Annotated in this window: 51 protein-coding genes; 29 read left to right on the top strand and 22 right to left on the bottom strand. The window is 64.7% G+C overall.

Annotated elements, in window-relative coordinates; genetic code table 11:
* Together FJ311_03145 and FJ311_03140 are read left to right on the top strand one after the other, a co-directional pair.
* Positions 1 to 811 (top strand): leucyl aminopeptidase (locus tag FJ311_03145; GenBank protein ID MBM3950429.1); only part of this gene is annotated, 811 nt, incomplete at its 5' end.
* Complete coding sequence (locus tag FJ311_03140; protein MBM3950428.1) at positions 808 to 1257, top strand: DNA polymerase III subunit chi; 450 nt, start codon at positions 808 to 810, stop codon at positions 1255 to 1257. The genes FJ311_03145 and FJ311_03140, both read left to right, overlap by 4 nt.
* Positions 1258 to 1260: 3 nt before the next feature.
* Here the strand turns inward: FJ311_03140 and FJ311_03135 are convergent, their stop codons facing one another.
* The 4 genes from FJ311_03135 to FJ311_03120 all read right to left on the bottom strand — a co-directional run bounded on the left by FJ311_03135 (position 1261) and on the right by FJ311_03120 (position 3872).
* Positions 1261 to 1752 (bottom strand): hypothetical protein, encoded by a 492-nt coding sequence (locus tag FJ311_03135; GenBank protein ID MBM3950427.1) that lies wholly within the window; start codon positions 1750 to 1752, stop codon positions 1261 to 1263.
* An 18-nt stretch (positions 1753 to 1770) separates the two neighbouring features.
* Positions 1771 to 2340 carry a GGDEF domain-containing protein gene (locus FJ311_03130; GenBank protein ID MBM3950426.1) on the bottom strand — a complete coding sequence of 190 codons (570 nt, stop codon included), beginning with the start codon at positions 2338 to 2340 and terminating at the stop codon, positions 1771 to 1773.
* A 196-nt stretch (positions 2341 to 2536) separates the two neighbouring features.
* Positions 2537 to 2749 carry a hypothetical protein gene (locus tag FJ311_03125; protein ID MBM3950425.1) on the bottom strand — a complete coding sequence of 71 codons (213 nt, stop codon included), beginning with the start codon at positions 2747 to 2749 and terminating at the stop codon, positions 2537 to 2539.
* Positions 2750 to 2966: 217 nt separating this feature from the next.
* Positions 2967 to 3872, bottom strand: a complete 906-nt coding sequence (locus tag FJ311_03120; GenBank protein ID MBM3950424.1) for an ROK family protein — start codon at positions 3870 to 3872, stop codon at positions 2967 to 2969.
* 223 nt (positions 3873 to 4095) lie between these two features.
* Between FJ311_03120 and FJ311_03115 the strand changes: the two genes are divergently transcribed.
* Entirely contained in the window at positions 4096 to 4854 is a 759-nt protein-coding gene (locus FJ311_03115; GenBank protein MBM3950423.1) for a hypothetical protein, read from the top strand.
* A gap of 73 nt (positions 4855 to 4927) precedes the next feature.
* Entirely contained in the window at positions 4928 to 5971 is a 1044-nt protein-coding gene (locus FJ311_03110) for an MBL fold metallo-hydrolase (protein MBM3950422.1), read from the top strand.
* Here the strand turns inward: FJ311_03110 and FJ311_03105 are convergent, their stop codons facing one another.
* Positions 5972 to 6349, bottom strand: a complete 378-nt coding sequence (locus tag FJ311_03105; GenBank protein ID MBM3950421.1) for a helix-turn-helix transcriptional regulator — start codon at positions 6347 to 6349, stop codon at positions 5972 to 5974. It abuts the gene before it with no gap.
* A 469-nt stretch (positions 6350 to 6818) separates the two neighbouring features.
* On the opposite strand from FJ311_03105, the gene FJ311_03100 reads away from it, so the two are divergent.
* On the top strand, positions 6819 to 8171 hold the full coding sequence (locus tag FJ311_03100) for a c-type cytochrome (GenBank protein ID MBM3950420.1): 1353 nt from the start codon (positions 6819 to 6821) through the stop codon (positions 8169 to 8171).
* A 56-nt stretch (positions 8172 to 8227) separates the two neighbouring features.
* Here FJ311_03100 and FJ311_03095 read toward each other — a convergent pair whose 3' ends face one another.
* Positions 8228 to 8452, bottom strand: coding sequence for a hypothetical protein (locus FJ311_03095; protein MBM3950419.1), 225 nt, complete (start codon positions 8450 to 8452; stop codon positions 8228 to 8230).
* 1000 nt (positions 8453 to 9452) lie between these two features.
* Here FJ311_03095 and FJ311_03090 point away from each other — a divergent pair.
* The 6 genes from FJ311_03090 to FJ311_03065 all read left to right on the top strand — a co-directional run bounded on the left by FJ311_03090 (position 9453) and on the right by FJ311_03065 (position 15975).
* A complete protein-coding gene (locus FJ311_03090) occupies positions 9453 to 10382 on the top strand; it encodes a histone deacetylase family protein (GenBank protein MBM3950418.1) in 930 nt (309 codons plus the stop codon).
* Positions 10383 to 10435: 53 nt separating this feature from the next.
* Positions 10436 to 10684, top strand: a complete 249-nt coding sequence (locus tag FJ311_03085) for an exodeoxyribonuclease VII small subunit (protein MBM3950417.1) — start codon at positions 10436 to 10438, stop codon at positions 10682 to 10684.
* A 6-nt stretch (positions 10685 to 10690) separates the two neighbouring features.
* On the top strand, positions 10691 to 11578 hold the full coding sequence (locus FJ311_03080; protein ID MBM3950416.1) for a polyprenyl synthetase family protein: 888 nt from the start codon (positions 10691 to 10693) through the stop codon (positions 11576 to 11578).
* 57 nt (positions 11579 to 11635) lie between these two features.
* A complete protein-coding gene (locus FJ311_03075; GenBank protein MBM3950415.1) occupies positions 11636 to 13570 on the top strand; it encodes a 1-deoxy-D-xylulose-5-phosphate synthase in 1935 nt (644 codons plus the stop codon).
* Between the two features lie 189 nt (positions 13571 to 13759).
* Positions 13760 to 15187 carry an MATE family efflux transporter gene (locus FJ311_03070; protein ID MBM3950414.1) on the top strand — a complete coding sequence of 476 codons (1428 nt, stop codon included), beginning with the start codon at positions 13760 to 13762 and terminating at the stop codon, positions 15185 to 15187.
* Between the two features lie 77 nt (positions 15188 to 15264).
* Positions 15265 to 15975 carry a TlyA family RNA methyltransferase gene (locus FJ311_03065; protein ID MBM3950413.1) on the top strand — a complete coding sequence of 237 codons (711 nt, stop codon included), beginning with the start codon at positions 15265 to 15267 and terminating at the stop codon, positions 15973 to 15975.
* Positions 15976 to 15977: 2 nt separating this feature from the next.
* Here the strand turns inward: FJ311_03065 and FJ311_03060 are convergent, their stop codons facing one another.
* The 7 genes from FJ311_03060 to FJ311_03030 all read right to left on the bottom strand — a co-directional run bounded on the left by FJ311_03060 (position 15978) and on the right by FJ311_03030 (position 20992).
* Positions 15978 to 16307, bottom strand: coding sequence for a rhodanese-like domain-containing protein (locus tag FJ311_03060; protein ID MBM3950412.1), 330 nt, complete (start codon positions 16305 to 16307; stop codon positions 15978 to 15980).
* Positions 16308 to 16358: 51 nt separating this feature from the next.
* A complete protein-coding gene (locus FJ311_03055) occupies positions 16359 to 16751 on the bottom strand; it encodes a rhodanese-like domain-containing protein (protein ID MBM3950411.1) in 393 nt (130 codons plus the stop codon).
* 108 nt (positions 16752 to 16859) lie between these two features.
* Positions 16860 to 17441 carry a peroxidase-related enzyme gene (locus FJ311_03050; GenBank protein ID MBM3950410.1) on the bottom strand — a complete coding sequence of 194 codons (582 nt, stop codon included), beginning with the start codon at positions 17439 to 17441 and terminating at the stop codon, positions 16860 to 16862.
* Positions 17442 to 17486: 45 nt separating this feature from the next.
* A complete protein-coding gene (aroC, locus tag FJ311_03045) occupies positions 17487 to 18563 on the bottom strand; it encodes a chorismate synthase (GenBank protein MBM3950409.1) in 1077 nt (358 codons plus the stop codon).
* Positions 18564 to 18568: 5 nt separating this feature from the next.
* Positions 18569 to 19384, bottom strand: a complete 816-nt coding sequence (gene fabI, locus FJ311_03040; GenBank protein ID MBM3950408.1) for an enoyl-ACP reductase FabI — start codon at positions 19382 to 19384, stop codon at positions 18569 to 18571.
* A gap of 110 nt (positions 19385 to 19494) precedes the next feature.
* Complete coding sequence (locus FJ311_03035) at positions 19495 to 20373, bottom strand: J domain-containing protein (protein ID MBM3950407.1); 879 nt, start codon at positions 20371 to 20373, stop codon at positions 19495 to 19497.
* 142 nt (positions 20374 to 20515) lie between these two features.
* Positions 20516 to 20992 carry a glycine zipper 2TM domain-containing protein gene (locus FJ311_03030; protein ID MBM3950406.1) on the bottom strand — a complete coding sequence of 159 codons (477 nt, stop codon included), beginning with the start codon at positions 20990 to 20992 and terminating at the stop codon, positions 20516 to 20518.
* 180 nt (positions 20993 to 21172) lie between these two features.
* On the opposite strand from FJ311_03030, the gene pdxH reads away from it, so the two are divergent.
* Genes pdxH through FJ311_03005 form a run of 5 tightly spaced genes read left to right on the top strand, consistent with a single transcriptional unit; the run spans position 21173 to position 28582 of the window.
* Positions 21173 to 21763 carry a pyridoxamine 5'-phosphate oxidase gene (gene pdxH, locus FJ311_03025; GenBank protein MBM3950405.1) on the top strand — a complete coding sequence of 197 codons (591 nt, stop codon included), beginning with the start codon at positions 21173 to 21175 and terminating at the stop codon, positions 21761 to 21763.
* Between the two features lie 6 nt (positions 21764 to 21769).
* On the top strand, positions 21770 to 22696 hold the full coding sequence (locus FJ311_03020; GenBank protein ID MBM3950404.1) for a cation diffusion facilitator family transporter: 927 nt from the start codon (positions 21770 to 21772) through the stop codon (positions 22694 to 22696).
* A 14-nt stretch (positions 22697 to 22710) separates the two neighbouring features.
* Positions 22711 to 23730: an efflux RND transporter periplasmic adaptor subunit gene (locus FJ311_03015; GenBank protein ID MBM3950403.1), complete on the top strand. Its 1020-nt coding sequence runs from the start codon at positions 22711 to 22713 to the stop codon at positions 23728 to 23730.
* Positions 23727 to 26951: an efflux RND transporter permease subunit gene (locus FJ311_03010; protein ID MBM3950402.1), complete on the top strand. Its 3225-nt coding sequence runs from the start codon at positions 23727 to 23729 to the stop codon at positions 26949 to 26951. Before FJ311_03015 ends, FJ311_03010 begins: the two co-directional genes overlap by 4 nt.
* A complete protein-coding gene (locus tag FJ311_03005; GenBank protein MBM3950401.1) occupies positions 26948 to 28582 on the top strand; it encodes a hypothetical protein in 1635 nt (544 codons plus the stop codon). The genes FJ311_03010 and FJ311_03005 overlap by 4 nt, the downstream gene beginning before the upstream one ends.
* Here the strand turns inward: FJ311_03005 and FJ311_03000 are convergent.
* Genes FJ311_03000 through FJ311_02980 form a run of 5 tightly spaced genes read right to left on the bottom strand, consistent with a single transcriptional unit; the run spans position 28536 to position 33141 of the window.
* Complete coding sequence (locus tag FJ311_03000) at positions 28536 to 29480, bottom strand: branched-chain amino acid ABC transporter permease (GenBank protein MBM3950400.1); 945 nt, start codon at positions 29478 to 29480, stop codon at positions 28536 to 28538. The two genes, FJ311_03005 and FJ311_03000, sit on opposite strands and share 47 nt — an antisense overlap.
* Positions 29480 to 30367 carry a branched-chain amino acid ABC transporter permease gene (locus FJ311_02995; GenBank protein ID MBM3950399.1) on the bottom strand — a complete coding sequence of 296 codons (888 nt, stop codon included), beginning with the start codon at positions 30365 to 30367 and terminating at the stop codon, positions 29480 to 29482. The genes FJ311_03000 and FJ311_02995 overlap by 1 nt, the downstream gene beginning before the upstream one ends.
* A gap of 44 nt (positions 30368 to 30411) precedes the next feature.
* Positions 30412 to 31626: an ABC transporter substrate-binding protein gene (locus FJ311_02990; GenBank protein MBM3950398.1), complete on the bottom strand. Its 1215-nt coding sequence runs from the start codon at positions 31624 to 31626 to the stop codon at positions 30412 to 30414.
* A gap of 50 nt (positions 31627 to 31676) precedes the next feature.
* Complete coding sequence (locus FJ311_02985; protein MBM3950397.1) at positions 31677 to 32381, bottom strand: ABC transporter ATP-binding protein; 705 nt, start codon at positions 32379 to 32381, stop codon at positions 31677 to 31679.
* Positions 32374 to 33141, bottom strand: coding sequence for an ABC transporter ATP-binding protein (locus tag FJ311_02980; protein ID MBM3950396.1), 768 nt, complete (start codon positions 33139 to 33141; stop codon positions 32374 to 32376). The genes FJ311_02985 and FJ311_02980 overlap by 8 nt, the downstream gene beginning before the upstream one ends.
* Positions 33142 to 33383: 242 nt before the next feature.
* Here FJ311_02980 and FJ311_02975 point away from each other — a divergent pair, with 242 nt between their 5' ends.
* From FJ311_02975 to FJ311_02940, 8 genes are all read left to right on the top strand, one after another.
* The gene (locus FJ311_02975) at positions 33384 to 34250 is read left to right on the top strand and encodes a universal stress protein (protein MBM3950395.1); all 867 of its coding nucleotides are present in this window, start codon (positions 33384 to 33386) and stop codon (positions 34248 to 34250) included.
* 101 nt (positions 34251 to 34351) lie between these two features.
* Positions 34352 to 34978, top strand: coding sequence for an ABC transporter substrate-binding protein (locus tag FJ311_02970; GenBank protein ID MBM3950394.1), 627 nt, complete (start codon positions 34352 to 34354; stop codon positions 34976 to 34978).
* A gap of 38 nt (positions 34979 to 35016) precedes the next feature.
* Entirely contained in the window at positions 35017 to 35871 is an 855-nt protein-coding gene (gene hpnC / locus FJ311_02965) for a squalene synthase HpnC (protein ID MBM3950393.1), read from the top strand.
* Positions 35868 to 37025, top strand: a complete 1158-nt coding sequence (locus tag FJ311_02960; GenBank protein ID MBM3950392.1) for a glycosyltransferase — start codon at positions 35868 to 35870, stop codon at positions 37023 to 37025. The genes hpnC and FJ311_02960 overlap by 4 nt, the downstream gene beginning before the upstream one ends.
* Positions 37022 to 37876 (top strand): presqualene diphosphate synthase HpnD, encoded by an 855-nt coding sequence (gene hpnD / locus FJ311_02955; GenBank protein MBM3950391.1) that lies wholly within the window; start codon positions 37022 to 37024, stop codon positions 37874 to 37876. The genes FJ311_02960 and hpnD overlap by 4 nt, the downstream gene beginning before the upstream one ends.
* A 3-nt stretch (positions 37877 to 37879) precedes the next feature.
* A complete protein-coding gene (locus FJ311_02950) occupies positions 37880 to 39139 on the top strand; it encodes a hypothetical protein (GenBank protein MBM3950390.1) in 1260 nt (419 codons plus the stop codon).
* 90 nt (positions 39140 to 39229) lie between these two features.
* Complete coding sequence (gene shc / locus FJ311_02945; protein ID MBM3950389.1) at positions 39230 to 41194, top strand: squalene--hopene cyclase; 1965 nt, start codon at positions 39230 to 39232, stop codon at positions 41192 to 41194.
* Positions 41195 to 41881, top strand: a complete 687-nt coding sequence (locus FJ311_02940; GenBank protein ID MBM3950388.1) for a phosphorylase — start codon at positions 41195 to 41197, stop codon at positions 41879 to 41881. It abuts the gene before it with no gap.
* Here FJ311_02940 and hpnH read toward each other — a convergent pair.
* A complete protein-coding gene (gene hpnH / locus FJ311_02935; protein MBM3950387.1) occupies positions 41831 to 42976 on the bottom strand; it encodes an adenosyl-hopene transferase HpnH in 1146 nt (381 codons plus the stop codon). The two genes, FJ311_02940 and hpnH, sit on opposite strands and share 51 nt — an antisense overlap.
* Before the next feature lie 14 nt (positions 42977 to 42990).
* Complete coding sequence (gene ispH / locus FJ311_02930; GenBank protein MBM3950386.1) at positions 42991 to 43968, bottom strand: 4-hydroxy-3-methylbut-2-enyl diphosphate reductase; 978 nt, start codon at positions 43966 to 43968, stop codon at positions 42991 to 42993.
* Positions 43969 to 44067: 99 nt separating this feature from the next.
* Here ispH and FJ311_02925 point away from each other — a divergent pair, with 99 nt between their 5' ends.
* Entirely contained in the window at positions 44068 to 45069 is a 1002-nt protein-coding gene (locus tag FJ311_02925; GenBank protein ID MBM3950385.1) for an SDR family NAD(P)-dependent oxidoreductase, read from the top strand.
* A 70-nt stretch (positions 45070 to 45139) separates the two neighbouring features.
* Positions 45140 to 45934, top strand: coding sequence for a phosphocholine cytidylyltransferase family protein (locus FJ311_02920; GenBank protein ID MBM3950384.1), 795 nt, complete (start codon positions 45140 to 45142; stop codon positions 45932 to 45934).
* Here FJ311_02920 and FJ311_02915 read toward each other — a convergent pair whose 3' ends face one another.
* Complete coding sequence (locus FJ311_02915; GenBank protein MBM3950383.1) at positions 45935 to 46693, bottom strand: phytanoyl-CoA dioxygenase family protein; 759 nt, start codon at positions 46691 to 46693, stop codon at positions 45935 to 45937. It abuts the gene before it with no gap.
* Between the two features lie 151 nt (positions 46694 to 46844).
* Between FJ311_02915 and aepX the strand changes: the two genes are divergently transcribed.
* Genes aepX through FJ311_02900 form a run of 3 tightly spaced genes read left to right on the top strand, consistent with a single transcriptional unit; the run spans position 46845 to position 50241 of the window.
* Positions 46845 to 48497 (top strand): phosphoenolpyruvate mutase, encoded by a 1653-nt coding sequence (gene aepX, locus FJ311_02910; protein ID MBM3950382.1) that lies wholly within the window; start codon positions 46845 to 46847, stop codon positions 48495 to 48497.
* Entirely contained in the window at positions 48494 to 49645 is a 1152-nt protein-coding gene (gene aepY / locus FJ311_02905; protein ID MBM3950381.1) for a phosphonopyruvate decarboxylase, read from the top strand. The genes aepX and aepY overlap by 4 nt, the downstream gene beginning before the upstream one ends.
* A complete protein-coding gene (locus FJ311_02900) occupies positions 49642 to 50241 on the top strand; it encodes a CDP-alcohol phosphatidyltransferase family protein (GenBank protein MBM3950380.1) in 600 nt (199 codons plus the stop codon). The genes aepY and FJ311_02900 overlap by 4 nt, the downstream gene beginning before the upstream one ends.
* On the opposite strand, the gene FJ311_02895 is transcribed toward FJ311_02900, so the two are convergent.
* Positions 50242 to 50810 (bottom strand): CDP-alcohol phosphatidyltransferase family protein (locus FJ311_02895; GenBank protein ID MBM3950379.1); only part of this gene is annotated, 569 nt, incomplete at its 5' end.

The raw sequence follows: 50810 nt of genomic DNA, 5'->3' as shown, positions 1-50810 counted from the left end.
GGGCAGCGCCAAGGAATCGAAGCTGGTGGTGATGGAATGGAAAGGCGCCGGCGCGGCTAAGGCCAAGAAGGGTAAGGAATCCGGCCCGGTCGCCTTGATCGGCAAGGGCGTGACCTTCGACACCGGTGGTATTTCCCTGAAACCCGGCGCCGGAATGGAAGAGATGAAATGGGACATGGGCGGCGCGGGCGCGGTGATCGGCGCCATGAAGGCGATCGCCGGGCGCAAATCTAGGGCGCACGTGGTCGGCCTGGTCGGGTTGGTCGAGAACATGCCCGACGGCAACGCCCAGCGTCCGGGCGACATCGTCAAGTCCATGTCCGGGCAGACGATCGAGATTCAGAACACCGACGCCGAAGGGCGCCTCGTGCTCTCCGACGTGCTGTGGTACGGCAAGACCCGGTTCAAGCCGCGGCTGATGATCGATCTCGCGACGCTGACCGGCGCGATCGTGGTCGCCCTCGGCCATGAATACGCGGGGCTCTACGCCAACGACGAGGAGCTGGCGGCGCGCCTGATCGAGGCCGGCGGCAAGGTCGGCGAGCGGGTATGGCGGATGCCGCTCGATCCCGCTTACGACAAGATGATGGATTCGGACGTCGCCGACATGAAGAACATCTCGGGCTCGCGCGACGCCGGCAGCATCACGGCGGCGCAGTTCCTGCAACGCTTTGTCGACAAGACGCCGTGGGCGCACCTCGACATCGCCGGCATGGCCTGGACCAACAAGGAGAAACCGACGATACCGAAGGGCGGCACCGGCTTCGGGGTGCGGCTGCTCGATCGCATGGTGGCGGATTTCTACGAATGACCGAGGTCGCCTTCTATCACCTGCAACGGTCGACGCTGGAAGCGGCCTTGCCCGCGCTGCTCGTCAAGACCCTGGCGGCGGGCAAGCGGGCGGTGGTGATGGTCGGCGCGCCGGAGCGGATCGAGGCGCTCAACTCGGTGCTGTGGACGTACGATCCGGAATCGTGGCTGCCGCACGGCAGCGCCGCCGACGGCAACGCCGCCGATCAGCCGGTGTGGCTGACCGGCGCGGATGAAAATCCGAACGGGGCGCAATTTCTGTTCCTTGCCGATGGCGCGACCTCGGCGCGGGTGGCGGAGTACGAGCGCTGCTTTGAACTATTCGACGGCAATGATCCGGACGCGGTTGAGAAGGCGCGAGTGCGCTGGACGGCGTACAAGGAGGCGGGGCATGTGCTCGCCTACTGGCGCCAGACCGACCAGGGCAGCTGGATGCGCGAGGGTTAGGCGCTAGACCGACACGTCGTCCGCTTCCCCGGCGGCGCGGCGCAGCGCGCGCAGGATGCGCCGGGTGCGGGCGACCGATTGATCGTTCTCGGGGTTGTAGCGCAGCTCGAAGACGAGGCGGCGCTCCCATTCGGCAACGAAGTCGCGCGGTTCGTCGGGCGCGGCCCTGGTTTGCAGCAACGCGCCGACCGTGCGGTTGTAATCGGGGTGCAGTTCCGACTGGAAGGCGAGGGCGGCTTGGTCCTCCCATTCGAGCAGGCCCTCGGCGTAGAGATCGAGGCTGCGTTTCGCCATTTCCCGTGGGCTGGCCGCGCGGGGATCGAACGCGCGCGCAGGCCTCGACGGCTCGGGTTGGGTGGGCTCCAGGTCCGGCGCCGCCGGAACCGGCAGTGGCGCCCCGGCAAGCGGGATCAAGTCGCGGCGGGCTTGGGCCGGTGCGAGGATGGAGTCGGATTCGGGTGGAATCGCGGCGGATGCGATGGCTCGGAGCATCATGCGCTCCTGGCCCGGGAACTACAGGCGGCGGCGGTTGCGCCCGTGCGCCTCGCCGCGCACCTTCTTGACGGTGTACATCGCCTCGTCGGCGCGGGCGAGCAGGATGTCGGCGCTGTCTTCGCCGCCGTAGGCCTGGAAGCCGAAGCTGGCGCGGATCGGGATCAGGCGCCCCTGCCAGGAGACGAGCGCGCAGTTGACGAGGCCGTTCAATGTCTCGGCGCGGGCGAGCCCGCCCTCGCGATTGGTACGGGTGAGCAGCACTACGAACTCGTCACCGCCGACGCGGGCGACGCGATCGGATTCGCGGACGTTCTCGACCAGGATCTGCGCCACGCGCTTCAGGACTTCGTCGCCGGCAGCGTGACCGAGGGTGTCGTTGATCGGCTTGAATCCGTCGAGATCGATGTAGACGAGCACGCCGACGTCGAGGTGACGGCGGGCGGTGGCGAGCGCCCGTTCCATCTCGCGCTCGAATCCGCGCCGGTTGAGAAGGCCGGTCAGGGGGTCGGTGACGGCGAGCGATTCGAGTTGATCGAGACGACGAACGAGATCGTCGAAACGCTGATCCGCGGACGTAGCGGCGACCAGCGCGCCTTCGAGCGCGGCGCGCACCGCCGGTGACTGTGCCGCCTCGGCGCCCCGTGGTGGGTTCGCCCGCAGGGCTTCGGCGATCCGCTCGATGCTGGCGGCGAGGGACGGCGGCTCGTTCGCGGGCTTGGTGTCGTTGGCGGCAACGGCGGCGGAAGCGCGAAGGGTCAGGACGGTCACGGTAGTAGATCCTTGATTAGCGCAAAGGCTCGTCGTCGCCCGGGAAGGGGTTGGCGGCGGCGAGATAGAAATCCGGGGCAAGGGCAAAGGACGTCAACTGCGGATCGGCGCGCAAGGCGGTGACGGCCCGATAGACGGCGTCCCCGTCGCCCGGCTCGGGCGAAACGGAGAACGTCGGCCGTGAAGGCCGGTCGGATGCCGGGGCGAAATGGCGCTCGTTTTGGGACATGGATTGCGGTACCTCCATCCGTGGCGGGGATCGCTCCGCCTTCGAGGAACAGCAACGAGCGTGCCAACGGGAGGTTAACGAAATACTAACATTTTCGGGCCCCGGCCCCCGTTGTTCCCGGCAATAATTGCCTAGTCGGGAAATTGTTGCCGTGCGACCAAGGAGATAACGGCATCGGAAATTTCTAATAATTGATGAAAAAAATTTCTAATTTTTTCTAAATCGGCCATAGCCACGCGGCGCCGCGCACGCCGCTGGCGGGGCCGTGGCGGCTTTGGCGGAGGGGAGTGTCGGCCTGGTCGGAGAACACCCATCGTTGCCATAGGCGCGGCACGTTCTCGTAAAAGCGGGTGATGGACGAGAGGCCGCCGCCGAGGACGATCACCTCCGGATCGAGCATGTTGATGACGGTCGCGAGCGCCCGGGCGAGTCGTTGTTCGTGGCGGACGAGCGTTGCCTCGGCCTGCGGATCGCCGTCGGCGGCGCGGGCGACGATCGCCTCGGCCGTCAATGTTTCGCCGGTATGGAAGGTGTGATCGCGGGCCAATCCCGGTCCCGAAAGGAATGTTTCGATACACCCGTGCTTGCCGCAGTAGCAACGTGATCCGGGCAATTCCTCCGGTTCGGGCCACGGCAGGGGATTGTGCCCCCATTCGCCGGCGATGGCGTTGGGGCCGCCCCAGGCGCGGCCGTCGATGGCGATGCCGCCGCCGACCCCGGTGCCGAGAATCACGCCGAACGCAACCCGCGCACCCGCCGCCGCGCCGTCGGCGGCTTCCGAAACGATGAAGCAATTGGCATCGTTGGTCAGCCGAACCCGCCGGCCCGTGGCGCGGGCGATGTCGGCGTCAAGGGCGTGGCCGATCAAACACGTGGAGTTGGCGTTCTTGATCAAGCCGGTGGCGGGCGAAACGGCGCCCGGAATTCCGACGCCGACGAACGATGAGTCACCGCCGGCATCGCGCTCGAGACCCCGGATCATCTCGGCGATAGCGCGGACGATCCCGGCGTAATCGGCAGCCGGAGTCGGGACCCGGCACCGGGCCAGTTCCCGGCCTTCGGCGCTCAGGGCGATTCCCTCGATTTTGGTTCCGCCAAGGTCTATGCCGATGCGGAGGGTCATGGTTTCTGCAGGATATAGTGGCCCAGTTCGATCTGTCCGCAAAATCTAGTTTACCTTCGGTCGGCCCGTCATTAAACCATTGTTAACGACGTTTCGGCCCTAATGAGCCCGAAAGCGTCGGGTCGTTTACGGGCAATCTCTGGCGACGGTACCGAAGACCATGACGCGCGCAACACGCCCCGCCGACCGAACAACGGTGGCACAAGCGCAAGGGAATGAAACCATGGCGTCTTCGCTCGGCATCACCCAGGACGGCCTCAAGGCCGCGCTGCGCATCAAGGAAGATTATCGCAAAGGCGAGCCGCTCTGTGTTCCGGGCGAACGCGCGCGCATCCTGTTGCCCGAATATCTGATGAACCACAATCTCGATCTGCGCGATTTTGACGATCCATTGCCGCTCGCGATGGTCGCTACCCGCGATCCGGAAGCGCCTATGGCGCTAGCCGCGGCGACACGCATGAGCCCGCTCGGGCCCAAGAGCCGCCTGATCGGCGGATTGTTCCAGGTGATGGGCGAATCGACGCGCCACGACATCGTGCGCCGATGCGTGGAAATGATCACCGCCAATGCCTTCAGCCCGGAAATGATCGCCGAGGTGCGCCGCCAGGCGTCCCGTGTCATCATCAACACCCGGGAGGAATTTACCCTGGCGTTGCGCCAGAATCTTCAATCGCTGCTCGAGGGATCGATCGCGCCGCGCCAGTTCGTGCGCGAGTTCTTCGACCTGACCGAAGCGGGCAATCTGCGCAACGAAATACGCAAGAAACTGGTGCTGAGCCTGCTGCTGTCGCCCAACATTCGTCCGAGCATCAAGTTCCTGCTGCTCGAAAATTTCCAACGCATGCCGAATACGGTCCGGCTCGGGATTATCGGCGCGGTGCTCAAGGCGGAACCGTCGCGGCACCTCGACATGATCAAGGAGGAATTGCGATGGATCGTGACCCAGGAGCGTCCGATCCCGACCGGCGGCAAGGCGAACTGACGTTCTTTAGGGTTGTCCCCTAGGTTGGGCTTTTCTATGGTGACCCGCCGCTTTATTACGGCGCGCCGGATCCATGCCCGATACTCATTTGAGCCGTTATGCGTTCGAAGGCGTTCCCGCGACCGCGGAAACGCGTGAAGTCGCGCCCGGCGTTCATTGGCATCGGATGCCGCTGCCCTTCAAGCTCGACCACATCAATCTTTGGCTGTTGGAAGACGGCGACGGCTGGACGGCGGTGGACACCGGCATTGCCCGGCCCGAAGTCCGGGACGCTTGGGAACGCATTTTCGCCACGCGCCTCGCCGGCAAGCCCCTGAAACGGGTCATCGTTACCCATTTTCATCCCGATCACGTCGGCTTGGCGGGGTGGCTCCGCGAACGCACCGGAGCCGAAGTGTGGATGCCGCTCGCGGAGTGGGCCTTTGCGCGCATGCTGACTCTCGATCAGACTGATGCGACGCACGCCGCCGCAGTCGAATTTTACCGCGTCGCGGGATTCGATGCCGCGCAACTCGCGGCGGCGAACAGCCGGCGCGGCCGCTATGCCCAATCGGTATCACCGATTCCGCTCGCGATCCGCCACTACCGTGAAGGCGAGACGATCGTGGTCGGCGGGCGAGGTTGGCGCGTAATCGTCGGCCTCGGCCATTCGCCCGAGCATGCATGCCTATGGTGCGGCGAACTCAAGGTGCTGATTTCCGGCGATCAGATTTTGCCGCGGATCAGCCCCAACATCGCGGTATGGCCGCACGAGCCGGACGCCAATCCGCTTGCCCTCTATCTCGAATCGCTCGGGAAGTTTCGCGGGCTCCCCGACGACATTCTCGTTTTGCCGAGTCACGACCGGCCGTTTCGGGGCTTGGCTTGGCGATTAGACGAACTGGCGGACCACCATCGCTCGCGCCTCCAGCGCACCTGGGACGCGTGCGCGGCCCCCGCGAGCGGGACGGACGTTCTGCGAAATCTGTTTGCGCGGGAACTCGACTCGCACCAACTGATGTTCGCCATCGGCGAGGCGCTGGCCCACGTTCATTGGCTGGCAAGCGAGGGGGCGTTGACGCGCGAATCGCGCGCGGACGGGGTCCGCGTGTTCCGCCAAGCGGCGAATCCGTTCTGATCAGCGCATCGTGACCGTGCGCGGCGCTTCGTTCGGGTTTTCGATCGTCAGGGTGGCGGCCGAGCCGCAATAAAGTCCGTAGAGGGTTTCGATCACCGCGCTCGCCTCTTCGCCGTTGAGCGAATAATAGATCGTTTGCGCGACGCGCCGAGTCTTGACCATGTTGTCGCGGCGAAGCCGGGCTAGATGCTGCGACAAGGCCGATTGGCTGAGGCCGATGATGCGTTCGAGTTCGCCGACGCTTTTTTCACCCGGAACCAGTTGGCACAAGATCATCAGGCGGTGTTGGTTGCTCATGGCCTTGAGCAGCTCGCTGGCGCGGCGGGCATTGGATTGGATTGCATGCAGCTTGGCAGGGGCGGTCGGCGTGGTGTCCATGGAGGGCCCTTTGGATTCGCTCTATGTGATTTGTGTACGTCGATGTGTTCGCGCCTGAGGGCGAGCACACCGCATTTCCATCAACTCAAACTAATAAACATGAAAGTCATATACCATAGAAAAATCATCAAGTTATGGTGCACCGCCATAACCAATGATTTCCGGATTTGCCGCTTTATTAGCAGATATGATTTTTGCTCGAGTGGGTCTAATCGAAAACATATTGAAAGCACGTGAAAAATAATCCGTTTTTGCGGGCGTGTGCCATTTTCATCTAGACGACCAAGGTGGATGGAAAAACACAATATCCCGGTGGACAATAATGCACCGCAATATTCATGCTGCATCGCAATATTACGTTTTCCAGAATCGCCGGGGTTCTTTCGCGGCAGCATGCGATATCCGCGGCGCGATTGCAGCTCGGAAAAGGGGTCTGTGCAGATGAAGGGTGAGCGGCGATATTCCGGTCATGGGTAGTGAATTCCGAACGGCGGCGAAACCGACACGCGTCGCGACACGCGTTGCCACGAGTGCGCTTTGGGGGGCCGTTTTCCTGATCGCGTCGCTCGTGCCGACCTCGGCTGTCCGTGCCGATTTGGTTGGACACGGCGGAATCGTGCGCGCGGTCGCGGTTTCACCGGATGGACGGCGGATTGCCACCGGCAGCTTCGATTACTCGGCGAGGCTTTGGGATTTCGGCGAACAGTCGGAATTGCTGGTGCTCGATGGGCACGCCGGTCCCGTCAATGCAATCGCCTTTGTCGATGCCGGGCGCGCGGTCAGCGCGAGCGACGACGGCGCGATCGTTTGGAATCTCGCCACCGGCAAGCCGGCGTTTCGGTTCGAGGGCCATCGGCACAAGACCATGGGTGTTGCCGTGTCGCGCGACGGGCGCTGGATCGCCACCGCCGGTTGGGATCGCACCGTGCGGCTTTGGGACGCCCGCGACGGCCGTGCGGGAGCCGTTCTGACGACCACGGAACCGATGAACGCGGTCGTCTTTGCCGCCGGCGGCTCGCGCATCGCTGCCGCCGGCCACGACGGATTTTTGTGGCTTTGGGATCGGGCTAGCGGCGAGCTCAAGGGCAAGTTCTCCGGCCACGAACGTGGGGTCACCCACCTTGCGGTTTCGCCGGACGGAAAACGGCTGTTGTCGGCCGGAATCGATCGGACCGTGCGCCTGTGGGATGCGGAGCAAGGGTCTGAAATCGCCGCTTTTCGCCATCACGAGGTTCAGGTGTACGCGGTTGCGTTTCTTCCCGACGGGCGGCGGGCGGCATCGGCGGGACGCGACGGGATCGTAACCATCTTCGCGCTCGCCGACGGAAAAGTAGAACGCGAAATCAAGGCGCACGACAGTCAGATTTGGGGAGTGGCCCCGTCGCCCGACGGCCGCTTTGTCGTCACCGCCGCTTCCGACGGCAGCGCCCGCGTGTGGCATCTGGAGACCGGTGACCGGATCGGCTTGGCCGCCGAAACCCCGGACGAAGCGCAACCGTGGCTTACCGATCCGCATCCGGGCGCCAAGCTGTTTCCCAAGTGTGCTCGCTGCCATTCCCTGACCGCGGACGGCGCGAATAAATCGGGTCCGCATCTCGCCGGGTTGTTCGGCCGGAAAGTGGGCTCGGTCGACGATTACCGCTATTCCGCCGCCCTCGAAAAGGGAACCTTCGTCTGGGACGAGGCGACCCTGTTCCGCCTGTTCGACGACGGGCCCGACGTGATGCTGCCGGGGACCAAGATGCCGGTACAGCGGATCACCAACGCGGAGCAGTTGCGCCAGTTGATCGATTATTTGAAAAAATCGACCATCCCCCGCTGAAAGACGAGGCCGCGGGAAGCGTTTTCCCGCGGCCCGCTGGTCGAGACGTTACCCAATTATTTCTTGGGCTCGGCCTTGCCGTAACCAGACTTCGCTTTTTCCTTCGCCTTTTCGGACTTTTTGGCGTCGGACTTTTTCTTTGCCGGTTCCGCTTTCTTCGCCGGTTCGGCTTTCTGGGCCGGGGTGGCGGGGGTCGCCTGCGCGTGCGCGACCGGGGCGACGAAGCCGCCGGCTCCGACGATCAGGGAGAGCGCGGTGGCGGCGGCGAGAATGCGATTCATGGGATCTTTCTCCGTCGAGGTTGGTGATCGGCAGTCGTTGTCTGCCTTGAGGAAAAACATAGGTCGTCATTGTGGCGTGATTGCGGTCGACATTATGGCACGAGCGACGCGATTACGGCGTTTCTCCTTCGTTGACTCGGCCTCGAAAAGCGACAGGCCGCGGGCGGAGCCCGCGGCCTGCGCGAAAGTCGGAAAGGGAAGAAGAATTACTTCTTCTTTTCGTCTTTCTTCTTCTTTTCGTCCTTCTTCTTTTCGTGGGCGGCGGCGGCAACGTCGGTCGGGTAGTAGGTCACGGCCACGGCGCCGAGAACGAACGTCAGGGCCACGAGGGCCGAGATCAGCTTCTTCATAGGTGGGTCTCTCCGAGTGGGTTAGAGCGTTGGAACATTCCAAACAGTGCCTAAGTTTAGTGGGAATTATGGCGAAAAAGAGGATAAATTCGTTAATGCGGATGAGCCGAGAAGGGGGCGTTTTTTATTTTCCAAATAATTTCACGGCATTAGGTCCGTAAGTCGCAGGACTAAGCGCGCGCTTCGATATGATCACAATAAGTTTACTTGTTCTCACGTCGAGCGATAACTTCCGACGAATAAACCGGTTCCACCCTATAAATATAAAAGCGACAGGCCGCGGACAGCGTCCACGGCCTGTGCGAAAGTCGAAAAAGGAAGAAGAGTTACTTCTTCTTTTCATCCTTCTTCTTGCCGTCATCCTTCTTCTTCTCTTGGGCCTGGACGTCGACCGGATAGTAGGTCACGGCCACGGCGCCGAGAACGAAGGTCAGGGCCACGAGGGCCGAGATCAGCTTCTTCATAGGTGGGTCTCTCCGAGTAGGTTAGAGTGTTGGAACATTCCAAACGCATTGAAGGTGAGATACGATTATGGCGAAAATGGGGCTGAATTCATTAACATCGGATGGATCGGGAATCTTAAAACCCTTTTATTTTCAAGGAGTTTTTGAGATTATACCCATGTTTCACAGACCAAGACAGGCCTCCGCATGACCACGATTGTGTTTACCCATCCGGCCTGTATCGAGCATGACCCTGGCGACTATCACCCGGAACGTCCCGACCGTCTGCGTGCGGTGTTGGCTGCCCTCAAGGAAGAAGGGTTTGAGACGCTAGTTTGGCGCGAGGCGCCCAAGGCCATGCGCGAACAGATCGAGCGTGTCCATGACCGCGATTATGTCGAGCAGATTCTGGCGAGCGTCCCGAAGCGAGGACACCTGCATCTCGATCCGGACACGGTCATGTCGCCGGCTTCGGGCGAGGCGGCCCTCCGCGCGGCCGGCGCGGCGTGCGCGGCGGTGGACGCGGTAATGAGGGGCGAAGCCAAGAACGCCTTCTGCGCGGTCCGACCACCGGGTCATCATGCCGAAAGCGGCCAAGCGATGGGTTTTTGCCTGTTCAACAACGTAGCTGTCGCCGCGCTCCAGGCGCGCGCGGTGCACGGCCTCAAGCGGGTGGCGGTGATCGATTTCGACGTCCATCACGGCAACGGCACCCAGCATTCGTTCGAGCGCGACGCCGATCTGTTTTACGGATCCAGCCATCAGTGGCCAGCGTATCCCGGAACCGGCCATACGGACGAAATCGGAGTCGCCGACAACGTTTCGAACCTGCCGTTGCCGCCAGGTGCGGGGTCGGCGGAATTCCGCGAGGGGTATCGGCGGACGATTTTGCCCGCGCTCAGACGCTTTGCGCCCGAATTCTTGATCATATCGGCCGGGTTCGACGCGCACGCGCGCGATCCGCTCGCCCAGATGCGCCTCGGCGCCGATGATTACGCCTGGGTCACCGAGGAACTGCTAGCCATTGCCGAAGCCAGCGCCAAGGGCCGCGTGATATCCTGCCTTGAGGGCGGCTACGACCTCGAGGCCCTGGCCGAATCGAGCGCCGCGCATGTGCGGGAAATGATGGGCGCATAGCCTTGCGGGGGGCATGTTCGCGCGGCTAGACTGCCGCGCCTTTGGGAGTTTTCATGACCAAATCCCCGTCCGTCGAGGTTTCCACCCTCAGTTTCGAGGACGCGCTGGCCGAACTGGAAAAAATCGTCCGCCAACTCGAGGAAGGAAAGGGCGGTCTCGACGCTTCGATCAAGGCCTATGAGCGCGGCGCGGCACTCAAGAGCCATTGCGAAAAAAAACTCAAGGAAGCGCGCGCGCGGATCGACAAGATCGTGCTGGCATCCGACGGCACGCCGACGACGAAGCCGGTCGAAGCGGACTGACGGACCATGGCCGATCTGCAAAAAGCGATGGCCGAAAGCGCCCGCGCCGTCAGCGAAACGCTCGACCGTCTGCTCAAGGTCGGTGGCGGGCGCGAGTCGCGCTTGATGGAAGCGATGCGTTATTCCTCCCTCGGCGGCGGCAAACGCATCCGTCCTTTCATGGTCACCGCCGGCGCGCGACTGTTCGCGGTTGCCGAAAGCTGCGCGCTGCGCGCCGCGGCCGCGGTCGAAATGGTGCACTGCTATTCCCTGGTGCACGACGACCTGCCGGCGATGGACGACGACGATCTTCGTCGCGGGCAACCGACGTGCCATGTCCGCTTCGACGAGGCGACTGCGATCCTGGCCGGAGACGCGCTCCTGACGCGGGCTTTCGAAGTGCTGGCCGACGTGCCGACTCATCCCGATCCGCAGGTGCGCAGCCAACTGGTGCTGGCGCTCGCCAAGGCCTCGGGCGCCGAGGGGATGGTCGGGGGGCAGATGCTCGACCTGTTGGCCGAAAACGAGCGTCTCGACATGCCCGAGATCACCCGCCTGCAACGGATGAAGACAGGTGCTCTGATTGCGTTCGCGTGCGAGGCCGGAGCGATCCTCGGCAAGGCGGCCGAGCCCGCGCGCCACGCGCTTCGGGCCTATGCTCATGACCTCGGACTCGCCTTCCAGATCGCCGACGACCTGCTCGATGTCGAGGGCACAGCGGCCGAAGTCGGCAAGAAAACCGGCAAAGACGCCGCGGCCGGCAAGGCGACTTTCGTTTCGCTGCTCGGGATCGAACGGGCCAAGGCCCAGGCCCAGATGCTGGCCGAACAGGCCGGCCGGCACCTTGAAATGTTCGACGAAAAAGCCGATTATCTCCGCGAATTGGCCCGTTTCGTGGTCAACCGGCGGGCCTGAGCGGGACGCCACGGGTTTCGGCCCGAAAAAAGATCTGAGTTTAAGGGAACCATAACCGTGAGCGGACAGCCCAACCCCAGCGGGACCCCGCTGCTCGACACCGTCAACGATCCGGCCGATATCCGCGGATTCACCGTCGAGCAGTTGAAGCAGCTCGCCGACGAATTACGGCGCGATACGGTGCGGTCGGTGTCCATCACCGGCGGCCATCTCGGCGCTAGCCTCGGCGTAGTCGAACTGACCGTCGCGTTGCATCACGTGTTCGACACACCCCGCGACCGGCTGATCTGGGACGTCGGTCACCAGTGCTACCCGCACAAAATTCTCACCGGCCGACGCTCGCGCATGCATACCCTGCGCCAGGGCGGCGGGCTCTCCGGCTTCACCAAGCGCTCCGAAAGCGAGTATGACCCGTTCGGCGCCGCGCACAGCTCGACCTCGATCTCAGCTGGCCTCGGCATGGCGGTGGCACGCGACCTCAAGGGTGGCGACAACCACATCATCTGCGTCATCGGCGACGGCGCCATGAGCGCGGGCATGGCCTACGAGGCGATGAACAACGCCGGCGCCATGGACGAGCGATTGATTGTGGTGCTCAACGACAACGACATGTCGATCGCACCGCCCGTCGGCGCCATGAGCGCATACCTGTCGCGCCTGATCTCGTCCAAGCCTTATCGTTCGGTCCGTCACTTCGCCAAGGACGTCGCCGCCAAGTTCCCCCGCCCACTCAAGGAAGCCGCGCGCAAGGCCGAGGAATACGCTCGCGGCATGGTTACCGGCGGCACGCTGTTTGAGGAACTCGGCTTTTATTACGTCGGGCCGATCGACGGACACAACCTCGATCATCTGTTGCCGGTTCTGAAGAACTTGCGCGACGACAAGGAGCCGGGGCCGATCCTGCTTCACGTCGTGACACAAAAGGGCCATGGCTACACGCCCGCCGAGAAGTCGCCCGACAAGTACCACGGCGTCACGAAGTTCGATGTTATCACCGGCGTCCAGGTCAAGGCGAAGAGCAATGCGCCGAGCTACACCAACGTGTTCGCCAAGGCGCTCATCGAGGAAGCGAAAGTCGACGATAAAATCGTCGCCATCACCGCAGCGATGCCGTCGGGCACCGGCCTCGACAAGTTCGGCGAAGCGTTCCCGAAGCGCACATATGACGTCGGCATCGCCGAACAACATGGCGTTACCTTCGCCGCCGGTCTGGCGGCGGAAGGCTTCAAGCCGTTTGCAGTGATCTATTCCACATTCCTCCAGCGGGCCTACGACCAAGTGGTGCACGACGTCGCGATTCAAGGGCTGCCGGTTCGTTTTGCCCTCGACCGCGCCGGCTACGTCGGCGCCGACGGTTCGACCCACGCCGGCGCCTTCGACCTCGCGTATCTCTGCTGCCTGCCGGGATTCGTGGTGATGGCGCCCGCCGACGAGGCGGAACTGATGCACATGGTCGCGACCGCCGTCGCCATCGACGATCGACCCTCCGCCGTGCGCTATCCGCGCGGCGAGGGCGTCGGCGTCACATTGCCGGAACGGGGTACGGTGCTCCCAATCGGTAAAGGCCGGATCGTGCGCGAAGGTTCTACGGTCGCGATTCTGAGTCTCGGCCCCCGCCTGACGGAATCGCAGAAAGCGGTCGAATTGCTGGCCGCGCGCGGCCTATCACCGACCATCGCCGACGCCCGTTTCGCCAAGCCGATCGACGAGGATATGATCCGCTCGCTGGCGAAGACCCACGAAGTTCTAGTCACTATCGAGGAAGGTTCTTCCGGCGGTTTCGCCGCCCAGGTTCTCCAGTTTCTCGCCAACGAGGGCCTGACCGATCGCGGCCTCAAGGTGCGGGCAATGACCATGCCCGACGTATTCTTCGACCAGGACAAGCCCGAGAAGCAATATGAGATGGCGCGGCTGAATGCCAGGCACATCGCCGCCACCGTGCTTTCGGCGCTCGGCCGGGCCGAGGAAGCGGCGCAAGCGGCGCTGGCATAAATTTCATAGTGACGATGCGGTACCAGTCCGGCGCGCTTGGTCGTGGAATAGCAAGATTGTTGCCGGTCCCTGCCGCGTCGGGACAATATCTTTCCCTTATGTCCGCCTCCACGTAATTTGGCGTCCGTAAAAAGGCCTTCGACGTAGAGGGTTGTTTGGGGTTGTCGCGTGCGGTAGTCACGCGCCGCCATGAACGACATTTTCACTTCCTCGACCGAATTGTCGCCGCGTGCGCGTGCGCTCGACGCTTGGCGCGACGAGGCGAGGGCGATGCTGGTTTTGATCGGCCCGCTCGTGCTGACGAGTCTTGGGCAAATCGCCATTCTGACGACCGATGTGATCCTGATCGGCCGGCTCGGTGCGACCGCGCTCGCAGCAGGAAGCCTGGGCTATGTCGTGTTCTTCACCGCCTTCGTCATCGGCATGGGCATCGTCATGGCGACGGCGCCGTTGGCGGCGCAGGCTTTTGGAGCGCGGCGCCCGCGCGAAGTGCGGCGCGTGGTTCGGCAAGGGCTCTGGATTGCGGGACTGTTGACGATCCCATTCTGCCTCATCGCGGTTCCGGCGGCCCCACCTTTGTTGCGTGCGCTCGGGCAACCGGCCGACGTGGTGAACGCGGCGGGCGAATATCTGAGCACGCTGTTGTGGTGCCTACCAACTGCGGTCGGATTCATCGTGCTGCGTAACTTCGCCGCAGCCCTCAACCGCCCGGAACCGGCGCTATGGGTCATGCTGGCGGGCGTGCCGATCAATGCCGTGTTGGCCTACGCCCTGATCTTCGGCGCGTTCGGTTTGCCCCGGCTCGAATTGATCGGCGCCGGGTTGGCGAGCGCGCTCGTCAACCTTGCCATGTTCGCCGCCATGCTGGCGATCGTTCTCGGACTACGGCCGTTCCGGCGCTATTACGTTCTCGGACACTTTTGGCGACCGGATTGGACCATCTTTCGCCGTATATTCGTCCTCGGCACGCCGATCGCCGGCGCCATACTCATGGAATACGGCGTGTTCGCGGTGGCGGCGCTGCTGATGGGTTGGATCGGCACGGTATCGATCGCCGCCCACCAGATCGCGCTGCAAATCGCCTCGGTCTCGTTCATGGTGCCTTACGGCATCGGGCAGGCGGCGACGGTGCGCGTCGGCCACGCGGTCGGCCGACGCGACCCGGACGGCGCACGCCGCGCCGGCTGGACCGCGTTAGCGCTCGGCGTGACGTTCATGGCGGCGATGAGCGTCGTCCTGCTCGCGGCGCCCGAATTCCTGGCCGGGTTATTCATCGATTCGGCGACCCCGGACGGAGCTCCGGTCGTCGCGCTCGCCGCGCTGTTGCTCGCGGTCGCAGCGGCGTTCCAGATGGCGGATGGGGCGCAAACCATCGCCATTCAGTCCTTGCGCGGGCTCAACGACACGACCGTGCCGATGCTGATCGCCGGACTCGGCTACTGGGGCGTCGGTTTTGGGGCCAGCTATCTGCTCGGGTTCACGGTGGGGCTCGGCGCAGTCGGAATTTGGGTCGGTCTTGCCCTCGGCCTCGGCATCGTCGCGCTTCTGCTGATTATCCGCTTTGCCCGGCTCACGCAGCAGGGATATCTGCCGGACGTCGCGCGCGCGCCTGCGTGAAGGCGCTTCATGCTAAGCTCGCCACCGTGAAACGCCCCGTTGCCCAAACACCAACCGGTAAGCGCCGCGCCGATGTCCTGTTGGTCGAACGGGGATTGGCGGACTCGCGAACCCGCGCCCAGGCGCTGATTATGGCCGGCTTGGTGTTCGCGGGCGAGCGCCGGCTGGAAAAGCCCGGCGCCCTGATCGATACCGATACACTGATCGAGATGCGCGGCAAGGATCATCCGTGGGTTTCGCGCGGGGGCGTCAAGCTTGCTCACGGCCTCGATCATTTCCGCATCTCGCCCGAAGGGCTCGTTTGCCTCGATGTCGGCGCTTCGACCGGCGGCTTTACCGACGTCTTGTTGACCCGCGGTGCCAAGCGCGTCTACGCGGTCGACGTCGGCCACGGCCAGTTCGATTGGAAGCTGCGCCACGAGCCGCGCGTGATACTCCTTGAAAAGACCAATGCGCGGAACCTCGATTCCCGTCTGATCCCGGAGCCGCCGCGGCTAATCGTGTGCGATGCGAGCTTCATCGGACTCGAGACCGTGCTTCCGGCTTCGCTCGCCCTGGCCGCGCCAAGTGTACACCTGATCGCCTTGATCAAGCCGCAATTCGAAGTGGGCAAGGGGCGCGTCGGCAAGAAGGGCGTGGTGCGCGATCCGGCGCTGCATCGGGAAGTTTGCGAACGCATCGAAGCCTGGCTGATCGGGCAAGGCTGGCGCGTGCTCGGGATCACGGAAAGCCCGATCGAGGGCCCGGAAGGCAACAAGGAATTCTTGATCGCGGCCGAGCGGGAATAACGTCAGCCGAACTCGATCGGTAATCCCGCCTGCGACCAAGCCTGGAGCCCGCCGGCGAGGTTGTAGAGGTTCTCGAACCCTTGGGTTTGCAGGTAGGCGCAAGCCGAGGCCGAGCGCGCGCCGACCGCGCATTGCAGCACGACCTTTATGCCGTCCTGCGGTATGCGCTTCGGGTCGAACGCCGAAAGCGGCACCAGCATCGCGCCCGCGATGTGGGCACGCTGGTATTCGGGAATTTCGCGCACGTCGATCAGGATCGCTTCGCCCGCGTCGAGCCAACGCTTGACGGTATGCGGGTCGGCCTCGGCGACGACGGGTTGGGGGGCGTGCATGGCGGCGTCAAGATGGGGGCCGGGGGCCCGGAACGCAAGGCGCGAATAACCCTATCGGCCGTCGGTGTCCACCGGCAGGCCCGCGGCCATCCAGCCGAGCATGCCGCCGCGGAGCGAGATCGCCTCGGCCCGGCCGGCGGCGCGCAAGGCCTCGCCGACGGCGAGCGAGCGCTTGCCGGCGAGGCAGACGAGAACCAGCTTGAGCGGGCCGAACGATGGAAAAGCCGCCGGGTTGAATTCGGATTTGGGGAACAGGAGAGCGCCCGGGATGCGCTCTTCCTCGAATTCGTCCCGCTCGCGCACGTCGATGATGACGGCGTTGCCGGCCCGGCGCCATTGCTCGACGCTCAAGGGGTCGACTTCGGGAACCGGCGACGGGGTTTCGACGGCAACCGGTACCGGAATCTCCGATTTGACGGAGACGGGGGCGAGGGCGATGGACATGAAGAAAATTGATAAATTACACTCAAAATAATGTCAAATGTAATTAAATACATAAAAATATAGTATTTTATGAGGTATTCAAACCATTGATTTCAAAAGCCTAATTATTCACCGATTTTTCGCGTGATATTCCGGATTGGGCATCATGTCGAGGGCGTGCGCGACCCGGTTGGTGTAGTTGAAGAACGCCGCCGTGTCGGCGATGTCGAAAATGTCCTGCTCGGAAAATCCGGCCTTGTGCAGGCCTTCGCGGTCGGCGTCGCCGACGTCGTGGGGCGTCGCCGTCAGTTTCCAGGCGAAATCGAGCATGGCACGCTGGCGGGGCGTCAACTCGGCGACGCGGTAGTTCATCACCATCATCTCGCCCAGTTGCGGATCGCCCGACAGCTCGCGCACCGCCTGGCCGTGGGCGACCAGGCAGTAGTAGCAATGGTTGGCGCAGGAGACGACGACCGCGATCATCTCGCGCTCAAGCTTCGAAAGCTTGCAGCGCTCCTCGTCGAGCATGAGCGTGTTGTAGAAACGCGAGAACGCGCGGAGCTTGTCCGGGTTCGCGGTGTAGGCGCGGAGCACGTAGGGAATCAGGCCGAGCTTTTCCTGGCACTTGGCGAAGTATTTCTTGATGTCGTCTTCCAGCGTCGCCGGGTCGGGCAGCGGCGGCAGTTTGACGATGTGCTTGGGCTGGGGCATGGGGCACCTCAAGCGGCAGTTATTTACCGCACCTGTTTCCCGTCGCTATTTTCCGCACTGGCCGCGCTGGCGCAGAAAATGGTCGGCAAGCACCAGGGCCAGCATCGCTTCGCCGATGGGCACTGCGCGGATGCCGACGCAAGGGTCGTGGCGGCCTTTGGTCGAAACAGTGGTGTTCTTGCCTTGGACGGTGACGGTCGGCTGCGGGATCAAGATCGAACTGGTCGGCTTGACCGCAAAGCGCACGACGATGTCCTGGCCGGTGGATATGCCGCCCAGGATGCCGCCCGCGTTGTTGGAAAGAAATCTGGGCCGACCCTTGGGGCCTGCGCGCATGTGATCGGCGTTCTCGGGGCCGGTGAGGGCGGCCGCCGCGAAGCCCGCGCCGATCTCGACCCCTTTGACCGCGGGAATGCTCATCATCGCCTTGGCGATATCGGCGTCCAGCCGGTCGAATACCGGCTCGCCAAGACCGGCGGGAACGCCTTCCGCCACCACCTCGATTATTGCGCCGATCGAGGAGCCTTTCTTGCGGATGCCGTCCAGATAAGCTTCCCAGGCACGCGCGGCCCGGGCGTCAGGGCAGAAAAACGAATTGCGCGTAACCTCGCGCCAGTTCCAGCGGTTACGCTCGATCCGCTTGCCCCCCATCTGGATCAGCGCGCCGCGAATGACCACGGAATCGCCTAGTACCTTGCGCGCGATGGCGCCGGCGGCGACGCGCACCGCGGTTTCGCGCGCGCTCGCCCGACCGCTGCCGCGATAATCGCGAATGCCGTATTTCATCAAATAGGTGTAATCGGCGTGGCCGGGGCGGAAGACGTCCTTGATCGTTTCGTAATCCTTTGAGCGCGCATCTTCGTTGAAGATAGCGAACCCGATCGGTGCGCCGGTGGTTTTGCCCTCGAACACCCCGGAGAAAACATGAACCTTGTCGCGTTCGCGCCGTTGGGTGGTGAAGCGCGACTGGCCGGGGCGGCGGCGGTCGAGATAGGGCTGGATGTCGGATTCGGCGAGCGCGATACCGGGCGGGACTCCATCGACGATGCCGCCGATGGCCGGCCCGTGGCTTTCGCCAAAGGTGGTGACGCGGAACAGATGACCGAAGGTATTGCCGCTCATGAAGCTCACACCACCGAGATGTCCGGCGCGTCGACCGCCTTCATGCCGACGACGTTGTAGCCGCAGTCGACGTGATGGATCTCGCCGGTGACGCCGCTGGAGAGGTCGGACAGCAGATAAACCCCGGCGCCGCCGATGTCATCGAGGGTGACGTTGCGCCGGAGCGGCGAATTGTATTCGTTCCACTTGAGGATGTAGCGGAAATCGCCGATGGCCGAGGACGCCAACGTCTTCATCGGCCCGGCCGACAGCGCGTTGACCCGGATACGCTTCTTGCCGAGGTCCTCGGCAAGGTAGCGCACGCTCGCCTCCAGCGCGGCCTTGGCGACGCCCATGACGTTGTAGTGGGGCATGACCCGCTCGGCGCCAAAATAGCTGAGGGTCAAAAGGCTGCCGCCCTCCGTCATCAGCGCCTCCGCGCGCCGGCACACATCGGTGAAGGAGAAGCAGGAAATGCTCATCGTGCGCGCGAAGTTGTCGGGCGTGGTGTCGATGTAACGGCCCTTGAGCTGATCCTTGTCGGAATAGGCGACGGCATGGACCAGGAAATCGAGTCGCGCCCAGCGCTCGGTCAACGCCCGAAAGACCGCGTCGAGCGAGGCGGAGTCGGTGACGTCGCACGGCAACACGAGGTTCGCGCCGATGCCGGCGGCCAAGGGCCGCACGCGCTTTTCCAGGGCTTCGCCCTGGAAGGTGAAGGCCAGTTCGGCGCCCTGGGCGTGCACCGCCTTGGCGATGCCCCAGGCGATGGAACGGTCGTTGGCGACGCCCATGATCAAGCCGCGCTTGCCGCGCATCAGGCCGGAGGTCGCAGTCGTCATGGGAGCCCCTGAAACAATGGAAACCGGGACGGCGATGGTACACGAAAGGGCGCCACGCGCAAAACCAACGTCGCACGGGCCTCGTTACGTCGGCCTCTCACCTCGACCGGTCACTTCGAATCGTCGGAATCGGCCTTGGCCGTTTCGTCGCGCACCCGGTAGGGGTGCCGGGCATTCCAGGAACGGACAAATTCGACCAGTTCGGGATCGGGTTGGGCGGGCAGCACGACCTTGAGAACGGCGAAATGGTTGCCGCGCCGGTCGGCGCCCTTGGCGAGACCCTTGCCGCGCAGGCGCAACGTGGTACCGGTGTTGGACCCTTCGGGAACGGTCACCATGACCGGGCCGTCGATGGTTTCAGCTTGGATCCGGCCGCCGAGAACCGCTTCGGCCAGCGTCACGGGAAGATCGGCATGGACGTCGTCGCCCTCGACGCGGAAAACAGGATGCGGATCGACCGCGATTTCGACCAAGGCGTCGCCCGCTTCGCCGCCGCCGAGGCCGGGCATACCCTGGCCGCGCAGGCGCAGGATTTGGCCCGGACGGGTGCCGGGCGGAATGGTGACCTTCAGGCGTTTGCCGTTGGTCATGCCGACATTTTTGACCGCGCCACGGGCAGCTTCGAGAAAATCGACCTTCAAGGTGTAATCGACATTGGCGCCGTTGACCTTGATGCCCGCGTGCGCGTTGCGGTCGCGGAAGAAGCGATCAAACGGATTGCGCCGCCCGGGACTGCCCGCGCCGGGCGGGGGCTTGCGCCCCTTGGGCGCGCCCGAGGCGTCGATCTCGCCGCGGTCGTAGCGTTCGCGCATCTCGGCGTTGGACAGCAGCGCGTAGGCTGCACTGACGTGCTTGAATTTTTCCTCCGAACGAGCGTCGCCGGGATGGCTATCGGGATGCAACTCGCGCGCGAGGCGGCGGTAGGACGCCTTGATCTCCTCGGCGCTCGCGCTGCGGCGAACGCCGAGCACCACATAAGGGTCTTTCATGCGCGAGACATTAGCAACAACCGCCCTTGTCTCGCATCAAATAACGGAGAGCCGGAACGAAAGAGCCGGCCGTAATCTTCGGCCGGCTCGATCATATCGCGCATGGGCGCGTCGCGTATCGGGTGCGCCGCGCGCCGGCGGATTACGGGACGACCTGCCAGGTTCCGTTCGGCTGGCGGCAGGCGCGGCCCATGGCCCGTTCGGTGCGGCCCTCGACGGTGATGGTTTGTTCGAACTCGCGGCAATCCTGGCCGGACGTCGACCGGTAGGTGCTGGTCGGCGTGTAGGTGCCGGAATTGCCCGAATCGGGATTGCGCCAGGACGAAGTCTGCCCGGTGCGGTTGGTTTCGAGCGACGCCTGCGCGGTACGTTGGGACATGGCTTTGTCGGCGTTGTCGAGGGACTTGCCGATTTCGCTGCCGAGCATGGCGCCGGCCAGCGTGCCGACCGCGATTCCCACCATCTGGCCTCGGCCGCTGCCGATCTGCGAGCCGATCAACGCGCCGGTGCCGGCGCCGAGGATGGTGCCCATGGTCTGCTTGGGGTTGTCCTGCATATTCTGGCAACCCGCGAGCAACACCGCCGCCGCTGTCGCCAAAGCGATTCCTGTAGTTTTCATCTGAGTACGATCTCCTGAAGTTCGGCTCGCCGGGTTCGGAAAGGGATTGGGTCAGGCTCGAATTAGATATAGGTTGATCGCCGAATGTGGCAAATTTATGGGTCCTGGCACGGGTTGCAAGGCCATGAAAAGACTAAGCAAGTCAACAAGTTAGTTTAATTCGCAAAGACCGATTCCAAAATGAACAAGTCCGAACCCGCCGACCCGATCGAGCTGTTCCACGCCTGGCTTCGGGACGCCACCCGGGCGGAACCTTCCGATCCGACCGCGGTCGCGCTCGCTACCGCCGATGCCGACGGCAAACCTTCGGTGCGCATGGTGTTGCTGAAAGATGTAGACGCGCGCGGGTTCGTCTTTTACACCAACCTCGACAGCCGCAAGGGGCGGGAATTGCGGGCCAACCCCCGCGCCGCCCTGTGTTTTCATTGGAAATCGCTGGATCGTCAGGTCCGAGTCGAAGGCACGATTGCGCCGGTTGCGGACGCGGAAGCCGATGCCTATTTCGCCAGCCGCGACCGCGCGAGCCGGATTGGTGCCTGGGCCTCGTGCCAATCGCAGCCATTGGAAAGCCGCTTCGCGCTCGAAAAACGCGTCGCCGAGTTCACCGCAAAATTCCATATCGGCGAAGTACCACGGCCGTCCTTCTGGTCCGGTTTCCGGCTGGCGCCGGATACAATCGAATTCTGGCAGGAACGTCCGTTCCGGTTGCACGACCGGACAGTGTACCATCGTCAAGACGACGCCTGGACGACGATCAAGTTGTACCCTTAGCCGATGATGCCGAAAACCACGCCATCGCCAGCGTCCGCGCCCGCCGAAAACGTGCGCCTGATCCGGCTCGCCGCGCGTGCCTCGGTGACGGTCGCCGGAATCCTGATCGCGGCCAAGCTGATGGCTTGGACGCTCACCGATTCCGTCGGCCTCCTGTCGACCCTGATCGATTCGCTGCTCGACATCGGCGCGTCGTTGGTCAACCTGATCGCGATCCGCCATGCGCTCACCCCGGCGGACGAGGAACACCGCTTCGGGCACGGCAAGGCAGAGGCGCTCGCCGGGCTTGGCCAGGCGGCGTTCGTCGCCGGCTCGGCCGCGTTCCTGCTGGTGCAGGCGGGCGAGCGCCTGTTCCGGCCGCGCGCGCTCGCCAACATCGACATCGGCATCGCGGTGATGGTGTTTTCCATCCTCGTCACCCTCGGGCTGGTCGTGTTCCAGAAATACGTCGCGCGGCGGACGAAATCGCTCGCCATCGGCGCCGACTCGCTCCATTACGAAACCGACGTGCTCGCCAACGCCGGCGTCATCGTGTCGTTGGTGTTGGTGTCCCAGTTCGGCTGGGTGATGGCCGACCCCCTGGTTGCCATCGCCATCGTCGCCTATATCTTTTGGGGAGCGTGGTCGATCGGGACTCGCGCGCTGCACATCCTAATGGACCGCGAATTGCCCGACGCCGACCGCGATAAGATCAAGGCCATCGCCAAGTCGGACCCGGCAGTGCGCGGCGTTCACGATCTCAAAACCCGCTCTTCGGGTTCGCACGTGTTCATCCAGCTCCACCTTGAACTCGACGGCAACATGACCCTGCACGACGTTCACGTAATCTCGGAGAACGTCATGAAGAGGATCATGGCGGCGTATCCCAACGCCGAGGTCATCGTGCACGAAGACCCCGAAGGAGTGGTCGAGCAGCGCGCCGTCTACGGCTGAACGGAGGGCGAGGAATGATCGGCGGCAGGCAATCCGACATCGGGTGGTTTGTTTTCGCCGTCGCGCTGTTGGCGCGTTCGGGGACGGTCGGCGCGAACGAATTCACGGTGCGCGAGATCGAGATCGAGGACCGCAAGGCGGTCATCGCCACGGTCGAAAGCGTGGATCGCATCGCGGCGCGCGCGCGCATCGGCGGAACCATCGCCAAACTGGCGGCGGACGAAGGCGTGTCGGTGCGCAAAGGCGACGTGCTCGCCGAGGTGGTCGATCCCAAGCTCGATTCCCGGCGCCAAGCGGTCGAGGCGCGGATTCAAGCGCTCGAATCGCAGAAAAAGCTGGCGCAAACGGTGCTGGAGCGGGTCGCCAAGCTGCGCGAAACCGGCGCGGCGGCCCAGTCGCGCCTCGACGAAGCGACCACCGGCCTCCAGGTCGTCGACCGCGATCTGGCGGCGATGATCGCCGAACGCAAGGTCGTCATGGAGCAGCAGGCCGAAGGCGCGGTCCTTGCCCCCGCCGACGGCCGCGTGCTTACCGTGCCGGTGACCGCAGGCGCGGTGGTCTTGCCCGGCGAAACCGTCGCCACCATCGCCGCCAACGCCTACATCCTGCGCCTGCATCTGCCCGAACGGCACGCGCGCTTTTTGCGCGTCGGCGACGAGGTGCGGGTCGGTTCGTCCGCGCTCGATCCGGCCGAACGCACCGATCCCGCGCGCGACGGGAAACTGCGGACGGGCCGCATTTTCCAGGTCTATCCCGAACTGCGCCAGGGACGCGTGGTCGCGGACGTGGAGGTCGAGGGCCTCGGCGATTATTTCGTAGGCGAGAGGGTCGCGGTCCACGTCGCGACCGGCAAACGGCGCACGTTCGTGGTGCCGCCCGAATACCTGTTTCGCCGCCACGGCCTGACCTTCGCCAAGCTCGCCAACGGGCGCGAGGTGGTGGTACAGCCCGGCTTGCCCACCGACGGCGGGGTCGAGGTGCTGTCCGGCCTCGTCGACGGCGACGCGCTCGCCAAGCCGGGGGCGCGGCCGTGAAGCTGGGCCTATCCGGCACCATCACCCGCGCCTCTATCCGTTCGCCGCTCACGCCGCTCGCCCTGCTGGTGGCGTTCGGGCTTGGCCTGCTCGCGCTCGCCGCGCTGCCGCGCGAAGAGGAACCCCAGATCGTCGTGCCGATCGTCGACGTCCAGGTCGCGGCCAACGGGCACAAGGCGTCCGACGTGGTCAAGCTGGTGACCGAGCCGCTCGAGGACATCGTCAAGGGAATCAACGGCGTCGAGCACGTCTACTCCCTGAGCGAGGACGATCAGGCGGTGGTCACCGTCCGCTTCGAGGTCGGGACCAGCGAAGACGCGGCCCTGGTGCGCGTGCACGACGAAATCCGCGCCAACATCTGGCGCATCCCGATCGGCGTGCCCGAGCCGTTGATCGTCGGGCGCGGGATCAACGACGTGCCGATCGTGACATTGACCCTGTCGCCCAAGGACGACGCCGAGCGACGCTGGGACGACAACGCGCTCCACAAGGTCGCGGACGACCTGATCCACCACCTGACCAAGGCGCCGGACGTCGGCTTGGTGTTCGTCGTCGGCGGGCGCGCGGACCAAATCCGCGTCGAGCCAGACCCGGAGCGGCTAGCGCTCTACGGCGTAACGCTCGCCCAGCTCGTCGACAAGGTGCGCCACGCCAATCGTCGTTTCGTCATCGGCCAGATGCGCGAGCGCGGCCGGGCACTGCCGGTGCTCGCCGGCCAGACGCTCGACGGCCAGCCCGACATCGGCCAGCTCCTGATCACCAGCCGCGACGGGCGCCCGGTCTACGTCAAGGACGTCGCCCGGGTCGTAATCGGCGCCAAGCCGGAGGAAAGCCGGGTCTGGCACCTGGTCAAGACGGCCTCCGGAACTTTCGAGCGCCGTCCCGCCGTCACCCTCGCCGTCGCCAAGCGCAAGGGCGCCAACGCGGTCGCCGTGGCCGACGCGGTGCTGCGCCAACTGGAGACGGTGCGCGGCTCGCTGATCCCGCCGGAAGTCGACGTGGCGGTGACGCGCAATTATGGCGCGACCGCGACCGAGAAGTCGAACGAGCTGTTATTTCATCTCGCGCTCGCCACCGTATCGATCGTCGTCCTGGTCGGCATCGCGCTCGGCTGGCGCGAAGGCGTCGTCGTCCTGATGGTGGTGCCGTCGACCATCCTGCTCACGTTGTTCGCGTCGTGGCTGATGGGATATACCATCAACCGCGTCAGCCTGTTCGCGCTGATCTTTTCGATCGGCATCCTGGTCGACGACGCGATCGTGGTGGTGGAAAACATCGCCCGCCACTGGGCGATGAACGATGGCCGCGACCGCGTCCACGCCGCGATCGAGGCGGTCGCCGAGGTCGGCAATCCAACCATCGTCGCCACGCTTACCATCGTCGTGGCGTTGCTGCCGATGATGTTCGTTTCGGGGCTGATGGGACCCTATATGAGCCCGATCCCGGCCAATGCCTCGGCCGCCATGCTGTTCTCGTTCTTCGTCGCGGTGACCGTCACGCCCTGGCTGGCCTTGTTGCTGCGACGCTTGGCGCCTGAGCGGGAAGACGGACATGGCGGCGATCATGCCGGGCGGCTTGGCGCGCTTTATCGCCGCGTTGCCGCGCCGCTGTTGGCCGAGCGGCGGCGGGCGAAGCGGTTTCTGGCGGCGGTGGCGATCGGGACCGTGATCGCGTGCGTGCCGTTCGCCACCCGGCACGTGACGGTGAAGCTGCTGCCGTTCGACAACAAGTCCGAGGTCCAGGTGATTTTCGACTTGCCGGAAGGCAGCGCCATCGAGGCGACCGAACGCGCCCTGATGGCCGCCGCCGACGCCTTGAACGGCATTCCCGAAATCACCCACCTCCAGCTGTATGCCGGTACCGCCGCACCGTTCAACTTCAACGGCTTGGTCCGGCATTATTACCTGCGGCGCCAGCCGTGGCAGGGTGACATCCAGGTCAATTTCAAACCCAAGGGCGAGCGGGCCCGACAAAGCCACGCCATCGCTCTCGACATCCGTCAACGGCTTGCGGCGCTGCCGGATCTTGCCGGGGTCGAGTTCAAGGTCGCCGAGGTGCCGCCGGGACCGCCGGTGATCGGTACCCTGATGGCGGAAATCTACGGTCCCGACGCGGAAACCCGGCGCGAGGCCGCACGGCGGGTACGCCAAGCGTTCGAGGCGGTCGACTTCATCGTCGACGTGGATGATTCCTTCGGCACGCCGCCCGAGCGCCTGCGCATCGAGATTGAGCAGGAGAATCTCGAATACCACGGCGTTCAGGAACAGGCGCTGTACGACACCCTGGAAGCGCTGCTCGCCGGCGTGCGGGTCGGCTATTCCCATCGCGGACCCGGCATCAATCCGGTCGAGATCGCCGTGCGCCTGCCCAAGGAAGCGCTGGTGCCGACCGAACGGCTGCTCTCCACCCCGATTGCCGCGCCGGGTGAGGCCGCCGATTCCGGCGCCAACGTCGAAATCGGTGACGTGGTGCGGCTCAGGCGCGAGCGCGGCTCCTATCCCCTCTATCGCCGCGACGGGCGCTTCGCTGATTACGTGACGGCCGAACTGGCCGGGCGCTTCGAGGCGCCGATTTACGGCATGCTGGCGGTCGGCGACCGGCTCGCCGGCGCCGAATGGGCGGGCGCGGGCCGGAAAGGGGACATTCGTCTCCACGGCCAGCCGGTGGACGAATCCAAGGTCACGCTGCTGTGGGACGGGGAATGGGAGATCACCTACGTCACGTTCCGCGACATGGGGCTCGCCTTCGCCTTCGCGCTGTTCGGAATCTACGTCCTGGTGGTCGCCCAGTTCGGCAGCTTCGTGTTGCCGCTGGTCATCCTGACACCGGTGCCGCTGACGTTGATCGGCATCGTATTCGGTCACTGGTTGTTTTCGGCGCCGTTCACCGCCACCTCGATGATCGGCTTCATCGCGCTCGCCGGCATCATCGTCCGCAACTCGATTCTGTTGGTCGATTTCATTCGCCACCGCCAGGGCAAGGGCGACGCCTTGCGCGACGTGCTCCTGGAGGCGGGCGCGATCCGCATCAAGCCGATCGTGCTGACGGCGGCCGCGGCGATGACCGGCGCCACCTTCATCCTGCTCGACCCTATTTTTCAGGGGCTCGCCATTTCCCTGGTGTTCGGGTTGGCGTCGTCGACCGCGCTGACCATGCTGACGATTCCCGCGCTCTACGTCTGGCTGCGCGATGACGGTCGTCCCATGTCCGGCGCGCGATGAGCTTCGAAAATCAAACCGAGGCGGTTGCCTTCCTGTCCGAGCCGTCGTCCTACGGCGCGGGCATCAAGGAGGTGCGCCGGATCGAAACCCATATCTCGGTCGTTTTTCTCGCGGGGGCGCGCGCCTTCAAGCTCAAGAAAGCGGTGCGCTACCCCTATCTCGACTTTTCGAGCTTGGAAAAACGCCGCGCGGCGTGCGAAGCGGAAATTGCCGTCAACCGCCGCGCCGCGCCGGCGATCTACCGCGGCGTCGTTCCCTTGGCGCGCGCGCCGGGAGGGGGACTCGTTTTCGACGGGCCGGGCGAGCCGGTCGAATGGTTGGTGGAGATGACTCGTTTCGACGAGGCGACGCTGTTCGACCGCTTGGCGCGCGTGGGTGCCCTCGACCGCGGCCGGATCGTGGAATTGGCGGAAACCGTCGCCCGCTTCCACCGCGACGCCGAGGTTCACCGCGAGGCGGATTCGGTCGCCGGCTTCGCGCACACCATCGCCGGCAACGCCGCGAGCATGACCGGACCCGCCGCCGGCGCCTTCGACGCGGCCGATATCGAGCGCCTGCGGCAATCTTCGGAAGCGCGCCTGGCGTCGCTGCGCGGCCTGCTCGAACGACGCCGCGATGGCGGCCGGGTGCGCCGCTGCCATGGTGATCTCCATCTCGGCAACATCTGCCTGATCGACGGCCATCCGGTTCTGTTTGACGCCATCGAATTCAACGAAACCTTCGCCGTCATCGACACGCTCTACGACGCCGCTTTTCTGGTGATGGACCTCGACCACCTCGGTCGACGGACGCTGGCCGGCCAATTTCTCAACCGCTATCTCGACGCGACCGGCGACGAAGAGGGCTTGGCAGCATTGCCGTTGTTCCTGTCGCTCCGTGCCGCGATCCGCGCCCATGTGGGCGCGACGGCGGCGCGCGCGGGCGAATTCCCGCGCGCATCAAATAAGGCGCCCCTACCGGGGCGCGCCATAACGAATGTCGAACAGGCCCGCGCCCGGTTGGAGGAATCGCGCCGATATTTGCAAGAAGCCTTCGCCTATCTTGCGCCCGATAAACCTCGCCTGATCGCCGTCGGCGGGCTTTCCGGCAGCGGCAAATCCCGGCTCGCGGACGCGCTCGCCCCCTGGCTTGGGACTGCGCCGGGTGCACGGGTGGTGCGGACCGACGTGATTCGCAAGCAGTTGGCCGGCGTGACCCTGCATGACCGTCTCGGTCCCGACGGCTACACGGCGGACATGACCGCGCGTACCTACGCCGAGATGACGAATCGCGTCGAGACGGCGTTGCGCGCGGGCCGCTCGGTGGTCGCGGACGCGCTATTTGCGGCGCCGGCGGAACGGAAACGCATCGCTTCCGTCGCGCACATCTGCGGCGTGCCGTTCGACGGCCTGTGGCTCTCGGCCGATCCGGCGATCATGGAACGGCGCGTAACCGAACGGACAGCCAACGTATCCGATGCGACCGCCGAAGTGCTTCGGCGGCAGATGACTTATGACCTCGGCGAGATAACCTGGACCCGGATCGACAGCGGCGGTACGCCCGAGGAAACGCTCGCCCAGGCCAGCACCGCCTTGGGCGTCGACGCTAGTCCGCTTTCTTCGCCAAGCGGTGCCAGCGCAACAGGGCGTTGATTTCGCCGACGATGCCGCGACGGAACAACAGCACGCAGACGAAAAAGATGAACCCTTGGACGATAGTGACCCATGCGCCCAGTTGCGCCAAATATTGCTGAAGCGCGGCGACCAAGAACGCGCCGACCACGGGGCCAAGCACCGTGCCGACGCCGCCCAGCAGAGTCATCAACACGACGTCCCCCGACATGTGCCAGTGCACGTTGTTCAAGGTCGCGAACTTGAACACCAACGTCATCAGGGAGCCGGCCACGCCGGAGAGCGCCGCCGACAGCACGAAGGCGGCGAGCTTGTAGCGTTCGGCCCGGTAGCCGAGCGAGACGGCGCGGGATTCGTTTTCCCGGATCGCCTTGAGAACCTGGCCGAAGGGCGAGTGGATCGTGCGTTGGATCAGCAAGAATCCGGCGATGAACACCGCCAACACGAAGTAATACATGGTCAGCGTATCGTTGAGGTCGATCAGGCCGAGCAATCGGCCGCGCGGAATGGCTTGGATGCCGTCCTCGCCGTGGGTGAAAGGCGCCTGAACGCAGAAGAAATACAGCATCTGCGCCAGCGCCAGCGTAATCATGGCGAAATAAATGCCCTGACGGCGAATGGCGAGCCAGCCGAACGCGACGCCGAGCGCCGCCGCCACGGCCGTCCCGGCCAAGATCGCGATCTCCGGCGGCCAGCCCCAGACCTTCGCTGTATGGCCGGTGATGTAGGCGGCGAAGCCAAAATAGGCGGCGTGACCGAACGACAACAGCCCCACATAGCCGAGCAGCAGATTAAAGGCGCAGGCGAACAAGGCGAAACAGAGCGCCTTCATCAGGAAGATGGGATAAATGACGGCCGGCGCGACCAACGCCGCGATCACCAGCGCGCCGTAGAGGACGAGGCGGCGGTCCATGACCATCAGGCCCTCCGCCCGAACAATCCCGTGGGCTTGAGCAGCAGCACGATCGCCATGATGACGAAAATGACCGTGCTGGAGGCCTCGGGATAGAAGACCTTGGTCAACCCTTCGATCAGGCCAAGGGCGAAGCCGGTGACGATCGAGCCCAAAATTGATCCCATACCGCCGATCACCACCACCGCGAACACGACGATGATCAGGTTGGACCCCATGATCGGGCTGACCTGGTAGATCGGCGCGGCGAGCACGCCCGCGAACCCGGCCAGGGCCACGCCAAATCCATAGGTCAACGTGATCATGATCGGCACATTGATGCCGAAGGCGCGCACCAGGGACGGGTTTTCCGTCGCCGCCCGCAAATAGGAACCGAGCTTGGTCTTCTCGATCAACAGCCAGGTGGCCAGGCAGACGACGAGGGAAATGACCACCACCCAGGCCCGGTACTTGGGCAGGAACATGAATCCCAGGTTGTAGGCGCCGAGCAGCTCCTGCGGGATTTGATAGGGCAAGCCGGACACGCCGTACATTTGGCGAAACCCGCCTTCGAGCATGAGCGCGAGCCCGAAGGTGAGCAGCAAGCCATACAGATGATCGAGTTTGTAAAGCCGGCGCAGGAACAGGCGCTCGACGACGATTCCGGTCACCCCGACGATGATCGGCGCCAAGAGCAACGCCCACCAGTAACTAACGCCGGCGTACGTCAGCAGCAGCCACGCCGCGAAAGCGCCCATCATATATTGGGCGCCGTGGGTGAAGTTGATGATGTTGAGCAATCCGAAAATCAGGGCGAGCCCGAGACTCAGCATCGCGTAGAACGCGCCGTTGATCAGCCCGATCAGCAGCTGACCGAACAACGCCTGCGACGAAATGCCGAGGATCGCGAACATGCCCGGGCTCGCCCGTCTTTCCGGTTCTTAGGCTCGGTCCGGTGTCAGTTCACCAGCGGGCAGCCGCCGTCCTTGAGCGGACGGAAAGCTTCGTCGGCCGGAATGGTGGCGCGGACCTTGTAGTAATCCCACGGACCCTTGGACTCCGAGGGCTTCTTGACCTCGAACAGATACATGGGATGGATATGGCGGCCGTCGGCGCGGACTTGGCCTTTGCCGAACAGTTTGTCGTCGGTCGGCATCTCCTTCATCTTCGCCACCACCTTGGCGCCGTCGGCGTCGGACTTGAGCGCGTCGACCGCGCGCAGGTAGTGATAAACCGCCGAGTAGACGCCGGCCTGGCCCATGGTCGGGTGGTTGCCCTTGTTGGCCGCCGCGAACTCCTTGGCGAACGCGCGGTTGGCCTCCGTCATGTCCCAATACCACGCTTCGGTCATGATCAGCCCTTGCGCCGTCTGCAGGCCAAGCGCGTGGATGTCGGTCAGGAACACCAACAGGCCGGCGAGGTTTTGCCCGCCCTTGACGATGCCGAATTCGGCCGCCTGCTTGATCGAATTGATGGTGTCGCCGCCGGCGTTGGCGAGGCCGATGATCTTCGCCTTCGAGGCCTGCGCCTGGAGCAGGAACGACGAAAAGTCGGTGGTGCCGGGGAACGGCGTCCGCACCTTGCCCAGCACCTTGCCGCCGTTGGCGTTGACCACGGCTTCGGTGTCGCGCTCGAGGGCGTGGCCGAAGGCGTAATCGGCGGTGATGAAGAACCAGGTATCGCCGCCGGTCTTGACGATCGCCTTGCCGGTGCCGTTGGCGAGTGCCCAGGTGTCGTAGGTCCAGTGCACGCTGTTGGGCGTGCAGGCCTTGCCGGTCAAGTCGGCGGTGGCGCCGGTCGAGACCATCATGACCTTGTTCTTTTCCTTGACGATCTGGTTGATCGCCAGCACCACCGACGAGGTCGGCACGTCGACGATCATGTCCACCTTATCGACGTCGAGCCACTGACGGGCGATGCTGGCGCCGACGTCGGGCTTGTTCTGGTGATCGGCGGCGATGACCTCGACCTTGAACGAGGGCTTGAAGTCGGCGACCGCCTTGCGCGCCGCCCAAGTCGAGCCGGGCCCGGACAAGTCGGCATACAGCCCCGACTGGTCGTTGAGCACGCCGATCTTGACGACGCCGTCAGACATTTGTTGCGCCGACGCGGGCCCAACGGCGGCGATCGCCGCCGCGGCGACACCCATAAGCATCTTCATCGTGATACGCATGCAAGCCTCCTTCCTGGTTGCGATGGTTCGAACGGATACCCCGGCGGCCATCAAACGCCGAGGTAGGCCTTGAGTTTCTCCTCGTTGGCTGCGACGTCGTCGTTCAGGATCATGTCCACCACTTGGCCGTGTTCGACGATGTAATGGCGATTGGCGACAGTCGCGGCGAAATGAAAGTTCTGCTCGACCAGAAGCACCGTGAATCCCTTTTCGCGAAGCCGCCGTATGGTCGCGCCGATCTGCTGGATGATCACCGGCGCGAGGCCCTCGGTCGGTTCGTCCAAAAGCAGCAGATGGGCGCCGGTGCGCAGGATGCGGGCGATGGCTAGCATTTGCTGCTCGCCGCCGGAGAGTTTGGTGCCCTGGCTGGCGCCGCGCTCCTTGAGGATTGGAAACAACCCGTACACCTCGTCGACGGACAGTCCGCCGTCCTGCACCACCGGAGGCAGCAGGAGGTTTTCCTTGACCGACAGGCTGGCGAAAATGCCCCGTTCCTCTGGGCAATAGGCAATACCTTTGCGAGCGATTTTTTCGGGCGCGAGCCTGATCAACTCGTCGCCGCGATAGCGAACCGAACCCGACCTCCGGTCGATCAAGCCCATGATCGCGCGCATGGTGGTGGTTTTGCCAACACCGTTGCGCCCGAGCAGGGTCACCACCTCGCCCCGGGGCACGGAAAAGGTCATTCCGTGCAGGATATGGGATTCGCCGTAGTGGGCGTGCAAATCGCCGACCTCGAGCACCGTCTCAGGCATGATGACTTCCCGCCCCGGTGCCCATGTAAGCTTCGATCACGGCCGCGTCGCGCGACACCTCGGCATAAGGGCCTTCGGCCAGCACCTCGCCGCGCGCGAGCACGGTGATCGTGTCGGAGAGGTCGGCGACGACCGACAGGTTGTGTTCGACCATCAGGACCGTCCGGTCGGCGGCGACGCGGCGGATCAAATCGGAAATCCGCTTAATGTCCTCGCGTCCCATGCCCGACGTGGGTTCGTCGAGCAGCAGCATCTCCGGCTCCAGTGCCAGCGTGGTCGCGATTTCCAGCGCTCGCTTCCGTCCGTAGGGCAATTCGACGGCGTAGAGATCGGCCAGATCGGCCAGCCCGACGTCGTCGAGCAGCGCCATCGCGCGGCCGTTCAACTCCGCCAGCGATCGTTCGGATTTCCAGAAATGGAACGAATCGTCGCGCGCCCGTTGCAGCGCGATACGCACGTTTTCGAGGACGGTCAGATGGGGGAACACGGCCGATATCTGAAAACTCCGGATCATCCCCATGCGCGCGATGTCGGCCGGGTTGGCGCCGGTGATGTCGCGGCCCTTGAACAGTATGCGCCCGTCGGACGGCGGCAGGAATTTGGTGATCAGGTTGAAACAGGTCGTCTTGCCCGCGCCGTTGGGTCCGATCATGGCATGAATAGTGCGAGCGCGAACCCGAAGATTGACTTCGCGCAGGGCCGTGAAGCCGCGGAAATGCTTGGTTAAGCCGACCGTCTCGACGATGATGTCGCCGTCCATGCCACGCCTTCCGACCGCAAGCCCCCGCGATGATCCCCGTGTCGCCATCGAGGCCGATGGGCCGAGGTTGATGGGGATTGAATACGAATGCCGCCCCCCTGTAAATCGCCTAGGGGGACAGTCCGGACATGCGAGCAGCCGGCGGACGAGGGGCCATAGACCCGGTAACGCGCTTTGAAACCTTCGGCGGGCAGCTTATATTCAAACCGGGTGGGGAGGGGGCGAAAATAAGAGGGTAACCCATGGCCATCAAATCTATTCTCGCCGTCGTCAATGGGACGGAATTGTCGCGTCCGGCGCTGAGCGCGGCATTCGTGGTGGCGCGCGACTTGTCCGCTCATCTCGACGTGTTGCATGTGCGTGGCGACCCGCGCGACGCGGTGCCGATCCTGGGCGAGGGCGTATCCGGCACTCTGGTCGAAGAGATCATGGACGTGGCGGAAAAAGAATCGCGTGAGCGCGCCGCCCGCGCCCGCGCTATCTACGACGAGGTCTGCAAGAAATACGACTTGCCGGTGATCGAACGTCCGGCGCCGGGGCGAGCGTCGGTCGCATGGATCGAGGACACCGGGCGCGAGGAGGAAATCGTCTCCCGGCGCGGACGCCTGACCGGGTTGATCGTGCTGCCCCGTCCGACGCCCGAAAGCGACGTCGGCACGACCATGACGCTGAACGCGTCCCTGTTCGAAACCGGTCGCCCGGTTCTGGTGGTTCCGCCCAACTACGACGGTGACCCGATCGGCTCCAAGATCGCCATCTCCTGGAACGGCAGCAAAGAGGCCGCGCGCGCTATCGCCGGGGCCACCGTATTCATCGAGCGCGCCAGGGAAGTGACGGTGGTGACGGCGGTCGGCGAAACGCCCGCCGCGCCGGAGGTGCCGGAAATGCTCACCTATCTCGGCTGGTTCGGCGTCCAGGCCTCGACCCACAATCTGCCGCTCACCGGGCGGATCGAAGGCGAGGTACTGTTCAAGGATTGCATCCAGATCGGCGCCAACATGGTGGTGATGGGGGCTTATACCCGCAACCGGCTCCGCCAGATGATCCTCGGGGGCGTAACCCGCTACGCCCTCGACAACGCGACCGTGCCGCTCCTGATGGCGCATTAAGGCGGGCCTTTCGACGAGAAGTCTGGGTCTTGATTTTCCCGCTCTTTGGGGCAGTCTTTCCCGTCCGAGGCCATCTGAGCACTGCCCCTGGGACGAACGGGATGCCAACCGAAATCGAGCGTCGGTGGTTTTTGATCGCGGGCCTAGCGTTGGCCGGGTCCGTAAACGTGTCGGTGGTTGCCCGCGCCCAGGCAGCGCCAGGACCTGCCCAGTTCATCGAGTCCCTCGCTGACAAGGCGGTCGCCGCGCTGACCGACAAAGGAACCCCGCGCGAGGAGCGCATCCGCCGCTTTCGCGTGCTGCTCAACGACCATTTCGCGGTGGAAATCATCGCCCGCTGGGTGCTCGGCCGCCCGTGGGCCACGGCGTCGGCCGAGGAACGTGCGGAATACCTCCGTCTGTTCGAGGATTTGATCGTCTACAGCTACGTCGACCGCTTCACCGAATACGCGGGCGAGAAGCTGGAAGTTTCGCGCACCGTGACGATCGACGGCGGTGATACCATGGTTTATTCGTCCATCGTGCGTGGTAATCAGCCCGAGCCGGTCGAAGTCGATTGGCGGGTGCGGACGCGCGACGGAAAATTCAAGATCGTCGACGTGATGGTCAAGGGCATCAGCATGGGCGTGACCCAGCGCCAGGAATTCGCGTCCGTTTTCAGCCGCAACAACAATAGCATGTCGGCGTTCCTGTCCGAACTGCGCGCACGCGTCAAGAAAGGCGCTTGACGCGCTTTTTTGCGCGATCGCGCTATGCCCATCGCGCCATGAACGTGTCCGCGCCCGCATCCACCGTCGAAACGCCATCGGGCAAGGACACGGCGTATGAGAATTTTCCGGTCGGATCGATCCTGCTGCCGGCCTCCTTGCGCCCGCACGTGGCGGCGTTTTACGCCTTCGCCCGCGCCATCGACGATATTGCCGACAATCCCGATCTGCCCGCGGACGAGAAAATCCGCCGCTTGACCGGATTCGCCGAGGCCCTCTCGGGGCGCGAGCGGGACCCCGCGTACGCCACCGCGCATCGGATGCGCGCGAGCCTGGACGAAACCGGCGTGCCGCCGCGCCATTGCCTCGACCTGATCGCCGCCTTCAAGCAGGACGCGACCAAGCTCCGCTACAAGGATTGGGACGACCTGATGGGCTATTGCATTCTGTCGGCGGCTCCGGTCGGGCGCTATTTGCTCGATCTGCACGGCGGCTCGCGCGACGGCTATGGGCCGTCGGATGCGCTCTGCATGGCGTTGCAGGTGATCAATCACCTCCAGGATTGCCAGGCCGACTATCGCGCCCTCGACCGGGTCTATCTGCCGGGCAACTGGCTGGCGGCGGAAGGAGCGCGAATCGAGGAACTGAACGCGTCCGCCGTTTCGCCCGCGCTGCGCCGGGTAATCGACCGCACGCTGGACGCGACCGCGCAACTGATGGTGGAAGCGCGAAAGCTGCCGGCCGGGCTTGCCAGCCGTCGGCTGGCGATGGAATCGGGCGCCATCGTCGCCATCGCGGACGCTTTGATCGCGCGGCTCCGGCACGAGGATCCGCTTGCGCGACGGGTGCAACTCGGCAAGCCCGAGTTTCTCGTCTGCTGCCTCAAGGGCGCATTCGCCGGATTGTTGTCGTGACCGCGTTCGACGTTGCGAGTGGGTTCGCGCTCGCGGCCTGGGCATGGTTGCTCGTCGCACGCGGCGGATTCTGGCGCGCCGATCAGCGTTTGCCCGATGCCGGACCGGGGCCGGCGGCTTGGCCCGGGGTGGTCGCGGTGATTCCGGCGCGCGACGAGGCGGCGTTCGTCGGCCGGTCAGTCGAATCACTACTGCGACAAGACTATCCGGGCCGGTTCACGGTGGTGCTGGTCGACGACAACAGCCTGGACGGCACCGCCGACGTGGCTCGCAAGGCGGCAACGAACGCGCACGCCGCGGAACGCCTGCGGGTAGTGGCGGGAGCGTCGCTCGCGCCTGGTTGGACCGGCAAGCTGTGGGCGGTGCATCAGGGCTTGGCCGAAGCCGCGCGCTTCGCCCCCGACGCCGCCTATGTGCTGTTGACCGACGCCGATATCGTGCACGAGCCCGCCAGCCTCCGCCGCCTGATCGCCAAGGCGGAAACGGAACGGCTTTGTCTCGTTTCGCTCATGGTCAAGCTCCGTTGCGAAGCGGGATGGGAAAAGCTGTTGATTCCGGCGTTCGTGTTCTTCTTCCAGAAGCTCTATCCGTTTCCGTGGGTAAACGACCCGAACCGGCCGACGGCGGCGGCCGCCGGGGGCTGCATGCTGGTACGGAGGGATACGCTTGCGGACATCGGCGGAGTCGAGCGCATCCGTGGCCGCCTGATCGACGATTGCGCACTTGCGCGCGAAGTCAAGGGCCAGGGGCCGATCTGGCTCGGCCTCGCCGAACACGCTTTCAGCCTCCGTCCCTACGACCGGCTCGACGAGGTGTGGCGGATGGTGGCGCGCTCGGCCTTCGAACAACTGAACCGGTCCCTGTCGGCGCTCCTCGGCACGCTGGCCGGCATGGTTGTGCTCTATGTTGTGCCGCCGGTCGCGGCGGTTTATGGAGTGGCGGCGGGTGAAGGGTTTGCCGCGCTTTCCGGCACCGGCGCCTGGGGCCTGATGGCGGTGGCCTACGCGCCCACGGTACGGCTGTACGGGCTCGCGCCAGCGTATACTTTGACACTCCCGCTCGCGGGCGTGCTGTATGCGCTGATGACGCTCGATTCGGCTAGGCGCCATTGGGCGGGCAAGGGCGGCGGTTGGAAAGGGCGATCGTATTCATGACCGGAGTGACGGACACGGCCGCGCTGGACCGCTTGGTGGAAGCGGTGGTGCGTCGCTCGGGCACGTCGTTTTATTGGGGCATGCGCGTGCTGTCGCCCGAGCGGCGGCGCGCCATGTATGCGGTCTACGCCTTTTGCCGCGAGGTGGACGATATTGCCGACGGCGATCTGCCGGCGCCGGCCAAGGCGGCCCGGCTCGATGCCTGGGCGGACGAGATCGAGCGTCTATTCCGAGGACGTCCGATAGAACCGATCGCGCGCGCGTTGACGAAACCGATTAATTCGTTCGGTCTTGCGATGCGCGACTTTCTCGCGGTGATCGAGGGCATGCGGATGGACGCCGCCGACCGGCTCCGTTTCGCCGATTGGCCCGCGCTGTTCCGTTATTGCGATTGTGTCGCTTGCGCGGTCGGGCGGCTCTCCAATCCAGTGTTCGGAATCGAGCGGACGCTCGGCGATCCGCTGGCGAAAACCCTAGGTGAGGCGTTGCAACTCACCAACATCCTGCGCGATTTGGACGAAGACGCGGAACGCGACCGGCTCTATCTTCCCGCCGATCTGCTCGCGCGCCACGGAATCCCGAGCGACGACGCGGCCGCCGCGTTGGCTCACCCCGCTATCGCTGCGGCGTGCGCCGAGATCGCCGATCTCGCCCGCGCGCGGTTCGAGGAGGCGCGCGGCTTGCTCGCCCACGTCGGCGCGCGCGAGCGCAAGCCCGCCGTGTTGATGATGGAAGCGTATTGGAGCACCTTTCGCCGCCTCGTGGCGCGCGGTTTTACGCCGCCGCGCCTCGCCGTTTCGCCGTCGCGCTGGGAAAAGGCGTGGATCGTCTTGCGTCACGGGCTGGCGTAAGCGATGGCGGGAACCGTCCATATCATCGGCGCCGGCATCGCCGGGCTTTCGGCGGCGGTAGAGTTGGCCGGATCGGATACGTCCGTCGTCGTGCACGAAGGCTCCGGTCACGCGGGCGGGCGCTGCCGATCGTTTCACGACGACGCGCTCGGCGGGCTGATCGACAACGGCAACCACCTGCTCCTCAGCGGCAACCGCGCCGCCGTCGCCTACCTGGAACGGATCGGCGCGCGCACGTCGATGCACGAAGCGGATGCCGTTTTTCCGTTCCTCGATGTGCGCAACGGCGCGCGTTGGGACATCCGGCTGTCGCCGGGGCCGCTTCCGCGCTGGGCGTTTTCAGCCGCGACCCGCGCGCCGGGAACCTCGGCGATGGATTACCTGCGCGGCCTCGGGCTCGCCTTCGCCGGGCAGAAGCTGACTGTGGCTGAGGCGCTCGGCCTGCCCAAGGGATCGCCGGGGCGCGAAATGTTCTGGGATCCGCTCGTCATCGCGGTGCTCAACGCCGAAGCGGACGAAGTCGCCGCGACGCTGCTGTGGGCGGTGTTGCGCGAAACGGTCGGGCAGGGGGCACGCGCCTGCCGGCCGTTGATCGCGCGGCGCGGATTGGGGCCGAGCCTGATCGAGCCTGCGCTCGCGTATCTCGCCATGCAAGGCGCGCGCGTGCGTTTCAACGCGCGCCTGCGCGCCATCGACCTGGCAAGCGATCGCGCGCGCGCGATCCGCTTTGTCGACGGCGACCTCGTCCTCGGCGAGAACGATTCGATCATCGTCGCCCTGCCGCACGGCTTGATCGGCGAATTCCTGCCCGGCATTCCGACGCCGGAAGGGGCCCGCGCCATCGTCAACGCCCATTTCTGGGTTCCGGCGAGCGCGGGAGTCCCGCGCCTACTCGGCCTCGTCGGCGGCACGGCGCAGTGGATATTCGCGCGCGACAGCATCGCCTCGGTCACCGTCAGCGCCGCCGACCGGTTGGCCGAGGAAGATTCGGAATCGATCGCGGCGAAGGTATGGAACGACGTGCGCCGGGCGCTCGCTCTCGGCGCCACGCCTTTGCCCGCGCACCGGGTGGTCAAGGAAAAGCGTGCGACCTTCGCCCAAACGCCTGCCAATCTTGCCCGCCGCGCCAACACCCGCACCCCCTGGCGCAACCTGTTTCTCGCCGGGGATTGGACCGACACGGGGCTGCCCGCGACGCTGGAAGGGGCGATTCGCTCGGGCGTGAGCGCGGCCCGGGCCGTGCTCCAAACGCGCGCCCCTTGAAAAATCGGGCGGTATTTGACACAAAGCCGTGCCGACGGGAACGGGGCTCCGTTCCCGAAACTTTGTAACCCTTTGACAAACATGGTCGTTATGCACGGGACGCTGCCCGCCTCCGCGCCCGAGGTCACCGCTCAACCGATTCCGCCCGCGTGCGATGAGGTGGAACGCACGGTAGGCGAATCGCGCTCCTGGCTCGTGGAACACCAAGCCGGTGACGGGCATTGGCTGTTCGAATTGGAGGCCGACGCCACCATTCCGGCGGAGCTGATTCTGCTCCACCACTATCTCGGCGAGATCGACGACAGGCTCGAACGAAGGCTCGCGGTCTACCTGCGTCGCATCCAGGGCGCACACGGCGGCTGGCCGCTATTTCACGACGGGGATTTCAATATTTCCGCGTCGGTCAAGGCATACTACGCGCTGAAACTGGTCGGCGATCCCGTCGATGCCCCGCACATGCGCCGCGCGCGCGAAGCGATCCTCGCCCACGGCGGCGCGGCGAAATCGAATGTCTTTACCCGCATCGCGCTCGCTATGTTCGAGCAGGTGCCGTGGCGTGCGACGCCCCTGATCCGGGTCGAGGCTATGCTGCTGCCCAAGTGGTTTTTCTTCCACATCGACAAGGTGTCTTACTGGTCGCGCACCGTGATGGTGCCGCTGTTCGTGCTCGCCACCCTTAAGACCAAGGCCCGCAACCCGCGCCGGGTCGATATCCGCGAATTGTTCGTCGTGCCGCCGGAGCGCGAGCGCGACTATATGACCAATCCGACCGGCAGCCGGATCGGCAACATTCTGCTGGTCCTTGACCGGGTCGGGCGGTTCCTGGAACCGTTGTTTCCGAAATTCCTCGAACGGAAGGGAATCGAACGGGCGATGGCGTTCGTCAAGGAACGCCTCAACGGCGAGGACGGCCTCGGCGGCATCTTTCCGGCGATGGCCAACGCGGTCATGGCCTACGATGCGCTCGGCTATACCAAGGATCACCCCGCCGCCGCCATCGCGCGCGAGTCGATTGCCAAGCTGCTGGCGCACGGCAAGGACGAGAGCTATTGCCAGCCCTGCCTGTCGCCAATCTGGGACACTGGGCTTGCGTTGCATGCGATGATGGAAACCGGCCTGCGCGCCGATTCCGCGACGGTGGCGCGTGCCGCCGATTGGCTGGCCGAGCGCCAAATTCTCAACGTCAAGGGCGACTGGGCTGCGACGCGCCCCGAGGTGCGTCCGGGCGGCTGGGCGTTTCAATACCGCAATGATCATTACCCGGATGTGGACGACACCGCGGTGGTGGCGATGGCGCTGCACCGGGTCGACCCGGAGAAGTACCGCGAGCGCATCGCGCGGGCCGCCGAATGGATCGTCGGCATGCAGAGCGCCAACGGCGGCTGGGGCGCGTTCGACGCTGACAACACCCACTATGTCCTCAACCACATTCCGTTCGCCGATCACGGCGCGCTGCTCGATCCGCCGACCGCCGACGTAAGCGCGCGCTGCATCGGCTTTCTCGCTCAGATCGGCTACGGTCGCGACCACCCAGCGATGGCGCGCGGTCTCGAATACCTGCGCCGCGAGCAGGAACCGGACGGATCCTGGTTCGGCCGCTGGGGCACCAACTACATCTACGGCACTTGGTCGGCACTTGCGGCCTTCAACGCCGCGGGCGAGGACATGACCGCGCCGCACATCCGGAAGGCGGTGGACTGGCTGAAGTCGCGCCAGCGTGCCGACGGGGGCTGGGGCGAGGACTGCGCGACCTATTGGCCCGAGCGCAAGGCCGAGGTCAAAGCGAGCACGCCGTCGCACACCGCATGGGCGGTGCTCGTCCTGATGGCGGCAGGCGAGGTCGACAGCCCGCAGGTCGCGCGCGGTATCCGCTATCTGCTTGCCGCCAAGCGCGAGAGCGGCAAGTGGGCGGAAGAACTGTACAATGCGGTCGGTTTTCCGCGCGTCTTTTTCCTCCGTTATCACGGCTACAGCGCCTATTTCCCGCTGTGGGCGTTGGCGCGCTACCGCAACCTCGCGGCGGCCAACGCCCGCCGCCCGGCCCACGGGTTGTAAGTGGCCAGAGTCGGGGTGATCACCGGCCTCGCCGCCGAAGCCGAATTTTTGTCAGAATTTCCGCCCGAGCGTGCTCCTCGCGTCGAAATCGCTGGGGCTTCCGCCGCGCGCGCGGAAAAGGCCGCGCTTTCTCTGCTCGATCGAGGGTGCGGGGCGATCTTGAGTTTCGGGGTCGCGGGCGGGCTTGATCCGGTGCTGCACCCAGGAACGGTGGTCGTCGCCGACGCGGTCGTGGGCACCGACCGGCGCTATGCGACCGACGCCGCATGGCGGAAATCGGTCATGGCGGCGCTCGTTGGCTCCGGTGCCGCGACCGAAGGTGCTATTTTCGGGTCGGACGCGCCGCTGCTGACCGTGGAGGCGAAACGGGCGTGCGCCGCGCGCACCGGCGCGGTCGCTGTCGATATGGAAAGCCTCGGTGTCGCCGCCGCCGCCGCCGCACGCGGCGCGCCGTTTCTCGCCATCCGCGCCATCGCCGACGACGCTTCGCGGACCATCCCGCTGTGGGTCATGGATGCGGTTTTGCCCGACGGCGGCCTGGCGCCGGGCGTGGTCCTGCGCGCGCTGCTGCCGAAGCCATGGACGGTGTGGGGGTTAATCGGGCTCGCCCGCGACCAGGGGCGCGCGTTGGGCGCCTTAGGCCGCGTCGCTCTGCGTCTCGGCCCCGGCCTTGGCTTCGCGCTTTAGCCGCTCGACCAAGCTTTCGAACACGAATTCGGCCGGACGTTGCTTGTCGAGCGGGATTTCCGGCGCAAGCGGCCCTTCGGTCCGGAAGCCCCTGAGGAACACGGCGAGCGCCTTTAACGGATGGGATACCGTATCGGTGACGGCGGTCGGCTCGTAGCCGCAATGCACCATGCAGTCAGCGCATTTTTCGTAATTGCCGGTGCCGTAGGAATCCCAATCGGTCGTATCCATCAGTTCGCGGAAGCTCCGGGCGTAGCCTTCGCCGAGGAGGTAGCAAGGCTTCTGCCAGCCGAACACGTTGCGGGTCGGATTGCCCCAGGGCGTGCAACGATACGACTGGTTGCCGGCGAGGAAATCCATGAACAAGGTCGATTGGCTGAAGCGCCAGCGGCTGCCGCGCTTTTTGCCGATGCGGAAGATTTCGCGAAACAGGTTCTTGGTGCGCGTACGCCCGAGGAAGTGTTCCTGGTCCGGGGCGCGTTCGTAGGCGAAGCCGGGTGAAATGGTAATACCTTCGACGTCGATGTCGTTGATGGCGAAATCGAAAAAATCCGCCGCCTGTTCGGCGGTGACGTGATCGAAGAGCGTGCAGTTGACGTTGACGCGGAAGCCCTTCGACTTGGCAAGGCGAATGGCGGCGATTGCGCGCTTGAAGGTGCCCGGCTGATCGACTGCGCGATCGTGCTCGGCTTCCAGGCCGTCGAGGTGAACGGAGAAGGTGAGATAGGGCGACGGCTTGAACAGATCGAGTTTCTTTTCCAGCAGTAGGCCGTTGGTGCAGAGGTAAACGAATTTTTTGCGCGCCACGATGCCGGCGACGATCTGGTCGATTTCCCGGTGCAGCAGCGGCTCGCCGCCGGGGATCGAGACCACCGGTGCGCCGCATTCGTCGACCGCCTGCAGGCATTCGTCGACACTGAGGCGACGGTTGAGGATGTCGTCCTCGTAGTCGATCTTGCCGCAACCGGGGCAGGCAAGGTTGCAGCGGAACAAGGGTTCCAGCATCAGCACCAACGGATAACGCGCCTCGCCCTTGAGCTTTTTGCCCAGGATGTAGGCGCCGACCCGGATTTGTTGGATCAATGGAACAGCCATGGCGGGGTTACGCGTCAGGCGTTATGCGCGGCTCGCGCGGCGTTTTCGGTCAGTGCCGCCGGCAGCTTGAAGACGATGTTCTCGGCGGCGCCGTCGAGTTCGTGAACGCGGGTACGGCCAAAATCGCCGAGACGGCGGATCAAGGCCTGCACCAGCTCTTCCGGCGCGGACGCTCCGGCGGTGATGCCGACCGTGCGAACGCCTTCGAGCCAAGCGGAATCGAGCGCGCCGGCATCCGCGATCAGATAGCTCGGAATGCCCGTTTCGGTACCGATTTCGCGCAGCCGGTTGGAGTTGGAGCTGTTCTTGGCGCCGACCACGAGCAGCAAATCGACCTGGGCGGCGAGGTCGCGCGCCGCCTGCTGGCGATTCTGGGTGGCGTAGCAGATGTCCTTCACGTCGGGACCGACGATCTTGGGAAAGCGCCGTTTGAGGGCGGCAATCACGTCGCGGGTCTCGTCGACACTGAGGGTGGTTTGGGTGACGTAGGCGAGGCGTTCCGGATCGCGCACCTCAAGGCGGGTGACGTCGTCGGCGTTGGTAACCAAAAGAACGCCGCCCGGAATGCGGCCTTGGGTGCCTTCAACCTCGGGATGACCGGCGTGACCGATCAAGATGACCTGGCGGCCCTTGGCGGCATGGTTTTGGCCCTCCTTGTGGACCTTGGAAACCAGCGGGCAGGTGGCGTCGATCACCGGCAGGTCGCGGCGCTTGGCTTCGCCTTCGACCGCTTCGGCGACGCCGTGGGCGCTGAAGATAGTGACCCCGCCATCCGGAATTTGGTGCAGTTCCTCGACGAAGACGGCGCCCTTGGCGCGGAGCGATTCGACCACGTGCTTGTTGTGGACGATTTCGTGGCGTACGTAGACGGGCGGGCCGTATTGCTTGAGCGCGCGCTCGACGATTTCGATGGCGCGCTCGACCCCGGCGCAAAAGCCGCGCGGGCGCGCGAGATAAATGTCGAGGTCGCGGGAAGATTCGGGCGTGGTCATGGTCGGCGGTAAGATAGGCATTTCCGGCCACCGGGGAAAGGGCCGTTTCGCGGCATTTCCGGACTTGGCACGGGGAATTAGCATGGCCGAGGGAATCGCATGGTCGAAAAAGCGCTGGTGACGGGGGCAACCGGGTTCGTCGGCGCGGCCGTCGCTCGCCGGTTGCGGGCGGAAGGATTCGCCGTTCGGGTCCTGGCGCGCAAGGCGAGCCCGCGCGCGAACTTGGAAGGGCTCGCGGTCGAGGTCGCGGAAGGGGACCTGACCGACCCGACGTCGCTTAAGCGTGCGGCGGAAGGATGCGCGGTCGTTTTTCACGTGGCGGCGGATTATCGCCTGTGGACGCGCGATCCGACGGCGATGTTCCGCGTCAACGTCGAAGGGTCCGTCGCGCTCGTGCGCGCGGCGATGGCGGCGGGAGCGTCGCGCATCGTTTACACTTCCAGCGTCGCGACTCTTGGCATTCCGGGTGGCGGAAAATCCGGCGACGAGGAAACGCCGGTCGGGTTCGCCGACATGATCGGCCCCTACAAGCAATCCAAGTTCAAGGCGGAGGAAGCGGTGCGCCGCCTGATCGCCGAGGAAGGCGCGCCGGTGGTGATTGTCAATCCTTCAACCCCGATCGGTCCCGGCGATATCAAGCCGACGCCCACCGGCCGCATGATCGTCGAGGCTGCGCGCGGACGGATGCCCGCCTTCGTAGACACCGGCCTCAATGTTGTGCACGTGGACGACGTGGCCGAGGGCCATCTGCTCGCCTTGCGCCGGGGCCGGGTGGGGGAGCGTTACGTGCTCGGCGGCGAGAATATGGCGTTGGGCGAGATTCTCGCCGAGATCGCCCGCCAATGCGGCCGGCGACCGCCGACGATTCGCATTCCCCACGGAGCGATATACCCGGTCGCGGTGCTGGCCGAGGCCTGGGCGCGATTAATCCCCTCGGCGAGCGAGCCGTTTGTCACCGTCGACGGCCTCAAGATGGCGCGCAAGAGGATGTTCTTTTCAAGCGCCAAGGCCGCCCGGGAACTCGGCTATGCCGCGCGGCCGGCAGTCCAGGCGCTTTCCGACGCCGTTGCCTGGTTCCGGGCCATGGGATACCTCCGGTGAATCTTGTCGAGCGGGTCATGGCCAGATATTGTCCCGTCCGCAGATTATCTAACGGAAAGTCGCGAACCCCATGAAAGCCCTGATGCTCGCCGCCGGTGTCGGCCGCCGTCTCTATGGCGATGACCGCGCGCAACCGCCCAAGGCGGTATTGGAGTTCGGCGGCAAGACCCTGTTGCGCCGTCATATCGAAAATCTGAAGGCGTTCGGCGTCGAGGAACTGGTGCTGGTTCTCGGCCACCGCAAGGAAGAAATCCTCGCCGAAGCGAATGCGGCCGGTGAACCCGGCTTCGTCAATTGGTTTTACAACCCGCGCTATCGCGGCGGCCCGGTAATTTCGCTGTGGACCGCGTGCGAGGTTTTGCGCTCGGGTTCGGACGTGCTGTTCATGGATGCCGACGTGCTTTACCACCCGGAGTTGCTCGGGCGGCTGCTGCGTTCGCCGCACGAAAACTGCTTCATCTACGACCGCGATTTCGAGGCGGGCGACGAACCGGTCAACTTATGCCTCGATGGCGGCCATCCGGTCGAGTTCGGCAAGAAGATCCCGGGAACGTTCGAAACCCGCGGCGAATGGCCCGGGTTCCTGCGCCTTTCGGCCACCATGGCCGCCAAGCTCGCGGACGCAACCCAGGCCTACATCGACCGGGCCGAGATGGCGGCGCCCTATGAGCCCGCCATGCGCGATGTGTTGTTGGCCGAACCTCCCGGCACCTTCGGCGCCGAGGACGTGACCGGGATTCCCTGGATTGAAATCGATTTTCCGAGCGATCTCATCCGCGCCGAACGCCACGTGCTGCCCTTGATCGACAAACCGATCGAGGAACTTCAAGCGACGCGGGGCTTGCGGGCGTCGGCGCGTCGCTGATCACACCCGGAAAACGTATTCCTTGCCCTTTTCACGGTCGATATCGGGCGGGTAGCTCTTGTGCTTGTCGGCGTAGTATTGCGCCATGTGATCGCCGGCGGAGAGCTTGTTGTAAGTGGCGTAATAGAGGCGGCGTATTTTACTGCTCATGTTCGGCTGCGACTGGTGCGGCGCGTAGCAGTCGAAGAAGATCATGTCGCCCGGCATGGTCGGCACGTGGATGAACTTCATGTCCGCCATGTCGGCGTCCGTCAGCGGCTCCCACGAGCGGAACAGGCCGCGCTTGTGGTGGCCTTCGACGATTTCCAGGCAGCCGTTCTCGACGGTCGCTTCGTCGATGCCGACCATGACGCTGATGAAAAAGTCGGCGTACTTGTCCCAACCGGCCTGGGAATCCTGATGCGGCTTGAAGCCATCGCCGCCCGGCATCTTGAAGTTGACCTTTTCCTTGAACATGACGGCGGGCTCGCCCAGCAACTGCCCGACCGGCACCAGCAACGCATCGCCCAGTTCCTTGAACCCGGCGTGGAAAGGGCGAATATTTTCGATCCGGCTGACGAGCCTTTTCGACGAATCCTTGAGGCTCTTCTCGTGGTAGACCCATTGCCTGCCGGATACCTCCGGCATGGCCGCCAACTCGTCGGTCCATTCCTGAAACCGTTTCGCGTCGGCGGCCGAAAAAGCGCCGTGGACGACGAGCGAGCCGGCGTTGTGGAAATGGTCGATCTGGGCCTGGGTGAGTTCAGGCGCACGCAACATGAAAGGGCTCCGTGGGGAGTGAAAGTCGGCGCGGATCATAGGCAGGCGCCGCCGGTTCTTCAACCGGCCCCGGAGGTTAAACGGCATTGAAAATTGCTAGCAATCGCGACCGCACATTGAACCCGCCCCGGCGATTGACTAAAACCTCCGCATGCAAACCCAGGCCAAACCTGCCCAATCGGGCCATCCCTCCAAATTTCGTCAGTTGCGCGAGTTGATCGCTTCTCCCGGGCTGGAGTTCTTGATGGAAGCCCATGACGGCTTGTCCGCCAAGATCGTGGAGGAAGCCGGCTTCAAGGGCATCTGGGCGTCGGGGCTTTCCATGTCGGCGGCTCTCGGCGTGCGCGACAGCAACGAGGCGTCGTGGACCCAGGTGCTGGAAGTACTCGAATTCATGGCCGATGCGACCTCGATCCCGATTTTGGTCGACGGTGATACCGGCTGGGGCAACTTCAACAACATGCGCCGCGCGGTGCGCAAGCTGTGCGAGCGCGGCGTCGCCGGCATCTGCGTCGAGGACAAGTTGTTTCCCAAGACCAACTCGTTCATCGGCGAAGGACAGGCGCTCGCCGACATCGAGGAGTTCTGCGGCAAGATCAAAGCAGGCAAGGACAGCCAGACCGATCCCGATTTCCAGATCGTCGCTCGGGTGGAGGCGCTGATCGCCGGCTGGGGCCTGGACGAGGCGCTCACGCGCGCCGAGGCCTACCGCGCGGCCGGGGCGGACGCGATCCTGATCCATTCCAAGAAGTCCACCGCCGTTGAAATTCTCGCCTTCGCCCGTGCGTGGAACAACCGCTCGCCGGTTGTGATCGTGCCGACCAAGTATTATGCGACGCCGACCGAGGAATACCGCCGGGCGGGCATTTCGGTCGCGATCTGGGCCAACCATAACCTGCGCGCGTCGATCGCGGCCATGCGCGAGACCAGCCGCCGCATCCGGCGCGAGGAATCCATCGCCGGCGTGGAGAAGACCGTCGTCAGCGTGCGGGAGGTGTTCGAGCTGGCCGGCAACGACGAGTTGGCCGAGGCCGAAAAGCGCTATCTGCCGGCCAAGGGCAGCGAACGCCGCGCGATCCTGCTCGCCGCCAGCCGGGGGGCGGCCCTGGGGAAACTCACCGAAGACCGACCTAAGTGCATGATCGAGGTGCGCGGCCAGCCGTTGCTCAGCCGATTGATCGGCACCGTGCGCGAAGCCGGCGTGCGCGACATCACGGTGGTGCGCGGCTACAGGAAGGAGAAGATCAACTTTCCTTCCATCGCGACGGCGGACAACGATCTCTACATGACGACCGGAGAAGCGGCGAGTCTCGCTTGCGCGATCGACCGGCTCGACGGCGAATGCCTGGTCGCCTACGGCGACATTCTCTTCCGTCATCACATCCTCGATCAGCTGTTCGCCCATCCAGGCGACATGGTCGTCACCGTCGATGCGCTGTGGCGCGAACGCACCTCGAACGCCAAGGGGTGGTTGCGCGATTTCGCCGAATGCTCGCGCCCGTTCAGCTCCACCTATCTCGACGACGAACCCGTCCATCTTCGCCGCATCGCCGCCGACGTGCCGGCGGACGCAATCGCGGGCGAGTGGATGGGACTCGCCAAGCTGAGCGCCCGGGGGACGGAACGGGTACGCGAAACCCTCCACGCCATGCGCCGGGACGGCACCTTGGGTCAGGCCGGACTGCCCGATCTGTTCACCCGGTTGGCCGGGGAAGGGGCGACAATCCACGTACTCTACGTGACCGGACAGTGGCTCGACGTGGACGACGCCGCCGATCTGGCCGAGGCGGGCAAATTCCTGTGATCCGCGCCGAATCGTTTTTGACCGAATCGCTGGCGGCCGGCATTGATTTCTACAGCGGCGTGCCGTGCTCGTTCCTGACCGCACTCGTCAACCGCACCATCGACGACTCGCGCCTGACCTATATCGGCGCGGCGAGCGAGGGCGAAGCGGTCGCCATTGCCGCCGGCGGCTGGCTCGCGGGGCGGGGGACGGCGGTGATGTTCCAGAATTCCGGCCTTGGCAATGCGGTCAATCCGCTGACGTCGCTCAACCATCCCTTCCGCATTCCGACGCTGCTGATCTGCACGCGGCGGGGCGCGCCCGGGCTCAAGGACGAACCGCAACACGAATTGATGGGGCGCATCACGGCAGCGCTGCTGCACACGATCCGAATTCCGCACCGCCCCTTTCCGAACGAAGAAGCCGATATCTCCGCTGCCCTTGCCGAAGCCAGGGAGACAATGGCGACAACCCGGTTACCATTCGCGTTCGTGATGGAAAAGGGCGACGTGGTCGACGAAAGGCTTTCCGCCCGCCCGCCCACGCCCAAGCCGCCAGGCACGCGGCACGACCACCGTGCCAATGGAGCGCGGCCGACCCGCTTTGCCGCGCTCGAACGTCTGCTCGGCGAGATTCCCGACGCGGCGGCGGTGGTCGCGACCACGGGCAAATGCGGCCGCGAACTGTTCACGCTCGCCGACCGGCCGCAGCATCTGTATCTGGTCGGTTCGATGGGTTGCGCCTCGGGGGTTGGGCTGGGCATCGCGCTCAACGCGCGCCGTCCGGTGGTGGTGCTCGACGGCGACGGTGCCGCGCTCATGAAATTGGGCACGTTCGCGACCATCGGCGCCTATGCGCCGGCCAACTTGATTCACGTGGTGCTTGACAACGCGACCCACGATTCGACCGGCGGCCAACCGACGGTCTCGCCGATGGTCGATTTCGCCGCCGTGGCGCAAGCCTGCGGTTATGCCCGTACCCACGCCGCCGACGATCTCGCCGGGTTCGTCGCCGCACTTAAGGACGCGATCGCCGAACCGGGGCCGCATCTCATTCATCTCCGGATCGCGCCTGGGTTGCACGAACCGCTCGGCCGTCCGACCGTGGCTCCGCCCGAGGTGGCGTTGCGATTCAAGGCGTTTCTGGCGAGCGGGAACGACCGCCCATGAGTCACGACACCTGGATTCACCACGTGGCGCGGGTCGTGGTTCGACCGCTCGCCAAAACGGCGGTCACGCCCAATCAGTTGACCACGGTTCGCTTGGCGACGGGGATCGCCGCCGCTGGCACGCTGGCGGTGGGGCACGATCCGTGGCCGGACGTGGCGGCGGGCGTGTTCGTTCTGGCGATGGTGCTCGACCGCGCCGACGGCGAGCTTGCGCGCATGACCGGGAAGACGAGTCCCTTCGGGCATACCTATGATCTGATCGCCGACGCGCTTTGCAACGCGCTGATTTTTGTGGCACTTGGGGCGGCTTCGCGCGATAGCGTCTACGGTTATTGGGCGATGCCGATGGGAATCGCGGCCGGACTCGCGGTCGCGGCAATTCTGGGGATGGTGGTGCGGGTCGAGAAGGCGGCGGGCGCGCGCGCGGCCGAACTCGGCGGTTTCGCCAAGTTCGATCCGGATGATGCCATGCTGGTGGTGCCGCTCGCGATTTGGCTCGGGGGCGCGTCGATCCTGTTGGTCGCCGCGGCCGTTGGCGCGCCGCTGTTCGCAGCGTTGTTCGCCTGGAAATTCCGCCGCCAACTGTTCGGGCGTTGATCAAGAAGCGTGGCGGCGCAACCTAATGAGCGTGAATAGCGTCCACAGTCCGTAAACCCCCGCGCCCGCGCCGCATAGTACGAAAAAGGGCTCGAGCCAGCCAAGCCAGGTGATCGGCGCAAGCAGATAGATTCCGTCCTCCAGTTCGAACCCAGCGTAGCCGGGATAACCGGTGGCGGCGCCATCTTCCAGCTTGGCCGCTTTGTCGATACCCAGGTTGAGAAACATGGCCGCGACGGCGACCGTCGCGCCGACGGCGCCCAACACAACCGCCCAAACGCCGAGCGCGCCCGTTTGCAGCCCCCAGCCGATCCCGAAAAAGAGCGCGGCGTAGCTGACCGCGCCCGAAACATAATCGAGATAATAGCCGAGCCGCGATTTCATGTTCTTCTGGCGCGCAAGTTCGCCGTCGAAGTGATCGAGGAAGCGCGCGAGCACGAATAGGCCCGCGCCCCAGTTGGCGGCCGCGGGGTTGCCTGCCGCGAGCAAACTGGCGCCCGCCAGCGCAACGACCAGGGTGAATACGGTCAATTGATTGGGCGTGATCGGCGTGCGCACGAGCGGGCGCA

The sequence above is a fragment of the Rhodospirillales bacterium genome, assembly GCA_016872535.1.
GTDB lineage: Bacteria > Pseudomonadota > Alphaproteobacteria > Rhodospirillales > 2-12-FULL-67-15 > 2-12-FULL-67-15.
The sequence above is the reverse complement of the archived record's forward strand: the minus strand, read 5'-3'. Positions and strand labels throughout refer to the sequence as shown.

Coding starts and splice junctions, on each gene's coding strand:
- FJ311_03085 (MBM3950417.1), top strand. CDS start 10,436: ATGACCAAATCCCCGTCCGTCGAGGTTTCCACCCTCAGTTTCGAGGAC.
- FJ311_03015 (MBM3950403.1), top strand. CDS start 22,711: ATGATCGGCGGCAGGCAATCCGACATCGGGTGGTTTGTTTTCGCCGTC.
- FJ311_02915 (MBM3950383.1), bottom strand. CDS start 46,693: ATGTTGCGTGCGCCTGAACTCACCCAGGCCCAGATCGACCATTTCCAC.
- FJ311_03060 (MBM3950412.1), bottom strand. CDS start 16,307: ATGCACGCCCCCCAACCCGTCGTCGCCGAGGCCGACCCGCATACCGTC.
- aepX (MBM3950382.1), top strand. CDS start 46,845: ATGCAAACCCAGGCCAAACCTGCCCAATCGGGCCATCCCTCCAAATTT.
- FJ311_02995 (MBM3950399.1), bottom strand. CDS start 30,367: ATGTTCGCGATCCTCGGCATTTCGTCGCAGGCGTTGTTCGGTCAGCTG.
- FJ311_03140 (MBM3950428.1), top strand. CDS start 808: ATGACCGAGGTCGCCTTCTATCACCTGCAACGGTCGACGCTGGAAGCG.
- ispH (MBM3950386.1), bottom strand. CDS start 43,968: ATGACCACGCCCGAATCTTCCCGCGACCTCGACATTTATCTCGCGCGC.
- FJ311_03105 (MBM3950421.1), bottom strand. CDS start 6,349: ATGGACACCACGCCGACCGCCCCTGCCAAGCTGCATGCAATCCAATCC.
- FJ311_03070 (MBM3950414.1), top strand. CDS start 13,760: ATGAACGACATTTTCACTTCCTCGACCGAATTGTCGCCGCGTGCGCGT.
- FJ311_03090 (MBM3950418.1), top strand. CDS start 9,453: ATGACCACGATTGTGTTTACCCATCCGGCCTGTATCGAGCATGACCCT.
- aroC (MBM3950409.1), bottom strand. CDS start 18,563: ATGAGCGGCAATACCTTCGGTCATCTGTTCCGCGTCACCACCTTTGGC.
- FJ311_03050 (MBM3950410.1), bottom strand. CDS start 17,441: ATGCCCCAGCCCAAGCACATCGTCAAACTGCCGCCGCTGCCCGACCCG.
- FJ311_02990 (MBM3950398.1), bottom strand. CDS start 31,626: ATGCGTATCACGATGAAGATGCTTATGGGTGTCGCCGCGGCGGCGATC.
- FJ311_03110 (MBM3950422.1), top strand. CDS start 4,928: ATGCCCGATACTCATTTGAGCCGTTATGCGTTCGAAGGCGTTCCCGCG.
- pdxH (MBM3950405.1), top strand. CDS start 21,173: ATGAACAAGTCCGAACCCGCCGACCCGATCGAGCTGTTCCACGCCTGG.
- fabI (MBM3950408.1), bottom strand. CDS start 19,384: ATGACGACTGCGACCTCCGGCCTGATGCGCGGCAAGCGCGGCTTGATC.
- FJ311_03100 (MBM3950420.1), top strand. CDS start 6,819: ATGGGTAGTGAATTCCGAACGGCGGCGAAACCGACACGCGTCGCGACA.
- shc (MBM3950389.1), top strand. CDS start 39,230: ATGCACGGGACGCTGCCCGCCTCCGCGCCCGAGGTCACCGCTCAACCG.
- FJ311_02970 (MBM3950394.1), top strand. CDS start 34,352: ATGCCAACCGAAATCGAGCGTCGGTGGTTTTTGATCGCGGGCCTAGCG.
- FJ311_02985 (MBM3950397.1), bottom strand. CDS start 32,381: ATGCCTGAGACGGTGCTCGAGGTCGGCGATTTGCACGCCCACTACGGC.
- hpnC (MBM3950393.1), top strand. CDS start 35,017: ATGAACGTGTCCGCGCCCGCATCCACCGTCGAAACGCCATCGGGCAAG.
- FJ311_02900 (MBM3950380.1), top strand. CDS start 49,642: ATGAGTCACGACACCTGGATTCACCACGTGGCGCGGGTCGTGGTTCGA.
- FJ311_03115 (MBM3950423.1), top strand. CDS start 4,096: ATGGCGTCTTCGCTCGGCATCACCCAGGACGGCCTCAAGGCCGCGCTG.
- FJ311_03125 (MBM3950425.1), bottom strand. CDS start 2,749: ATGTCCCAAAACGAGCGCCATTTCGCCCCGGCATCCGACCGGCCTTCA.
- hpnD (MBM3950391.1), top strand. CDS start 37,022: ATGACCGGAGTGACGGACACGGCCGCGCTGGACCGCTTGGTGGAAGCG.
- FJ311_02920 (MBM3950384.1), top strand. CDS start 45,140: ATGAAAGCCCTGATGCTCGCCGCCGGTGTCGGCCGCCGTCTCTATGGC.
- hpnH (MBM3950387.1), bottom strand. CDS start 42,976: ATGGCTGTTCCATTGATCCAACAAATCCGGGTCGGCGCCTACATCCTG.
- FJ311_02975 (MBM3950395.1), top strand. CDS start 33,384: ATGGCCATCAAATCTATTCTCGCCGTCGTCAATGGGACGGAATTGTCG.
- FJ311_03000 (MBM3950400.1), bottom strand. CDS start 29,480: ATGGTCATGGACCGCCGCCTCGTCCTCTACGGCGCGCTGGTGATCGCG.
- FJ311_03035 (MBM3950407.1), bottom strand. CDS start 20,373: ATGAAAGACCCTTATGTGGTGCTCGGCGTTCGCCGCAGCGCGAGCGCC.
- FJ311_03080 (MBM3950416.1), top strand. CDS start 10,691: ATGGCCGATCTGCAAAAAGCGATGGCCGAAAGCGCCCGCGCCGTCAGC.
- FJ311_03055 (MBM3950411.1), bottom strand. CDS start 16,751: ATGTCCATCGCCCTCGCCCCCGTCTCCGTCAAATCGGAGATTCCGGTA.
- FJ311_03005 (MBM3950401.1), top strand. CDS start 26,948: ATGAGCTTCGAAAATCAAACCGAGGCGGTTGCCTTCCTGTCCGAGCCG.
- FJ311_02950 (MBM3950390.1), top strand. CDS start 37,880: ATGGCGGGAACCGTCCATATCATCGGCGCCGGCATCGCCGGGCTTTCG.
- FJ311_02980 (MBM3950396.1), bottom strand. CDS start 33,141: ATGGACGGCGACATCATCGTCGAGACGGTCGGCTTAACCAAGCATTTC.
- FJ311_03030 (MBM3950406.1), bottom strand. CDS start 20,992: ATGAAAACTACAGGAATCGCTTTGGCGACAGCGGCGGCGGTGTTGCTC.
- FJ311_03135 (MBM3950427.1), bottom strand. CDS start 1,752: ATGATGCTCCGAGCCATCGCATCCGCCGCGATTCCACCCGAATCCGAC.
- FJ311_03120 (MBM3950424.1), bottom strand. CDS start 3,872: ATGACCCTCCGCATCGGCATAGACCTTGGCGGAACCAAAATCGAGGGA.
- FJ311_02925 (MBM3950385.1), top strand. CDS start 44,068: ATGGTCGAAAAAGCGCTGGTGACGGGGGCAACCGGGTTCGTCGGCGCG.
- FJ311_03095 (MBM3950419.1), bottom strand. CDS start 8,452: ATGAATCGCATTCTCGCCGCCGCCACCGCGCTCTCCCTGATCGTCGGA.
- FJ311_03020 (MBM3950404.1), top strand. CDS start 21,770: ATGCCGAAAACCACGCCATCGCCAGCGTCCGCGCCCGCCGAAAACGTG.